This is a genomic window from Psychrobacter sp. JCM 18903 (assembly GCF_000586475.1).
In the GTDB taxonomy this organism is placed as follows: Bacteria; Pseudomonadota; Gammaproteobacteria; order Pseudomonadales; family Moraxellaceae; genus Psychrobacter.
Map to the genome: position 1 here is coordinate 115,344 of NZ_BAWJ01000002.1, position 57,671 is coordinate 173,014.

Consider the following 57,671-nt stretch of genomic DNA (forward strand, 5'->3'; position numbering starts at 1 on the left):
TGGGCATCGTACCTGAGCCTATCGACGAACCAGTCAGTCTGATTCAAGAGTCAAGTAGTGCTGCACAGCCCTTAGTGGAAGAAAATGCTGCTGCCGAGGTTGCGCAATAATTGTACAGTGACAAGCGCTGTTAACCAATAATAGCGTTTGCGTTCTATCTAATGCCTGATAATTGCTAGTCAATAGCGCGTATCTATAACCGTTCTACAAGCTAAGTGGTGCAGTAAAACAATCGCGTCGCATGGACAGCCAGCACTCATTGAATGTGCTTGGTGAATACTAAGCGCCGATCTGATATTTACTGATAACCAATTTACTAATTAATAATAATTTATTTGTAGTGAGAACTCATAATGACTCAATCTATTCGCTCTAGCAAGATATCAAAAGCTAAAACCATCAAATCGACGGTGATGCATGTGGCAGTATTGGCAGTGATGAGCACTGCGGTGATTGGGTGTAATCGCGGTATTAAACCCGTCGTCAATGATCCAGTCAAGCTGGTACAGATTGCTGAGCCTATCAGTGTGTTGCAACCGGTTTTTAGCACAGATATTGGCAATAAAAAAGCCAGTAAGAAAGATCCATTAGACTTGCAAGTAGGTTATGTCAATGGACAAATCGTCACTGCATCGCGCGGTGGGGATTTGACCGGTTTTAACAGTGCAGGCGAACGTTTATGGTCGATCAACGTTGGCGATCAAATCACGGGCGGCGTTGCTTTAGATGCTTTAAGCCAAACAGCGATTATTAGCACACGCGGCGGTCAAGTGATGGCATTTGATAGTGTGACTGGCGCAAAACGCTGGCAGAAGCAGTTATCAGGATCAGTATTGACACCCGCTTTAATTACCAATAACCGTGTCATTCTATCAGCGAACGATGGCTTTTTACATGGCTTGTCACTACAGACAGGTCAGTCTGTCTGGCAGTTTGCGACGCAAGTGCCAGCCATCAGTGTGCGCGGTAGTGCGGCGCCAACATTGTTGGACAGCAAAACGGCATTATTAGCGACTGCTGATGGTCGTTTACATGCGGTGACGACTGATAGTGGTTTACCGCAGTGGTCAAGACGTGTTGGCGTTGGCACTGGTAGTAGTGAAGTTGAGCGCATGAGTGATGTCGATGGTACGCCGATCGTCGATAAAAACCAGCTATTTGCCATCAGTTATAGTGGTCAGTTATTAGGTATTGATTTGGCTTCGCGTCAAGTCATGTTTGTCAACGAGCTTGCCAGCTTAAAGTCACTTGCTGTAAATAACCAGCAAGTGATTGGTACCAGCTTAGAGGGCAAAGTGGTTGCCTATAATCGCAGTAATGGTGAGGTTCTTTGGGAAAGTGAAGAGCTGGCTTATCGTCATTTAACCAATCCTGTAATGATTGGCAATTATATTGCCGTGGGTGATTTTGACGGCATGGTACACTTATTTGATCCAGCTAGCGGCAAAATCGTTAGCCGTGTACAAACCAAGGGCGCTTTGAGTAGCTTGCAAGTACAAGGCAGCCGCTTGATGACACAGAGCACATCAGGACAGGTTGCTATTTGGCAATTAGCCCGCTAAGCTTTTTATCGGTTAATGCTTACTTAGATAGTATGTTTGATATTATCGTTAAGCCAACTGGTTGATTGCAATTTTAGAGAACACAAACGCTGCTTCGTCAGCGTTTAGTGCCTTGTGTAAATTGCTTGTTTAAATACAGGCTTTCGCGTACTCTATGCGACCGATGCGCCGTAGGTGTTATCCATATATATTATTTATTTATCATTTAGTCATCCTATGTACCACTTGCTAATTGTAAAATAGCTGACTATTATTTTTGCTATTGTTTTATCATTCATTTTAATTTGCGGTCAAGAGCAGCTTATTCACGACTACTGTTATATCACTGGTTATAAGAATAACTGTACTGCCCGCCATTGTGCCTTTCACTGAGAGTAACCCATGAGTATCAAGCCTGTGGTCGCCTTAATTGGTCGTCCAAACGTCGGTAAATCTACCTTATTTAATCAGTTCACAAAAAGTCGGCAGGCATTGGTTGCTGATTTGTCAGGACTGACTCGTGACCGTCAGTACGGTGATGCGACCTATGAAGACAAATCTTTTATCGTTGTCGACACTGGTGGTATTGGTGAGGCGGATGACGGTAGCGGCAACATTGATGACTATATGTCTGAGCAATCGCATACAGCGATTCATGAAGCAGACATCATCGTATTTGTGGTGGATGCTCGTGCTGGTATGATCGGCGCAGATGCGGAGATTGGTAAGTTTTTGCACACACTTGGCAAACCAGTCTATGTGGTTGCAATAAAGTCGATGGTGCTCACGACGCTGCTCCTGCCGAGTTTTATGCATTAGGATTGGGTGAGCCATATCCGATGGCAGCAAGTCATGGTCGCGGTGTCGGTAATTTGCTTGAAATATTGACGGCTGATATGCCTGAGCAAGAGAATGTCGTAGAGCCAAAAGGTTTGAAGTTAGCGATCATAGGTCGTCCAAACGTTGGTAAATCGACGCTAGTCAATCGTCTATTGGGTGAAGACCGAGTAGTGGTTTTTGATATGCCCGGTACCACGCGTGACAGTATTTATATTCCTTATACACGTGAGGGTAAGGACTACGTCTTAATCGATACCGCTGGTGTACGCCGCCGCGGCAGAATTGATGAAAAAGTAGAGAAGTTCTCGGTCATTAAAACCCTGCAAGCAATCGAAGATTCTAACGTAACCGTTATTGTTATTGATGCGCATGAAGGTATCGTTGATCAAGACTTGCATATGATTGGCTATGCGCTTGATGCGGGTCGTGCTTTAGTTGTTGCGATTAATAAGTGGGATGGTCTGACAGCTGATCAGAAAAATTATATCAAGATTGAGATGGATCGCCGCTTTAACTTTATCCCTTATGTAAAAGTGCATCTAATCTCAGCACTACATGGTACGGGTGTGGGTAATCTATACCCATCTATCTTGCGTGCTTATAAATCTTCGATGTTTGAAGTGTCAACCAATCGTTTGACTCAGATTCTGCAAGATGCGGTGACAGCCAATCCACCACCAACGGTTGCTGGTCGCCGTATTAAACTGCGCTTCGCTCACATCGGTGGCCACAATCCGCCCGTGATTGTCATTCATGGTAACCAAACCAGCGCGCTACCTAAGAGCTATCAGCGTTATCTTGAAAACCAATTCCGTCAAGTATTTAAGCTCGAAGGCACGCCGCTCAACGTTGTTCTTAAACAAAATGACAACCCATATGCCAACAAGAGCGATACGCCAACCAAAGCGAAGACGCAACAGTTGCGCCAACGCGAGCGTAATCGGGCACAGAAATTTACTACCAAAGATAAGCAGAAATTCACCAATAAAGATAAAAAGCGTTAATTTAGCAAAATGATGATGGTCTTTATATTGTTGTAGTAAATAAAGACTGTTTTATTCTATTGTTCATGCTTCTCTGTAATGCGCTATATCATGATGATTATATCGGTCATCATGATATATTAATACGTTGTTAAGTTTTATTAACATGTGATATTTCCCTCACTACTCCTACAAAATACCTGTACTATAATCAAAAGTTTTCTTAACTCAGTTAAGTAATATGAACAACCGTCCCTCTCAAACCATCTCTACGCTTATTTGGCGTTCTGTCGTACAAGCCATTATTTTGGCTGTGTTGGCAGGCTTCTTGATGTCTATCGTTTATGGTTTTTTATACCACTATAAAGAAAAGCGTCAGCATATCCAGCAATTGGCTACCATGTTGACCACCAGCGCATCGACAGCCGATGGTGCTGATATCGTGGCTGAGCAAGTGAGATTCTTGTTAGAAAGTGAACCCAGCATTAGAAGTATTTTATTTTATTCAACACCCAAACCTATTGATGAAGTTAATCAATCCAGAGATGATTGGAAGAATGCTTTATTTGCAGATACTGTCAGCTTCAATTATCCCGTTACCAGTGACGATATCGGTGATGATAGCGCGCTAGATACGTTAAACAGCAGTCAGCAATCGTCTACGACTTTATCAAATGGTGGGCAAGAATCGTCAGCGTCTAGTGAGGCCAATAAAAATAGCGCGTTAGTTGGATATATTAATCTCACTTTAGATGTGAACACCCTGCGTTCACATTGGTTTCGAAGCAATATATTGCTATGGCTTATTACCACGATATTGACGGTACTTTGGGTATTGTACATTCTGCGCAAACTCAAATGGCCAATCAGAGATATTGAAGCTTTGAAAGAAGTCTGTCACATCGTTGTGAAAAACCCAGAGCTTGAGCAGTTACCAGTGATTCCACAGCTTTTTGAATTTCAGGAACTGGTGCAAATCAAGCAAACTTTGGCTGTATTGTTTGATCGTTTACAGAAAGTCCAACAAGATTATGAGGCGCTTGCGATTTTTGAGCAGCAATTACACAACAAAGACGTAGCCCTCGATGTGCAGCTGCATAACTTTCAAAGCATGATCACCCATGAGCTGAAAACTTCGCTAAACGCTATCGTAGGCGGTTTACAGCTGTTAGATTACGATACCCTCAATAGAGAACAAAAAGATGCGGTTGAAATTATCAGTGACGGTAGTGATAAATTGGTGTCGTCGCTTGATCATATTATCCAGTTGAATCAAATACAAAAAGGTCAGATGAGTATTAATTGTATTGCATTCAATCCACTGCAGTTAATCGCTGATCTGTTGGCAGAATATGAGCCTATTGCTCGGCAAAAAAGGCTAGAGTTGATTAGCCGTATTCATCATATAGACTATGGTCTGGAAGGGGATGCGGAAAAAATAAAAAAATATTATCGATATTACTGAGCAATGCGATTAAGTTTACTCCAGCGGGGCAGGTGACTATTACGTCGCAATTGACCCATTTTGATAAAAGCAATCGTTGGCAAATCAGTGTGAAAGACACAGGTATTGGTATCGATAGTACTCATATCGATGATATTTTTAATCCGTTTTTCCAAGTAGATTCATCACAAACTCGCCAATACGAAGGTTCAGGTGTCGGTTTGCCAGTCGTCAAGCAAATGGCTCAGCTGATGGGCGCTACTATAGAGGTAGATAGCACGTTAGGGTCAGGTACCCAATTCATGCTGACCATATCGATGACCAATAAACAGCAGTCTCGGCAGCAGCATTTATTGGCTGGATTGACTATTATTTACTATTATTATCATGAAGTCGGGTTTTTAGCGAAAGAGCTAGAGCGTTTAGGCGCGACGGTCATTTATCGTCAGCATGAAGCACTGGTTATAGAGGAGATGAGTATAAGACAGGTGAATATGGTGATGTTTGCGGAAGATATTTTTCCAAGTAAAGCTGAGTCGTTAGCCAAGCGTATTCGTCAATTTGAAAGTGAACATCGGGCTTTATTGGTATATTGGTATCCACCACATCGAGCGAAGCAGTTAGATAGCTTTGAGCATGGTTTAAAAGCAGCTGGTGTCGATTACTGTTATAGCGCCACTTATAAAGATAAAGCATTAAGCGACTTGCTTAAGCGCTGGTTGGTATGGACGTAATAGGTCAAAGTATTTGTCACGCTTACCGCCCTAACCTCGTTTAATGTAATCCGTTGCCTCTCATTTACTGTAAATAGTGTCGAACATCGTATTTTCGACAAGGGTGCTTGCTTTTAATCTGAAAAGTATGATGAACGAGAGCAAACCTACTGATTCTAGTAAATCAGTGTTTATCACAGTTTTATGAGAACACTACTTAATAGCAATAATAAAATCTGTGCGGTGAATGAGGACATAAAAAGACGCCCCGTTTTGAGGCGTCTTTTTTGTCAGTAATGTTCTTGAGAAATAGCTTCTACTAATATTCTCTAAAACAGATTTTGTGCCCAACGTACGACACGCTGCCAAGTGCGGCTCATAAAGCCTGATTGCTCGATATCACTGGTCGCTATAATAGGCACTGAAGCCACCGCTTTACCATCAATAACCGCCATCATTTTGCCAATTTCTTGACCTTTTTTGATGGGTGCTTCTAGGCTCTCAGGAATATCTACCACAGTCGTGATTTTATTTTTTTGCGTTTTGCTGGTTAGAATTTGCAAATTATCCGCAGTGACTAGCTCAACTTCATCAGCTTCACCGAACCAGACTGGAACTTTGCTGACGAATTGTCCGGCAGGTGCTTTGGTGACAGTAGTGAAGTGGCCAAAGCCCCAGTTGAGCAGCTCACGTGATTGATCGGCACGTGCTTGCTGGCTCTCTGTTCCCATAATCACAGAAATCAAGCGCATGCCATCACGATTGCTTGAAGCCGCTAAGCAATAGCCTGCGGCATCAGTGTGGCCAGTTTTTAAACCATCGACGGTAGGATCGGTTGCAAGTAGAGCATTACGGTTACCTTGAGTAATGCCGTTATAGGTGAACTCTTTTTCTGCATAAATACCATAATAGTCGCCGCTATTCTTGATAATAGCGCGTGACAATTTGGCCAAATCTAGTGCTGATGCCTCATGCCCTTCGTCAGGCATACCAGTAGAATTGACGAAATGGGTATTTTTCATACCAAGCTTTTCTGCTTGCTCATTCATCAAGATAGCAAATGAGGCTTCGCTACCAGCGATATGCTCTGCCATAGCTTTTGAAGCGTCATTACCTGATTGAATGATAATACCGCGTAGCATGTCGATAACGCTCGCAGATTTATTTACCGGCACATACATGCAAGACTGGCTGCTACTACCACGACACCAAGCATTTGGACTCATTATGACTTGGTCATCTTCTTTGAGGTCGCCTGATGCTAAGCGCTGCTCAATGATGTAACTGGTCATCATTTTTGTCAAAGACGCTGGCGGTAGCGACTCATTGGCGTTCTTTTGTGCCAAAATCTCACCAGTATTATAATCCATCAATACATAGGCGGTATTATCCATCTCAGGCGGCTGGATGGCTGCGTTTGCCATCACTGCACTCATAGAGATACTCACACCGACTACCAGCTGCACCAGCTGATTTTTTACACGCTTTACTGTCATATATCGTTACACCGCATCATGAAACCAAATGTATCTACCGCTTGTACCTTGCACTAAATCTTATGCAACATTTTAAGTAGCCTGTCTTAAACATTCTGTTTAAAAACAATGTATTAATAAGAGTGGTGATGGCTGAGCGACAGACATAAAATTAACGCCTTATCTTAGCAAAATGCCAACCGATGGGGAATCGATAAATGCAAAAAAAGACCCGATTAAAAAGAAAGAGTGGTAAGAAGTAAACGTTTGCTCAGACTAAGACTGCCACAATGTCTCGAATAGAAATAATTCGACTGTCATAAAAAAGCTTACGGTCATCCTGTTGGTATAAACAGAATTATCGTAAGCTTTTTTGTTACTTATAAGCCTGATGAACAAGCTTATAAGTTGTCGCTAAATGGCCCATAATCAGCGTTCCAAGACAGATAATGCCATGATTTATTGTCATTAATTATAGCTGACTTTATCAATTTAGAATCAATGCTGGGGCATAGCTATTGTAGGGGAGACGATAGGATGTATGATAAGTAAGCCAATTATAATGTTGTAATTGTTGAGCTTAATTATGATATTCCACTACTGGTATTCAGCATTTGCCAAATCTTCGCATAGAGCTTTGTTGTCTTGTTTAGAGAAGCCCATTGTCCAGCTACGAATGCCTTGTAATATCTGGCGATAATCTTGCTGAGTGGATAGATATTGAATCGCAGCTTTTGGATCTTCTAAAGACGGCATCAACTCGTGAAGCTGCACGTTATAAGATTTATAAAAGCGCTGTTTTTGTTTGCCATTGAGCATCGGTGGACATATCTCTGATAGCACTTGCATGACCGCAATTTCATGTTTGGTAACATTGATGCCAGACATATCTAGAGGTATGGTTGTAGCAGAATTATTCGCCGCAAAGGATGCTTGAGACAGCATGGCAACAGACGTTACCAGTCCTGCAAGACTAATTTTGGACGCCGTCTTCGCTATCACAGAAGCTATAGATAATATCGATTGATTTTTCATGCAGTATTACACTCGCTTATCTTTATTTAATGGTGATATGTTAATGGGTAAAAAAACAAAAGTCACATAAAATATTGATTTATGTGTAGATATCTTGTGAGCCAAAGCTCTTTTTTAGCAACATATCAGCAGCATAGACTCATAAGTTACGTCAGCATAAAAATATAAGTTTGTATTGTTGTAAGGTGTTGCCTATTGTAACGTCACGCCAAGTTTTTTTGCTGTTATTGATGCAGATATCATAGAGATAAAATTATAAATTGGATAGATTCTGCGCAAAGACTGGGTTCGTGTCAGCGTATTATTAGGGTATAATCGCCCAAAATTATGGTGGCATCCACGTTTTGCTATATCAGTTTTTCCATATCCATGCTGTGATATAACACAGTGTTATTTTATTTGATAGCAGTATGGCTTTTTTAACTTTGATAGTAAATTCAGCTATCATTTGACGCTCGCTAAATGCTTTTTATAAATACTATTTATGCAGAAAAAGCCAATGTGAATGCAAGCATCAAAAGTATCGTTAAAGAATCTAACCTCCATTTTCGGGTCTGATTATAGCAATTTTATGCGGCTAAAGTTCATAAGTGGACAGGCGGTCATTAATGAGTATATTGAGTGAAAATGAAATTTTTAATTAGTAATGATGATGGGGTTTATGCACCAGGGTTATTGGCATTATATCAAGCCCTGTCTGCTATTGCAGAGGTGGTAGTGGTTGCGCCAAATAGTGAGCAAAGTGGCTGCGCGAGTGCTTTGAGCCTATCGATGCCATTATATACTCATCGATTGGATTCTGGTTTTATAGCGGTGAATGGTTCGCCCGCGGACTGTGTACATTTGGCGCTGCATGAGTTGTATCCTGATACGCGTTTTGATTGTGTGATTACTGGTATCAATTCTGGTGCCAATCTTGGTCAAGACGTTTTATTTTCAGGTACCTTTGGTGCTGCATTAACCGCACAGCTCTTTGGAATACCTGCCATTGCGACCTCCCTAGTGGGCGGCGGTGTCAAAGGAGAAGGGCAAGAGCAGACCAGTCATTATCAAATGGCGGCAGCTGAAATAGTTAAATTATTGATAGAAACACCGATATTAGATGCTTGCAAAAATTTGCCCTATCATGTATTAAACGTTAATATTCCTGATATGGATAGTGCTGATGATATCAAAGGTCGGAAAATAACGGCGTTAGGGCACCGTCAGATTGCGCGTCCTGTACATCATGTGGTCGATCCACGTGGGCGTGATGCTTATTGGTTGTCGCTACGTAAACGCCACATGAGTTGCCATTAGAAACTGAAGATTTGCAGTCCTCTGCAACAGATATGACGGATGATCAAGCGGTAGCGGCGGGTTATATCAGTTTATCACCAGTGCGCCTGCATCATACGCCAGCAGACACGCTTAAAACGCTGTCGGCGTTAATGCTATAAATTTACGCTGCCAAAATGCGTCAAACAGCTGGTCAATATCCTGATATTATCTGCACTATTTTTCTTATTTGGCTGCCATTTATCTCATTTTTATCACCATTTTCAAAATGAGGACACGCCTTAGAAAATGGTTTACTATCGAGTGATTGATAATGGTATTTGCCAAATAATAAATACTAAATACTAAACGGTATAAAAGTTAGCAAAATGCTTGTGAGTAACACAAGGAGTTTGTGAGTAACATAAAGAATAGGAAATCTTGTATGAAGAAGCTTATTGCTGGATCGCGCTTTGCAACAGTGGCATTGATAGGTACTTTAACAGCAGCAACGTTAACGATGGTGGGCTGTGCAACCAAGCCTACTTACCAATCAGCCAACCAAGCGGGACCTAAGATTATTACCAATGCACAAGGCGTTCCTAACTACCATCGTGTACAGCGTGGCGATACGGTCAGCCAGATTGCTGAGCGCTATCGTCTCAGTTACCGTCAAATCGGTTCGCTTAATGGTTTGGACAGCAAGTATACGATTTATAGTGGTCAATGGCTCAAGCTGTGGCAAGGTACGCCAGCCGATAACAATCGTTATAACGCGCCTACAACGACACAGCCAACGTACACACCACCTGTAACGAGCGTGCCTAATAATAGCTCACAAAGCCCTGTATACGAAGTGACGGCTAACGCAACGTCAGGTTATGAATATCCGAGTCGCAATCAAGTGACCCGTAACTTTGATGCGGCAGCGGGCACGATGGGTATGTGGTTTGCTGGTAATGTCGGTGATCCCGTACTTGCTAGCCAATCTGGCACGGTACTGTACTCGGGCGATGGTCTGCCAGAGTATGGCAATCTTATTATGATTCGTCATAGTGATAATTACATCACCGCTTATGCGCATAATAGTCAGCTACTGGTCAAAGAAGGCGATGCTGTACAGCGCGGTCAGCGCATTGCAAACATGGGTAACAGTGGCCAGACCAATCAGGTCGGCTTAGAGTTCCAAGTGCGCTTAAATGGCAATCCTATTGACCCACGTGCGGTACTCGGGCGTTAAACGTGATGCCAAGTTGTGACTGATTTGGCAAGTTAGTGGCTTTATTCAGAGCGCTTGAATTTCAGAGTGTTTGAATAAAGCCACCTTAACTAAATCGGTTTATTTGAGTCGCTTTACTTATTCATACTTGAGAATTTTATGATGTTAAAAAAACAATATCTTGCCCTGTTTCCTGCGTTAGTGATGGTTGGGTGTACCAGCCAACAGGCGATGCAAAAACCTAGCAAACCTGTGCGTCAAGGCAACGTTCAGATTACCCAAACTCAAACCATTCAAGTGAAGCCAGCACCGAAGCCTGTCATCAAGCCGCAGCCAGTGGCAAAGCCAAGCTATAACAGCTTCTCTGATTGGAAGTCTGATTTTTCTATGCGGCGATTTCATCAGGCCATGATGCAGCGACGGTGCGTCGTTTACTTGATACCGCTTATTTAAATCAGCAAGTCATCTCACTTGACTCAGGACAGCCAGAGTTTTCTAAGATGCCATGGGAATATGTCGATTCTGCCGTATCTGATGGGCGTGTGAGTACTGGTAAGCGTAAGTTCGCCGAGCAACGGGCATTTTTGTCGCAATTAGAATCGCAGTACGGTGTCAATGCAGAAATAATCGCTGCCATTTGGGGCATGGAGTCGTCATACGGCGTGGTGACGGGTAATAGCAGCATACCAAGCTCGCTTGCGAGTCTGGCTTATGATGGTCGTCGCCAAGAATTTGCCGAAACTCAGTTGTTGTCATTAGCGACGCTATTGCAGCGCGGTGATGTGTCTTGGTCGCAGCTCGATGGTTCTTGGGCAGGCGGCATGGGACAGACGCAGTTTATCCCTGATACTTGGCTGAAGCACGGAGTGGATGGCGATGGTAATGGTCACCGTAACCCGTGGGCAACGGGCGATGCACTGGCGTCCACCGCTAATTATTTGAGCAACTCAGGTTGGGTTCGAGGTCTAGCGCCATTTTACGAAGCGACCATTCCTGCCTCATTCGATTATTCCATGGTTGGTAGTAAGCAGCCTGCCGCGAGATGGGCGGCGATGGGTGTTGATACGATAGCTGATGTTTATTTGGATGCCAATACTGAAATGGAGCTGTGGCTACCAGCTGGCAAGGATGGTCCTGTACTGCTACTCAGTCCAAACTTTGATGTGATCAAGGTTTATAATAACTCATCGAGCTATGCGCTAGGTGTCAGCTTATTGGGTAAAGCGCTGGCTGGACAAGGCGGATTACAGAAATCATGGCCGCGTTATGAGCGTCCATTATCCACAGCTCAAGTACGAAATTTACAGCAGCGTTTGACCAACTCAGGCTATGATACTAAAGGCGCTGACGGTATCGTGGGTACCAATACTCGATTGGCGTTCCAGCGCTGGCAAGCAGACAATGGTCAGACTCCAGACGGCTTTATTACTCAGCGTAGTGCGTCATCGTTAGCTTCGTGGTGAAGCAGGTTGATTGCACTGCTTTTGACTCGTATTGATTCTAATATTAGCGTGTTAAAAGAAATTTTTTAACCATCATTTTTGATGGTAATATCAAATACGATGAGCTTAGTGAATAAAATAAAAAAGTACCCTAATAAGGTGCTTTTTATTTTACGCTATGATTGTTTTTCAACAGACTTTAATCTTGTTAGGTTTTAATAAATAATATGGACACAAGAAGACTGATACTGTGACTGATAAACGCTACACTGTTTGTTTATCAATGCGCTTTGTTTATCAATGCGCTTTGTTTATCAACGCGCTATTTATAAGAGCTGACATTATATTTGTCTGTTCAATCTTTTAATATTAGATACAATAGATCCTTTACCCTCATAACGAATGGCAACGAGCAGTGACATTATGATAGACCAATCTCTTATGTCCGATATGCTTAATCCATTTTGGGTCAGTATTAAGCTTGCTGGTGTCACTACCGTTTGTCTATTACTGTTCGCAACGCCTGTGGCTTATTGGCTCGCTAAGCCCAGTCGTAGGCAAGTTGTGTCACGTCTTAAAGTTTTGCTCATGGGCATCATTGCCATGCCATTGGTTTTGCCGCCTACCGTCATCGGCTTTTACCTTTTATTACTGTTAAGCTAGTGTCGGTATTGGTAAATGGCTTAGCGAACATAATATCAGCCCCTTGATATTTACCTTTGAAGGTCTTGTCATTGGTTCTATTATTTACTCCTTGCCTTTTTATATTCAGCCTGTCTACGCCCAATTTTTACGTATTCCACAAAGCGTGATGGAAGTGGCACATTTATTGGAGCCAAGCCGTTTCAAGCGGTTTCTCAGAGTCGCTCTGCCACAAGCGCGTGTCGGTATTGTGCTTGGTAGCTTAATAAGTTTTGCCCATACTATTGGTGAGTTTGGCGTGGTTTTGATGATAGGGGGTAGTATATCCGATGAGACTAAAGTGGTCTCGATTGCAATATATGAGCAAGTAGAGGCGCTGAATTACGAGGCAGCGCACATGATGTCTGGGATTCTCATCATTATGGGAGTGGTTATGGTGGCGTTGATTGCTAGTGTGAGCCGGCTGAATCAACGCTCATAAGATTGTAGTTAATACCTATAGCTTGAATTAATGCGTTAAAATTTATTTATCCATTTATTTTCATCATATCTAAGTCACTTGAGTAGCAAATAAAGCTGGTGCACCGCCCGTATGCCAAAATAAGACACGATCGGTTTTCTTGATTTTGCCAGACCGAATCATATCTATGAGTCCGCCCATCGCACGACCCGTATAGACAGGATCTAAAAGTATGCCTTCTGTTTGAGCTGTCATTGCAATGGCTTCATTTTCTAATGTACCAACCACGCCATAACCTTCGCCTACATAATCAGAGTTGAGTGTTAAATCGCTTTCTGTAAACTGATGATTGGCACCGATAAGGGAGGCCGTGCTACTGGCAAGCGCGACGGTATACTGATCAAAAGGCACTTTGTCTGTTTTACCTTTATCGATATTGATACCTACGATTTGGGCGGGCGAATTGAGTATTTTTTTGCCAAGCATCAAACCGGCTTGTGTTGCCCCAGAGCTAGAAGCAAAAACGATATGAGTAAATAATACGTCCATGCTTTCACGTTGCGATTCCAACTCTTTAAAAGCTTCTACAAACGCTAAAGCACCCAGCTCATTGGAGCCGCCATAGGGTATGACATATGGTTTTTTGCCTTGTTTTGTTAACTGCTCAACGATTTTAGGAATATCTTCTCCTTTACGATTGGCGCCTGCCCAGTGAATATGTGATCCAAAAATTTTGTCTAATAAAAGATTGCCACTTGTTTGTTCGGGTTCTTCTCCACCCAATACTAAATGGCATTCAAGTCCCAAGCTTGCCGCCGCGGCAGCAGTTTGGCGACAATGGTTTGATTGTGCGGCCCCTGCCGTAATCAGGCAATCAGCACCTTGAGCAAGGGCATCACCCATAATAAATTCAAGCTTACGGGTTTTGTTGCCACCCAATGCCAGTCCCGTGTTGTCATCTCGTTTCATAAAAATAGTAGGGCCATCAAGCGCTTTACTCAATCTGCTAAGCGCTATCAAGGGAGTAGGGAAGAAGCCCAATGATTGTCTGGGTATGTGGTTACATTCCATATTTTGTCCCTTTTATAATAAAAAAATGCTGAATAAGTTTGAAACATAGCCATTGATAAAGTCAATTAAAGATGATTATTTAGCGGGTATAAATAGCCAGTAATTATACGTCGTAACAGCCTTATAAAACGTATGAATGCGTATCCAGCTTGAGAATCAGTGGAATCCTAAGGGTTAATTTATCAAATATAAAATGAAAATCCTCATGCAAAATTGACAGGTTGCATGAGGACTCTTTGTTTTATTAACAAACTGTTTATTTTAGTGAGAAAGAGTTGAGAGCTGTTTTAGAACTATTCGTCAAACCAATTAGACGGTTAAAAATGAAACTTCACTAGAGCACTAGGCACGTTTTGAGTTGTATCACTACCATACTTATTTTTCCAATAGCTATATTCCATACCGACCTCTAAGCGATTATCAATGCCTAATAGTGGTTGTAAGTTATACTTTATTTGCGGATTGATATGTAGTTGGTTTTTTAAGTCATCATTGTTAAAAGAGTAGTCTACATAACCATCGACCACAAAATTGTTTTTCTCCCAACCGTAAGTTAAGGTGATTTGCTGGTCATCATCAGTATTATCATTGAAGACATGATATAGGGAAGCAGAGGCGTACTTCATACCTGAAATAGGCACATTCAAATCTGCCCCTAGTCCTATCATATAGTTGTCTTGGCTAAAGCCTTTGCTGTTCGAGCCAAACTCATATTGCCCCGCTAGATTGAGCTGTTTGATAAAGCTATCATCGAAAGTTGTAAGCTTAAGCTTGGGCGCAAACTCACCATAGGTTTCTTTAAATCTATTGTTTTCAATATCATTTGCGCCTTGATGGCGATCGACGAAGAAAAATACGCCGCCCCAACTGTGTTGATGCGTGCTCCAGAGTGATGGTCGTCAATTCTCCGTCTTTTACCAGCTCATAGTCATTGCCATACAGTACAGAAAGACTGGTATCGGTGAAAAGCACCTTTGCATGGCTGCTGCTCATCGTACCCAAGACAACGATCGCGGCTAAAGCCGTGGTTAATGAGCTACTAAAAAACAGTTTTTTCTTAATATTGGTTTTACATAATTGGCTAGCCAGTGGCAAATTCGTAGATAAGTGATAACGCACAGTAATATTCCTTTATATAGAGTGGATCATCCTAGCAGGCTGGTATATGACAGAAGCGCGTTTTAACTTCCTGTCAAAACGGGTCAATACTGCTAAGGATAAAGCGCGGTCAGGTTTCGGTAGCAATCCAGAATAATGGAGATGAGTGCTACAAATGTAAGTGTTGTTAACAGTACAAAAAATGCTCTGTTGGCTATGTTATCCGCAATAATTCTTAACACTTTGAAACAGTTAAGCATGTTTTATAATGAGTGACAACCATAAGCTGGCTAAGAAAAACGGTCTATCAAGCCTTCTAAGTATTTGATATTACCTAAGTTTATGATTTTATTAAATTAATTGACTAAATGGTCAGCTTTATTGTTTTTGTAAGCAAGGAGATGTGTCGAAGTAGCTGGTAGGTTAAACCACTAGCAATAATTATTACGATTTAGAATAGTAAAAAAAGCTGGTAGGGTGGTTGAGGACAAATAATACGAGAGGCAAGTGAATAGAGGTATGGCAGAATTAATAGACACAAAAAAACCTCAAACAATCTAATTGTTTGAGGCGAAACTTGCTTAAACTCGAGAGTTTAAATTCGTTTTAAATATGGCGCAGCGGACGGGACTCGAACCCGCGACCCCCGGCGTGACAGGCCGGTATTCTAACCAACTGAACTACCGCTGCTTAGGTCGTACTTAGTTTATTTAACCACTTAGCCTACTACTTGAAAGTAACGCTATACTAAATAGTGGTGGGTGATGACGGATTCGAACCGCCGACATTCTGCGTGTAAGGCAGACGCTCTACCAACTGAGCTAATCACCCTTCGAACAATTGCTATGCAATTTATTCAACATCAACTGAGCTCTAAGTTTGTCACTAAGCTCTGCTGCTGTGGGTGTGTATTATATAGATTTACACATGGCTGTCAAACAGTTTTTTAACTATTTTGAAAAATAATTGAAAATACTGTCTGAAAGCTATTATTAATAGTAGTCTGAGGCACGTGTTTCCTAAGGTTGCTGCCTAAAAACTTATTATGGTTAGTCATTGTTTGATGGTCAAAAACTACTATACTATTGAGGGTGTTTTACGACTCATGCTTTATTTTATGTTGATTGTTGGAGGCGGGCATAGAAAATTCCACTATTGAACAAACTTTTACGACCTGGTCTTGGGGAGACTTCGCAGGCTTGGGTCTGGTATTGCATATTGTTCTCATGATAGTAATGACGCTACGTGTTGTATCGGTGCAGCGCAATATCGGTGTATCTATCGCTTGGATTGCTGTGCTCTATACCTTGCCTCTTTTTGGTTTCATCGCTTATATACTATTGGGTGAGCCGATGATAGGGCGGCGCTATCGTCAACGGGTAGACCAAGCAAGCTTATTGATGGATGATATGGCACGGCGTGAGAATTTGGTTTTTGATCAGGGACAAGAGTTGCTGCCAGCCAACTACCGCGGTGTCAGTCAAATAGGCACGCGCTGGACGGGGCTGGGCGTGTTTCCTAATCACAATATGCAGCTATTGACAGATCCTCATACTATCTTTCAGAATTTAATCGAAGATATCAATGCTGCTCAGAGCATTATCCTGATGGAGTTTTACATTGTTTATCCTAAAGGACAAGTACTAGAGGTGATAGAGGCGTTGTCAGCGGCAGCGCAGCGTGGCGTTGAGTGTCATATATTGGCCGATAGCGTGGGTAGCTTTAGCTTTTTTAACAGTAGCGCGCACCGTACATTGGAAAAAGCAGGTGTTTTTGTCCATCAGTCACTACCAGTGGGTCTGTTTAAAACGTTATTTAAGCGCTCTGACTTGCGTAACCATCGTAAGATTGTGGTGATTGATGAGCACATTGGTTATATCGGTAGCTTTAACTTAGTCGATCCGAGGTTTTTTAAACAAAATAAAAACGTTGGACAGTGGATCGATGTGGCCATACGCACGACCAGTCAACACTCTATTAGTATTACGACAGCCATGGCGATCGTGGTGGCCACAGACATTGGTGCGGAAAACAATGACAATCTAGACGCGCTCAATCAGCGAGTAAATGGCTATACTCGTAAACTATATGTGATGAACCCAACCATTAATGATTTAAACAGTCGGGTAAAGGTATTGGCTGGTGAGATCGACTATTATGAGCAGCCAAATATTGGCTCGACATCGATTGTGATACCGAAGATGCCGATGGTAGAAGGGGTGCTGGCGCAGCTAATACCTTCCGCACCACAAGTGACTGCCCATGTGATTTACAATACATTGGTGACCGTTATTCATCGTGCCAATAAACGCATTCGCATTACCACACCGTATTTTGTACCTGACGAGGCGCTCTCGGGAGCATTAACGATCGCTGCCAAACGCGGGGTTGAGGTGACGCTGATTGTCCCTGAAAAGGTGGATTCGTTTCTTGTACAGCATGCGTCACAAGCCTATTATCAAGAGCTGCTCGAGGCAGGCGTGACGATTGCCTTGTTTAAGGGTGGTCTGTTGCATACCAAAACAGTGGTTATCGATGATGATTATTGTTTATTTGGTACTGTAAACATCGATATGCGCAGTTTTATCTAAATATGGAGGTGAGCTTGGCCATTTATACACCAGAGATGGTCGCTCAAGTCGCTGATTGTCAAGAAGTCTACTTACAAAGTTGCCGTTTTCTGAGTTTAGAGCAGTGGCAACAGCGCCATGGTACAGAGCGTTTGTTTGATAATGTGGTACGCTTATTTAGTCCTTTATTGTAGCATTTTCGATTTTAGGGTAAGGTAAACGACTGATATCAGTTTAGTCCCATGATGACCTTATTTTTATTACTATTAATTTATCCCGATAAAGGATGCGCTTGTCTATGTATGCATCGTCTGCATCACCTCTAACGCCCTTTGACTATATTGCAGCAGGCTATTGGCAAGACTTTCTAGCGAATCGTCCTATCGCTGGTGGCATTGCTTACGAAAGCGAGCTTCGTGATTGTATATTAGATGAGTCATTGGCAAGCTTACAGCGAGTCGATACGCTGCTGTCGCACATACGCCGTGAGATGGTTAAAACTGGTCGATGGCATGAAGAGACATTATTGCTCGATGAACGCTATCGTAACTTTATGGTATTTTTGGCATTTTATGCAGGGCGAGTATTGGCACAGCAATGGCAAAATACGCCGCATTGGTATGGACAATTTGAGCTACATAAGCGCTATCCTGAATTGGCTCTCAAAACCGATGATTTTTATCAACATATGGCGGTTATCTATTGTCAGTCGGCTGATGCTAATAGCGTTACGTCATTGTTTTTTGCCCTAGAGCCGATAGGTTTGCGGTTATTTGGTCATATTGATCGGCCGTTTGCAGCCGTACAAGGCGGTCAAGTGGCTAGCGGTTTATATCAAGCGGTTAGTGCAAGGCTGCCAAAGCTGAATGATGACCAAGTGGTTAAGTCAGGCACGCCAGTTTTAGTTACTCAAAGCAGCACACAAAATACAAATACAAGCACTCATGTAGAGCGTATTAAAACGGTTGATAGTCAGAAACCATTGGAAAAAGAAGGGTTGAGTCATACGCCACATGCTGTGCCAGAATCTCAGAACCTGTTTCAGCAAGAGAGCCAAACTAAGCCTGTGCTGTCTAAATCAGAAACAGTACAACCTCATACAACCTCAGAAAATAGGGTATTAGAGCAGCCACTACCATCGTCAGTGCCTTCTCTTCAAGAATTGCCAATGCCCGCGATTTTTACTCAATTGCTCGTAGAGCTGGATAACATAGAAGTCGTTCAAACGGCTGGAAATATTGAGTATCAGCAAGCCCATAAAGTGTTGGAGCAGTTTGAGCAACATATTGCTAAGCAAAGTCAGCCACGCGCGCAAATGCGCTTTTCAGAGAGTCATTTAACGACAAAAAAGCAAGCGCTATTAACACTACAAGAGGCGGCGCATGCGGGTAATAGTGCTGCCATGCTACATTTGGCAATGTATGAGTTACTTGGCGAAGGATTAACGGTTGATAAGGGTGCTGCTACAGCGTCAGGGGTTGAATGGGTTAAGCAGGCAGCCAGCAAAAACGACAGTCGTGCGCAGCGCCTACTAAGCAAGATGTATTACCAAGGGGTTGGCGTAGTGCAAGATATAGACACTGGTAAATATTGGCTAGAGCAAGCAGCGGAGAATGGACACGCGGAAGCGGCGAGCGTAGTAGGGCAATGGCAACAGGCGCAAGCGCTGATAACGACACAAAAACAAGAGCAACATAGCATGAAGCGCTATCAGTTGTTATTCGTCGCCATACTCGTAGTGGCAATATTGATCCTAATTATTGTCTAAAATATTTTATGGCAACACGCTGTAAAGCGTATTGTTAATCGCTAAATTCAGGTAGAATTGGCGCATTTTTTACCGTCACCTTACTATAGTCGATTTAATTTAAAGAGGTGAATGCCGTCACTCTTTTATAGTGAATTGACTATATTATTTAAGCCATTACTAATCTGGCAACTTTATGCCATCTTCTCCTATATCCTCTGATTGTGCTTTGGCAGCGACTGACCCAGTATCGTTGCCCAGCCGCACTGTTTATACTGCGCCTTTGTATTATCAGTGCGCCATTGGCTTACTTAAGCCGCTATATCGACTGCAAGTTTGGCAACGCTCACACAACCGCGACAACTATCAACAAGAAGTGGCGCAGCGTTTTGGCAAACAATATCCACCGCGACCAGTGGCTAAAGTGACTAATGCGCAAACTGATAAAGGCGTTATTTGGTGTCATGCGGTGTCATTGGGCGAGACCAATACCGTCGCGCCATTATTAGATACATTATTGGCTGATGGCTATCAGATATGGCTAACCAATACCACGCAGACAGGTTTTGCTCGCGGTGCCAGCCGTTTCGCCGATGATATTGCTCAAGGTCGGATGAGCCATAGCTACGTACCTGTCGACAGCCCAACTGTGATTGAGGCTTTTTTGGCGCATGTCGAGCCTATCGCTGCTCTGTTTGTCGAAACAGAACTATGGGCAAATATCTTAACCAAATTATCCGAACACCATATTCCCAGTATCTTGGTCAACGGTCGGCTGTCAGCATCTTCTTTTAAAAGTTATCAAAAAATTGCTGCGGTCAGTGCCAGTATGATGAAAAATCTGACTTTGATTATCGCCCAAGACAGCGACTCTGCTAAACGCTTTCGACAATTGGGTGCGAATAGCGCGCAAATTCGTGTCGCAGGTTCACTCAAATGGGTGATCAATACGCCTCAAATTGAAGATAAAGCGGCTGATATAGAAGCTAACTATACAGAAAATCCTAGCGTACCAAACCAATATTCTGAATCGGCCAAAGAGTCCGCATTAGCAAAAGAGATGAATATCGCTGGTCGACCGATTTGGGTTGCCGCAAGTACCCATAGTGGCGAAGAAGAGACGGCATTGTCACTGCATCAACAGCTATTGTCTCATCCCGCGCTCGCTGATGCGCTGCTTATCATTGTACCTAGACATCCTGAACGTTTTGATGAAGTAGCAGCGCTCATTCAAGCGTCCGAATTAACAATGGCACGGCGTAGTGCAGAAGATAGCATTCATGTAGACACACAAGTCTATCTGGCTGATAGCATGGGTGAGCTGATGGCGTGGTATAAGTTGGCAGATGTGGCACTGGTCGGCGGCTCGTTAGTAGATGTCGGTGGGCACAATCCTGTTGAGCCAGCGAGTGTGGCAACGCCTGTACTCATGGGGCGCTATACGCAGTCTTGCCAAAGCGTGGTGGATAAATTGGCGGAGGTCGGCGCGTTATATCAGCCAAACAATGTTTTCTATCGTCCCATTACTGTTAATGCGGCTACTACTAATGATGATATGAATCAACAATCCTCTCGTAAGCAGCCTACCGCTAAAGAGGATGTAGCGCTCATTTATCAGCAGCTAGTGTCTTGGCTCAGTGATCTTGAGGTAGCGCAACAAGCAGGGCAAGCTGGCTCGCGAATGACAAGACAACAGCAAGCCGTACTGACCCGCCAATTTACCATGATTAAAGAGGTTGTCGAGCAGCATGCTATTCAACAACCAAGCCAAGAGCTGCTATGAATTGTCTATTATTACCCATTGAAAACTTCTCTTCGGATGCGGCATATATTGCTGAATTATCACAAATAAATCACGTCAATAAAGTGCTAATAGCAAAAGTTGGTGATACGCTGAAAATCGGTCAAATGGGCGGTCATTTGGGCACTGCTGTGATTGAGAGCATCCGCTCTGATACTATTGAGTTGCGTGATATTCAGCTCACCACTGCGCCGCCACCAAAGCTAGATTTGACCGTTGTGTTGGCACTACCGCGTCCTAAAGTGCTACGCCGCTTAATCATGGATATGACCGCGCTTGGGGTGCGCGATATTATCCTAATCAATAGCTATCGCACGCAAAAAAGCTATTGGCAAAGTCCGATGCTTGAGCGCCTTGATGAGTTTGTATTAGAAGGGCTGCAACAAGGGGTTGACACCATAGCGCCTCGTATCACTTTACAAAAACGCTTCAAGCCATTCGTGGAAGATGAGCTGGCAGGTTTGGTAACCAATCGAGCCATCGTGGCGCACCCGTATAGTGAGCTATCCTTTACACAGTATCTACAACAGCAACCATCGTTAGGATTGCCAAGTCTGGTTTGTATCGGTAGCGAGGGCGGCTGGATTGATTATGAAATAGCGTTGCTTGCCACTCAAGGTTGCACGGCAGTCACTATAGGCTCGCGTATCCTGCGTACAGAAGCCGCCGTCAATGTGATTTTAGGTCAATGGTTGCTGTCGTGAATCAGTAGATAATTGAAAGATAATTGAGATGTGCCATCACTTAGAAAATCTATATACTGCTCCGTGAAGATCTATAAATTTATCCTTAAAAAGAGACAGTTGAGCCAAATTATCCGTGCATTTCTGAGTTAAACAAATGTATTGATAATTAATCTCATTTCTATTAGTATGTTGTTTCAGAGATTATCGCGTGATTGAACCTTATTGTTAGAGGTCTTTAGCGCCGTCTTATCTTATTGTCATCTCGTATATTTATCTCACCTTTTCGTAGCATCATTATGGGGAAAACCATGTCATTGAATGCCATTAGCGCTAACCTAACTTCTACTAAGCTTATCTTGCCTGTTGCCGTATTTGGCATGATGTTGGGACTGGCTGGTTGTAGCAATTCATCTACAACAGAAGAGAGCGTGGAGGCGGAGACATCAGCGGCGGCTACTGAGCAACCAGCTGCTAATGATGGTGCTACGAGTGAAGGTGGTCAAACGATTACTATTTATTCTTCGCGAATGAGCAGCTGATTAAGCCATTGCTAGACCGTTATACAGAACAGACAGGTGTGAAGATTGAGCTGGTCACAGATAGTACAGGTCCGCTCATGGCGCGTTTGCAAGCTGAAGGTCAGAACACGCCAGCCGACATGCTGCTCACGGTTGATGCGGGTAACTTATGGCAAGCGGCTCAACAAGGCTTATTGCAACCAGTATCCTCTACTGTGTTAGAAGAAAATGTCCCTGCCAAATATCGTGATCCAAAAGGTCAGTGGACAGGGCTATCATTGCGTGCTCGTACGATCTTTTATGACCCAAGTAAAGTCAGTGCCGACCAATTATCTACTTATGCAGATTTAGCCGATCCGAAGTGGAAAGGCAAGTTATGCCTACGTACCTCTAAAAAGGTCTATAACCAGTCGCTTGTGGCCAGTATGATGGAGCATTTGGGCGAAGAAAAAACGGAAGAAATCGTCCGTGGTTGGGTCGCTAACTTAGCGACTGACGTGTTCAGCGATGACACCAGTATGCTAGAAGCCATCGCTGCTGGTCAGTGTGAAGTGGGCATTGCCAACAGTTACTACTACGGTCGTCTGCTCGATGAAAAACCTAACTTCCCTGTGAAAATATTTTGGGCAAACCAAGGCACGACTGGTACACACGTAAATATTTCAGGTGCTGGTGTGGTCGCAGGTTCAGACAATCCAGATGGGACGCTTAAACTGATAGAATGGTTGTCTTCTGATGAGGCGCAAGGTCTTTATGCCAGCTCAGACAAAGAATTTCCAGTAAAAGTAGGGGTTGATGAGTCAGAAATGCTCAGATCATGGGGTGAATTCAAAAAAGACGATATCAATGTGCAAAAGTTTGGTGAGCTACAAACCCAAGCCATTCAGTTGATGGACAAAGCAGGCTATAAATAAGGTATTGACAGTCATACCATTCTCAAAAAGGACAATGCCTATCAAGTACGAGTATCAAGCTTGATAGGCTAAATGATAGTATTTATGTTCAAAGCAGACAGTGTTTTTAGCCGTATTTTTGAGTTTGGTATAATGTTATAAGGTCTTTATGCGTATGACACGGTAATAATGATATGATCAAAACGCCAGACGCGTCTGTACGTCAAAACGATACAGTCAATGATAGTGCTAATGCCAACAATATGGATAATCATAATATTGATGGCAAGCAGACCGTCAGCCAAGACCACGCCGTCCGTAAACGTATTATCTCAAAATCAGTCTTAGGACTGATTTCGTCGTTTATGCTTTTGCCAATTTTGATTGTGTTGCTATCTTGGATGCAGCCAATTGCTGATATCTGGACGCACATGGCAGATTATGTGCTGCCACAAGTGCTTAAAAATACCGCGATTTTATTGCTGATGGTAACAGTCGTGTCTGGCACTATTGGCACCGCGCTTGCTTGGGTAACCAGTATGTACCGCTTCCCTGGACAGCGGTTTTTTTCGTGGGCGCTGATGTTGCCACTGGCGATACCTGCCTATGTATTGGCGTTTGTCACCATTGGTATTGTTGATTTTAGTGGACCATTACAGACAGGTTTGCGTGACCTAGGCTTTGATGCAGCGATTCCTTCGATCCGTAATGTCTGGGGAGCAGGTTTGGTATTGTCCCTAGCATTTTATCCCTATGTTTATTTGCTGGCGCGTCAAGCGTTCTTATCGCAAGGCAGGCGCGCGATTGAAGCGGGACAAATGCTGGGCTTAAGCCGTAGCCGCGTGTTTTTTCGGTTGGCATTACCACAAGCCTTGCCATGGATTATTGGCGGACTATTGCTTGCTAGTATGGAAACTTGGCAGACTTTGGGGCCGTGTCAGTCTTTAATGTTGATACCTTTACCACGGCTATTTACAAAGCATGGTTTGGCTTCTTTAGTTTGACCACTGCGGCACAATTGGCAGCTTTGCTCATCGGTGTAATCTTTATTGTGGTATTGTTTGAACAGTATTGGCAAACCAAGCGCGGCAATAATGTGACTCAAGGCAGCAGTCAACGTTTTGATGCCAGCACGCCTGCAAAATTGGGCATGACATTGCTGTGTGCCTTGGTGTTTGCTGGCGCTTTTTTAATCCCATTTTTGCAGCTTATCTACTGGACGGCATTGAATTTTCGCCAAGATTTTGATGCGCGCTATATTGATTTTGTGACCAACAGCCTCATGATTGCTAGCATGACCACGATTTTTATTGCCTTTTTGGCGATTATCATTGCGTGGATTAAGCGGCAGTATCCTGATAAATTGACCAAGCTCATGACTACTTTGGCAAATTTGGGTTATGTGGTGCCGGGTACAGTATTGGCAGTGGGCATATTTATTCCAATTGCTTGGCTAGACAACCAAATGATTGCGTTTGGGATTACCACGCAGCAAGTGCTATCAGGCAGTGTGATAGTGATGCTATTGGCATTATCGACGCGTTTTATGACGGTGAGTTTTCAGCCAGTTGATCGACAGCTACAGCGACTAACGGTCAATCAAGAAGCGGCTGCCAAATTACTGAGTGACAGTTCTTATCAGCGCTGGCGTCAAGTGATGTTGCCTGTTATTAGTCCGGGAATATTTACAGGACTATTGATGGGGTTTGTTGAAGTCATGAAAGAGATGCCGATTACCTTAATGACGCGTCGCCAAGGCTGGGATACGCTGGCGGTGCGGGTGTTTGAGATGACCAGTGAAGGCATGTGGGGACGAGCTGCGTTGCCCAGTTTATTGATTGTGCTGGTTGGGCTGCTGCCTGTTTGGATATTATTGCGTCAAAGCGATAAGCAAGGTTAAGGTGTTTTTAGAGTGAATCTGCATTATCCGATGACGCTCCATTTTATGATTGTTTTCACTGTTTTATCTATGGGTTTTATTTACTAATAGCTAACTGGTACCGTCTATGTACACTGATTCAATGAAAGGCTCAGCAGACTCTAAATCAATCAATGCCAGGTCAATAAAGGCCAAGGCAAGACTAGAGCATATAAAAAAATTACCAGTTGCTCAAGTTAAGACGCCGCCCGCCCAGCCTAGTAAGTCTTTAGAAAAAAGCAGTGCTTTTAGCCAAGATGTTGAGACAGCTACGGCTACTAGTCCTTATTTTAGTGTGCAAGATTTAATCGTCGGTTATGACGATACGATTATCGTCAATGGTTTGTCATTGGAATTGAAGCAAGGCGAGATTGGTTGCTTTTTAGGTTATAGCGGCTGCGGTAAGACCACGGCACTAAGAGCGATTGCAGGGCTGGAACAAAGCCGTGATGGTACGGTTCTCTTAAACAATCAATGTCTTACTGATAAAACTGACCGCAACTCATATGCAGTCGCACCCGCCAAACGCGGTATGGGTATGGTGTTTCAGGACTATGCGTTATTTGGGCATTTGAGCGTGGCAAAAAACATCGCTTTTGGTCTGAATAAATGGTCTGCCGCTGACAAAAAATCCCGTGTCGCTGAGATGCTAGAGCTGGTTGAATTGTCTGAGCATGCTGACAAACGTCCAAATGAGCTGTCAGGTGGTCAGCAGCAGCGGGTGGCATTAGCCCGTGCATTAGCGCCAAAGCCAAAATTATTACTACTCGATGAGCCGTTTTCTAATCTAGATGTGGTACTACGTGAATCATTGGCAATGAATGTCCGTGATATTCTTAAACGCACCAATACCACGGCAATATTGGTCACTCATGATCAAAACGAAGCCTTTGCACTGGCTGATAAAGTGGGGGTGATGCATAAAGGCAAGCTGGTACAGTGGGCAACCCCAAGTGAGCTATATCATGAGCCAATCAGTCCTTTTGTCGCCGAGTTTGTCGGCGAAGGCGCGATGATAGATGGCATCATCAAAGAAGGCCATGTTGAGACGGCATTAGGCGATATCTATCGACGTATGGAAGTGTACGATGAATCAGGGTATCCACAGTATTGCGAGTACGATTATCCTAATGGCACACCGATTAAGGTGCTGGTGCGCCTGATGATATCATTCATGACGATGAGAGCAACCAAACCGCTTTAGTCGTTGGACGCGTATTTCGCGGTGCCAACTATCTATATCGCTTACAGCTCGATGACGGGCAAACGGTACTGTCTTTAGTCGCCAGCCACCATAATCACGAGATTGGGTCACAGATTGGTATTTTACCTATCTTAGAGCACGTCGTGGTATTTGATGAAAAAGACATTAATGCGACGACTTGGTCAGAGTATGATAGGTCAGAAAGAGTTGATGAGACAGAATAGTCGCAGCATTTATAAATGATTAGGGTATTAACCTCGCGACATGCACACGGTATGCTATTGACGCTTGGCTGCCTTGTATCTACTTTAAACTGCGGCGACTATATTAATTCATGTTTACGTCAAACAACTGCGGCTTGCACTTAAGCTTATCGTGTCGCCAATATGTGCAAATAACGTCCCAACCATTTATATGGCTCTAATTGCGAGTAGCGCAGCTCCATGCGTATCACGGCTTCTGGGTCATTGTGACCACCACGCTTAAGCGGGGCATAATCATGAAATACGCGCAGACCACTGGTGCGTATGGTCTGATAATGATGCGCAGCCAACCAAGATTCAACTTCTTCTTTGGCGACAGGATGGTTGGGCGTGAGGCTTTTTTTGTTGTCCGCCTTATATTCTGTATTATCGAGTAAGTTGAAATTCCCCATGATCAGATTACGATAATCAAAGCTTGCTGGGTTATAAAAGCATAAAGATAGCGCACCATTATCCGCTAATTGCTGATCAAAAAAGTCCATCACGGCAGCGGGCTCGGCCAACCATTCAAGCAGCGCATGACACATGATTAAATCAAACTTTTCACTATTTTCTGTACCCAACTTTTCTGGCAGCTCCTGATAGGGGCAAACGTACCATGTGATATTCAGGTCTTCGTCTATCTGCGCGGCACTCGCTTTCGCTTTTTCTAGCATATTGGCTGAGATGTCATTGATGACCAATGTATGACCTTGAGCTGCCAGCTCTATTGCAATCTGTGCCAACCCTGCACCCACATCCAAAATACGTAAAGCTCGCCCAAGCTTTTACTCATTTGCGCGCTATATTCAAAGATATCACGGCGTAGCACCGCCAATCGAATATCGCCTTTTAAGCCACCGTAGACCTTTTTTTTCAAAATGATCCGCAATCGCATCGAAGCTACGATCGGCACGTATATCACCTGATGTGTCGATTTGTTGTGTCAGATTAAGCGATTGGTTGTCATGTTCTTTGGTACTTTCACTATTGGTTTGCATAAAGCGCTATCTGTATTAGGGTGGTATTTTGGAACATCGTACAACAAAGACAAAATCTAAGCTAGGCTTGACACCAATACTAGCTTTACCAGAGCGTTAAATATGCTATTAAATACCAGTTTCCCAGTAGCTTTTCATAATATTTTACGGTATAAGTAGTAAGGTTTAAGAAACAATTATTGAGTAAGTTTTATTGAAAATATCTGATACTTCACTGTATTCAATAAAAACCAATCGATAAAAAGAGTCTGCCATACTGAAGTTTTTTATTGTCAAGGACTCTCAGCAAACGTCTGATCTACCACCGCTAAGGACAGCAACCATGATCGTATCTAAATCTACTACCGCTATAAATGACAAATCACCTAGCAGTACCCATCAATCAGTATCCATTACGACGGGCAAGCCTGTGATGCTACGCTGCCTATTATCCGTCGCTATTGCCAGTAGCTTGCTGCTCGTCGGTTGTGGCGATGACAATGACTTTGATGCTGTCATAGGCTCTGACTCTGCGACGTCAGTTAAATCAATCAGCTCATTTAACACCGCGCAAATAAATACCCAGTTTGGTCTTGATGGTACGGCAACCCTGATGCCAAATGCGGTATCAAAATCGAAAAAGTCAGCTATCCGACAGTAGGGGCAGCGGGTGAGCGTACCAACGCGACAGCAGCTTTGATGCTACCAAGTGGCGACAGTGCTGACTGTCAAGGCGATCGACCTATCTTGCTGTATGCTCACGGCACAACTACGGACAAAGGCTACGATTTTAGTCAAGTCGCTAATCCTCAAAATCCAGCAGCTGGTGAGGCGGCATTAATCGCTGCCAACTTTGCCGCTCAAGGCTACATCGTCGTTGCACCAAACTATGCTGGTTATGATGAGTCTGATCTTGATTACCATCCTTATTTGGTGGCACAGCAGCAGTCGACCGACATGGTAGATGCTTTAGATAGTGCCCGTACAATCATCGAGCGACAGAAGCGTGCCAATAATACCAATTACGACAACATTGATGATTCAGGCAAGCTATTCATCGCAGGTTACTCGCAAGGCGGCTACGTCACTATGGCAACCGCTAGATTGCTAGAGTCACAAAACAAGTCAATCACTGCCATTGCGCCTTCATCAGGACCTTATGCTTTAGCAGCATTTGGCGATGAAATATTTAGAGGAAACGTCAATATTGGAGCGTCTAGATTTGCGCCATTACTTGGCATTGGTTTACAAGAAAAGTATGGCAATATTTATGGTAAAAAATCAGACATATTCTTGGATAAGTATGCTGATGCCCAGTTACCAAGTGAGACAGCATTTGGCGACTTAGTCACGGCGGGCAAACTGCCCAATAATGCTCTATTTCAAAAGGACCCTACCGACGCAATATTTGCTGGTTTATCACAAGGGAAGTTGTTTTCTGTGCTGGGCGGTTATGATGAAAATGACTATTTGATTAAGACGGATTTTCGCGCAGCTTATGTAGCGGATACCATTAAGCATCCCGATGGGTTAATGACAGAAAACGGCAACAAAATGCCAGCTGTAGCTCCTGAGAATAACTTACGTAAAGCACTAAAGGATAATGACTTACGTGGCTATGTGCCGACAATGCCGACACTTATTTGTGGCGGTAACCAAGACCCGACGGTTTATTTTGATACTAATACAGGCTCTATGGTAGAAATATTACAAGCAGCCTCTGACAAAAACTCCGCCAAAAAGCTCAATATTACGGTATTGGATGTCGATAAAGACAATGCTGCTGAGCGTCCAGATAAATCGACCTTTATGATGATTGGACAGGCATCAATGAACAAATGGAATGCCACTGATATCGTAACCAATGTACAAACAAACTTCAGCAATAGCGTTGAAAAGGTGAAAGCGGATGCGACTGCACAAGGTGGCGTGCCGTTATTGGCTTTTTATACCAACTATCATGGCGGCTTAGTTAGCCCAGCGTGTACGCAAGCCACACGTGAGTTCTTTAATCAGGAATTTAAACCTGCTTAATAGAAGGTCTTTTAACTATAAAAAATAGCCTGACTATCGAAAAACTGTATCCACTGGATGCAGTTTTTTCATGAATATCATTTAATCATCAATAAGAGAAAAATATGAAATCGATAATATTATCACTAATAGCCTGTGTCTTTATCACAGCTCCGATCAGTCAAGCACAGGCTAAGAATACACCTTGTTCGGGCAAAATGGGCGGCGTATCTCACTGCTCAAAAGATGGTAAATTTGTTTGTAAAAACGGCAAAATCAGTCAATCAAAACAAGTATGTCGTTAAAGTTGTTTTTACCCTTGTCATTAGAGTAAAAAAAACCGCTAATCAGCTGTTTTGCTTAATTTTAATAACAGCCAGACGCCCCTAAATCAGCAAATTTGTGCTAAAATAGCTTCTTTAATTGAACATTATTTTTAACAAAAACCGTATCACTATTTTCCTATTGTTTTGCACCTTTGACAGTGCTTTTTTAGGGTCACTATTCTGATAGTAGCTGCGCATTGATGCAGCTATATTTTTGTATAACCCATGAGTATCTTGAACAAACGTGTCAACATTAGAAAAACAATGTGAGTGAAGGAGTGTATATGAGCGAATCGGTCAGTCCTATTGGCATCGTAGAGGAACTAAAGCAATCCTATCTGGATTATGCGATGAGCGTGATTGTCTCGCGTGCGCTGCCTGATGTGCGTGATGGGTTCAAACCTGTACACCGCCGTGTGATGTACGCCATGCACGTGCTATCTAACGACTATAATAAGCCATATAAGAAGTCTGCACGTGTCGTCGGCGATGTCATTGGTAAATATCACCCACATGGCGATAGTGCGGTCTATGATGCCATTGTGCGGATGGCGCAGGATTTTAGTTTGCGTTATCCGATGGTTGACGGTCAAGGTAACTTTGGTTCGATCGATGATGATCCTCCGGCAGCGATGCGTTATACCGAAGTACGTATGACCAAGCTGACGCATCAGATGCTTGCTGATTTAGACAAAGACACGGTTGATTGGGAAGACAACTACGATGGTTCTGAGCGTATGCCTAGCGTCATGCCAGCGCGTGTTCCAAACTTACTAATCAATGGTGCGACTGGTATTGCTGTTGGTATGGCGACTAATATGGCGCCGCACAACCTGACAGAAGTGATTAATGCTTGTTTGGCTTATGCCGAAAACCCACAAATATCAGCTGAAGAGTTGATGTCACACATCTCAGGTCCTGACTTTCCTACAGGTGGTATCATTTATGGTCGCGCTGGTATTTTAGATGCTTATCGCACGGGTAAAGGTCGTTTGCACATCCGTGGTCGCTATCATATTGAAGCCATGAGTGATACGGGTGTCAACCGCGATCGTGAGCGTATTGTCTTTACCGAAGTACCTTATCAATCTAATAAAGCCAAAATGATTGAGCGTATCGCAGAACTCGTACGTGATAAAAAGATTGAAGGTATTAGCGAGATTCGTGACGAGTCTGACAAAGATGGTATGCGTATCGCCATTGATTTGCGTCGTGGTGAGACAGCTGAAGTTATCGTTAATAACTTGTTCTTGCAAACGCCGCTCGAATCAAGTTTTAGTATCAATATGGTTGCGCTCGATAATGGTCAGCCGAAATTACTGACTTTGCGTCAGCTGATTGCCGCTTTTGTACGTCATCGTCAAGAAGTGGTGACACGTCGTACGATTTATGAATTAAACAAAGCCCGCGTCCGTGGTCATTTGCTCGAAGGTTTGACTGTTGCATTAGCCAATATCGACGAGATTATTGCAACAATTAAAGCCTCTGCAAACCGCGGTTTGGCACGTGAAAGCTTATTAAATAATACGTGGGGTTCAGGTAGCGTGGTGGCGATGCTGACCGCTGCTGGTAGCCAATCTGTGCGTCCTGACTATATCGAAGGCGAAGATCCTAAAGCACCATTTGGCTTGATTGAGGGCGAAGAACGTTATCGCTTATCACTTGAGCAGGTCAACGCGATTTTAGATATGCAGTTGCATCGTCTAACGGGTCTTGAGCAAGACAAATTGACCGAAGAATATCAGGATTTGCTACGTGATTGCTCATTTAGAGTCTATTCTTGGTGATTTTGATAAGCTAATGACTATTATCTCCAATGAGATGATTGAGATTCGTGATAACTTTGGTGATGAGCGCCGTACTGATATCATTGACTCACGTACTGACTTTAACCGTGAAGATTTGATTCCTGAACAAACGGTTGTCATGACGGTCTCACGTACTGGTTATGCAAAAACTCAGCCGATTGACGATTATGTCGCACAAAAACGTGGTGGTAAAGGTAAGTCTGCAACCGCAATGAAAGAAGATGATGTGATTGATCATTTGGTGGTGACCTCAACGCATGCTACCGTATTGTGCTTCACGGATAGCGGTCGTGTCTTTAGCTTACGTGGTTTTGAAGTACCGATTGCCAGTCGCGGTGCTCGCGGTCGTCCATTGGTGAATTTAATTGGCTTGAATCCTGATGAAACTGTTACTACTATACTACCGATTCCAAAAATAGTGGAAGAGCTATCGGTAAAAGGTGACGCGTTAACAGATGCTCTAGTAGATGGGGATGATGATTCATTAGACGCTAGCACGCAAGCAGAGCCACCTTTTGTATTCTTTGCAACTGCCAATGGTACGGTGAAGCGGGTAGAGCTTAAGCAGTTTGCTAATATTCGCTCGAACGGCTTGATTGCGGTTGGACTAGAAGAGGGCGATAAGCTGGTCAGTGCTCGTATCACTAATGGTAGCCAAGAAGTGATGTTGTTTGCATCCAGTGGTAAAGCCATTCGTTTTGATGAAAATGATGCTCGCGTGATGGGTCGTACGGCTAAAGGTGTCCGTGGTATGCGTTTGGCGGCTAATGAGTCTATAAAATCATTGGTGGTGATCGAAGATGATGTCCGCGAAATCCTTATTGCTTGTGAAAACGGCTTTGGTAAACGTACCTTTATCGATGAGTTCAATACCCAAAATCGTGGCGGCGGCGGTGTGATTGCTATCAAAACCAGTGAGCGTAATGGTGCGCTAGTAAGAGCCACTAAGGTTGACTCTACAGACGATATTATTTTAATCTCTGACAAAGGTACGTTGGTTCGTACGCCCGTTGAGCATGTCGCTAGCTCTGGTCGTAATACGCAAGGTGTGACGCTGATTCGTCTATCAAAAGACGAGAAGCTGGTCGCTATGGCGCGTGTTGAGCATGAAGAAGGTGACGATGAGCTGGTTGATGCCATGAGAGAAGACGGTACATTTGATGTGGCAGGTCAAGAGCAGATAGATATCGATGCAGCTACTGGCAACACAGCAACGAATGACGTTATGGATATTGCTACTGACAATGAAATAGATGTTGACAGTACAGACGGTGAAAACGCAAACGACGAATAAATGTCTCAGTAGTTAGCTTTTTGATCTAGTCTTATATGATTGTTCTATAAAAAGCCTCTGACGTTATCGTCGGAGGCTTTTATTTTTTCCTGTACGTCATCTATTGTTAGAGTCTGCCTTTAGGGCGTGTCATCAATTAGCACATTAGTACGTTTAGTGGTCTTAAAATGGCTATATTTTGCTAAACATCGTCAGCAATTTTGTCAATATGTTCATATTAACGGCAATTGCTTCCTTGTTTATCTACAGTTTTTCTCATTTTAAGCCTCACAATCTAATTGATGACACGCCCTAAGTTTCTGCTGCTCTAATTTTTTATCAATAATGCCCATAAAGTTCTATTTTTTAAGGCTGTTGTTATGCTCTCGACCAATCAAACTTTCCAAGGAACCCTTGCTTCGATATCATCGAGCTTTTTATTTTCGATGATGTTTGTGTTTGGGCTATTTATGCTGCCTTTGACAGGTACGCAGGTAGCCTCATGGCGCGTGCTCATGATGCTGCTAAGTTTGCTATTGTTGGTCAGTTTTACCAAGCAATGGCAACACGTTTTTGATTATTTGAAAACCTTAAAAACTCCGAAAGAGTGGCTGATATTTATTTTGCCCACACCGATTTTGGGTGGTCAAATTTGGCTATTTATGTGGGCACCAGTCAATGGCTTTGGTCTGGATGTCACCTTGGGCTATTTTTTATTACCGCTGGTGATGATTGTACTTGGTCGATTTTTTTATCACGAGCATATGAGTGCGTTGCAGTGGGTGGCCGCGCTATGTGCAGCCTTAGGTATTGGCTATGATATCTTTCAATATGGCTCAGTATCTTGGGTAACGTTGTTTGTGTGCTTGGGCTATCCACCCTATTATCTATTGCGGCGTAAACTGGCTGTGCCGCCTATCACAGGGCTGTTGTCTGATTTGGCTTTGTTAACGCCAGTGGTGCTCATTATGTTGTATTTTAGCGGCGGCTTTAGTACGGCAGCACAGGACATCAAGTTCTGGTATTTATTACCACTGCTAGGAGCCTTTAGTGCACTGGCGATGTCCTTAACCATGATTGCCAGTAGCAAATTACCCGTGTCATTATTTGGGGCGCTAAGCTATGTCGAACCTATGCTGCTGTTTGTTTTATCCATCACTGTTCTAAGTCAAAGCCTCGATGAAGGCGGCTCTTTATTCATGTATGGTATGGTAAGTTTGGCGTTACTGGTGATGGTTACTGATAGTATAAAAGGTTATCTTAAGCGCCGCCGTGACAATCATTTGCATGGCTATCGAGAGCCACAAGTGGGCGGGTTTCCGCCGCGTCGTCGTTTCATAGATCAGCGTATTGATGGGGTTTTAACCGCGCATCGTTTTCGCAAGATTCGGCGCTATCAAAAAAAGATGGATAGAATACAGCAAAAAATCGAGCAGCTGATTGCAAAATAAGCCGCTGAATGGGTAGGTGAACGCTTTAGTGAAGCAGGTGTATTGCTTATCTATTCTGACTTTGACATAATACTGACCATAAGATAAACACGATATATTCCAAGTATTTATCTCAATCTTATATGATTATGTTGTAGATAACAGAGTTTATAGATCAAAAAGCCTTCGACGTCCGCGTCGGAGGCTTTTGTTTTTTTCTAAAATTGCCAAGGACGTGCGCTCATTTTTCAAGGTTGTCGTTATGCTTACCAAGAATCAAACGTCGCAAGGTACCATCGCCGCAGTGGCAGCAAATTTTTTATATTCATTGCTATTCTTATTTGGTCTATTGATGCAGCCGTTGTCAGGGACGCAAGTCGCTTCTTGGCGCGTACTGATGATGCTATTGAGTCTGGTGCTGCTGATTAGTGTGCTTAAGCAGTGGCAGCATATTTTTGATTATCTAAAAACCCTAAAGACACCCAAAGAATGGTTTTTATTTATCATACCCACACCAATATTGGGCGCGCAAATCTGGATATTTATGTGGGCACCTGTCAATGATTTGGGGCTTGAGGTGACACTGGGTTACTTTTTATATCCAATGATTATGATTATGGTTGGTCGGTTTTTTTATAACGAAGACATGAGCTTGTTACAATGGATTGCCACCATTTGCGCAGGCGCAGGTATTGCTTATGATGTCTTTCAGTACGGCAGTATTTCTTGGGCGACTTTATTTGTTTGCTTGGGTTATCCGCCTTATTATCTACTGCGTCGTAAATTGGCAGTGCCGCCGATTACAGGCTTATCTCTGACCTTGTTTTATTGACGCCGGTGGTGTTGATTGCTTTATATCTCAATGGCGGGTTTACGCTGGCGATATCTACCGATAAGTTTTGGTATCTGTTGCCACTATTAGGCATTATCAGTACGGCTGCGATGTCATTGACTATGGTTGCCAGTCAAAAGCTGCCCGTCTCATTATTTGGCACTTTATGCTACCTTGAGCCGATATTTTTATTTATATTTTCCATCACGATTTTGCATCAAAGTATCGATGAGGGCGGCTCTTTATTTATGTACGGCATGATTTTTGTCGCGTTGTTGATGATGATTGTGGATAGTGCGCTTGGTTACTTAGCACGTAAGCGTGATGACCGTTTGCATGGTTATAATGAGCCACAAGTGGGTAGCTTCCCGCCACGTCGCCGTCTGAAAAACCGCCGTATTAAAGGTGTGTTAACCGCGCATCGTTTCCGTAAAATTAGAAAGTATCAGCAAAAAATACATAAGATGACACGCAAAATTGAAGAGCTGCATTCAAAGTAGCACCTGCCAGCAAGTCGATATAGACTGGACTTAGCGGGCAGTATTTTTCGTCATTACTCTACACAGTTTCTGTGTTAAAGAGGCATTAATTACGCTATTATCGATAGCATTGCTGCCACGCTTAACAACGTTTGCTAATGGAATGCGTGGCACCAACTATACATATTATGACTTATTCACACGATAACTTATTCACATTATAACTAGGATGGTTTATGTTACACCTTCATCATTTAGCAAATTCGCGCTCATTTCGTATTATTTGGCTGTTAGAAGAGCTTGGCGTCGATTATCAATTGACTTGCTATGAGCGCAATAAAGCATACCGCGCGCCTGACAGTTTAAAAAAAGTACATCCACTCGGTCATGCACCCATGTTAGAAGTAAATGACCGTGTACTCATCGAATCAGGTTTTATTATTGAATACTTGTTGAAGCATTATGATAGCGAGAAACAGTTCAAGCCTGCGGATGATAATGAAGCGGCGTGGGAGGCTTACACGTTTTGGTTACATTTCGCTGAAGCATCCGTGATGCCGCCATTGGTCATGCGTTTGGTATTTACCAAAGTGGTCGAGCAGTCGCCCATGCTCATCAAGCCTGTGAGCAAAAGCATCCGCAACCAAGTCGAAAAAAATATGATAAGCAAAAGTCTAGATGCTATATTGGCCATGATGGAGCAGCATTTGCAAGACAATCATTGGTTTGCAGGGGCTGAATTTAGTGCCGCTGATATCCAAATGCATCTTGCGGTTGTGGGTGCTAATGCTGGTACAGGATTAGATAGCAGTAAATATGCCAATATCTTAATCTGGCTAAAACGTTGTGAAGAGCGCGATGCCTTTAAGCGTGCAGAAGAAAAGGGTGGTCGTTTGCAGTTCTAAACGCGGCGGATTTAATCGTTCATAAATGACTGGTTTAATATTAAAATAAAAGGTTTTGTTTATTCATAGACAAAACCTTTTTTAGGATAAGAAATGACAGACTTAAATAAATCGCATAACAAGCATACTGATGTCGATACTGGCATTGCTGCTAAGCCCGCGCTTGATACTACTGCTGACAATGTGAACCATCAGCAGGTATCTATTAAAGCATGGTCACAAAAATTGCTCGTGGTTATACTATGTATTGCCAGCTTTTATGGCGGCTGGAAATCTTATGAGTCCAATATGGTCAGTGAATGTACGGCCAATGGTGGGCAGATGGTTGCAGCGCAAAAAACCATGATGTGCCAATTGTCATAGCAGATAAGTATCATGTGTAAGAGAGGTAATCTATGTTGAAGCTGACTTTTTTGGGTACCTCTGCTGGTGTGCCAACCAAGCAGCGTAATGTGACTGCACTGGCGATTGAATGTCTGAATCCTTATTTATCTGGCGCCCAGCAAGTCAATCAACCACAGAATGTCAATCAAAATAAAAAATCGCGTCCATGGCTACTGATTGATTGCGGTGAAGGCACGCAGCAGCAGCTATTGCATACCAAACTGTCTTTGCATCAACTAGCCGCTATCTGTATCACCCATGTGCATGGCGATCATTGCTATGGTCTGCCAGGACTATTGGCGAGTGCCGCGATGTCAGGACGCCGTGAGCCGCTGACGCTTATTGCTCCAAAAGCCATCGCGACATTGCTCGAAGCCATTACCTTAACCACGGAATTGTATTTACCCTTTGCTCTCAATTTTGTAGCCATTGAAGAGGTACTGTCTGAGCAAAGTGATACAAACAAGGTAAATATTCGCTTAAGCGACCAACATCAGCTTGATATCGATATCACGCCGCTAGCACATCGGGTTGCTTCTCATGCATTTGGTATCACGCAGACTATCCATCATCGCACGCTTGATACGGATAAACTGCTAGCGCAAGGTATTCCTGCAAGCGTGCTATGGGGTAAATTGCAACAAGGTCACGATGTCATCACTGGAGATGGTCAGCAGTTATGTGCAGGTGATTATGTCAATGATGAACTATCACGAACGCGAGTAGTGGTGGCTGGTGATAACGATACGCCAGCGTGTCTCACTGCGGCGTTGGTTGATACGGATTTATTGGTGCATGAAGCGACGTATACGCATGAGGTGTTGACTAAGATTCAAGGCAAAAATCCAGAGTTTGATCCAATGCATAGTAGTGCGCAATCGGTGGCGGGTTTTGTAGAAAATAGTGGCGTAAATAATCTAATTTTGACTCACTTCAGCGCTCGTTATCAAAGCTTTGATAATCCTAATAGCAGCACGCCCAACATGGCGCATATTCGCTTGGATGCCGAAAGTGTTTATCAAGGTAATTTATGGTTGGCAGCCGATTTTGACCAATATATGGTCGATGGTGCCGTTGACTTGGCAGATATTAACGAAAATAATCGCGTACAATATTTGGGTTCTGCACGCGGTCGTTAAGCACTGAGCGTCATCATAAACATAACTTTTAATGAAGCTTTACAATGGATTGTCTTCAGCTGCTAATCGTGTCTGTCCTATCCAGTAGCGGCTAAACTGATATGCCACACGTCCTGAACGTCCACCGCGCTCTGATGCCCAGCGCAACGCTGCTGCTCTGATGTTATCAGGTAGCGTCTTATTTTTTTCTTCATTATTACTTTCTTTAACGTCATTCGCATTATCTAGATGGCGGTTTGGCGAAAGTGATAAATAATGGCGCACGATGTGTAAATAGGTATTTTGATCCATTGGATGAAAGGACAACCAAAGCCCAAAGCGATCAGACAGCGATACCGTCTCATCGATGGTTTCATAAGGATTGACCTCATCGGTTTGACCGTTATAAATATTGACATTGTCTTTCATTAGCTGAGGCAATAGGTGACGGCGATTACTGGTCGCATAAACCAACAACTTATCTTGCTCTGAGTCTAGCGAGCCGTCCAATACGCTTTTTAATGTCCGATAACTTTCATCTTGACCGTTAAACGCCAAGTCATCACAGTACACCACATAGTGACAACCACACTTGGTCGGCAGTGCATTAATGGCGGCGCGTATCTTATCAAGCACTCGCAGGTCATCACGGGCAATTTCAATAATGCGTAATCCTTCACTATGATAGGCTTGTAGCAATGCCCGAATCAGCGATGATTTGCCAGCACCACGTGTCCCTGTCATCAAGACATGATTGGCAGGATAGCCCTTTAGAAATTGTCGTGTGTTTTGTACCAGTTTTGCCTTTTGCGTATCGATACCATGCAAATCATCTAAACTTAAAAATAAGTTCACTGCCAATGGCTCCAAATGTCCATTATGACCACCGACCCAGCGATAGGCCAGTTGTGCAGGATCAATCTCGATAGTGGGCGTGACTTGCCCTTGTAGATACTGTCCGAGTAAATCCAATAAATGGTCGGGCAGGGCGTAATTCGTAACAGGCTTAGTGGATTGGGACATAATACTCAGTCGCTCATAAAAATTAAAATGACATTTGGCATACTAGCTATATAGAGGTATCACTTTACCATGAAAAATAGTGCCAGTAATTCCTCTAATGCAAAAGCGTGTGCAAAACAAGCATTACAAATGCAAGCGCAGCAAATGTTGCCAACATTGACTACGTTATTTTCAAGCTTGAATTATAGCGAGGTATCACATCAGCGCATCAGCCAGCAAAGTAACAATAATAATAACGAGAATGACTACCAAGGCTTGACGCGTGCCCAGCATCCACAATTTGGTCGAGTGATGATTAAATGGCAGTTAACGGCTGCTAGCAATCAAAATTTGGCTGGCTTAACCCATGAAATCGGTGTTCTAAAATCTATCAATAATTTATCAGCCAACCAAAAGAGATTTCGAGACAGTCTTTTTGCTATTGCTCCGCCAATGCTCGCTTATGAAACGCTAAGGGTACAGGTACTAGATCAGTTTTCGCAGCTGACGATACTTACCATGCCATATTATCTCAGTGGTAGCTTAGCAACTCAGCTTAATGTTCGAAATCATTCGTCATTAAATCTCAACGAAAGCATCATTTTATTGTGCAATCTGCGCACCTTATCGCCACTCTACATAGTGCTGGCTGGTTACATAATGATATTAAGCCCAGCAATATTTTGCTAGATGATTTTTTGCCAAATCATGCGGATGATAGCTGTATCAAGGCTGATTTATTGTTAACCGATTTTGCTTTAGCAGAATGTCTTAACGCCCCAATTTTGGCAAGTCCTGCTGGTACACCTGCGTATCTTGCCCCTGAACGCTGGCAAAGTCAGAGTCAGAGTGCAACAGTGCAAAGTGATATCTATGCGTTTGGCATCATGATGGTTGAAATACTAACAGGCAAGCGACCGTTTCAGATAAGTGCTAACAGCGATGATAAATTACAAGCGTGGGCTATTGAGCATTGCCAACAACCTATTCCAAAGTTGCCATTTGAATATAGTCACTATCAAGGTATCATTAATAAAGCATTGGCAAAGCGGGTGGAGAAAAGGTATCAGAATATGAAGCAGATACTTTTAGACTTAGAAAGTATTGACAGCTAATGGCTCTAAACAAATAAATCGGAAAATATAAATCCACCAAACTCTACATACAAAAAGAACAGACACAAAAAAACTGCTAGAAAGCAGGCTTTGATATTTGGTCTAAGATGTACTATCCGAAAATGGTGGGGCTGGAGAGACTCGAACTCTCACACCTTGCGGCGCCAGAACCTAAATCTGGTGCGTCTACCAATTCCGCCACAGCCCCATTTTCCGTTACTCTATCATTATTAGCGTTTAAACTCAAACACAATATAGACAGTTAACTGATTCGGTAGTGCGTCTCAGTGGTTGGCTATTATATAGAGTTTGAAACGTTTGGCAACCCCTATTTGCATTTATTTTTAAATATTTATCATTTATTTTCACTTGTTTTTATAAGCTATTGATATTAATGGTATTCATGTTTATGAGTTTGCGCCTTTAATAACGATTATTTTGTCCTTCTTCTGAAGAAATATCTAATTGCTGTAATTTGCGTGTCAGGGTATTGCGCCCCCAACCGAGTAAATTAGCAGCAGCGATCTTTTTGCCACCACTATGGTTGAGCGCTGCCGTCAATAAAACACGTTCAAACTCAGGGGTTGCCGTCTGCAAGATATCGGTTTCTCCTGTTTGTAGCGATTGCTCAGCCCAAGCAGCCAACGCTTGTTGCCAACTTGAACTGTGGGAATGAGGGCGTATTTGGTCATTGTGAGTCATAGCTTGTGAAGGCTGACTTTGCTCTTGATATTCTTCTAAATTAGACGAGATATTTTCAAGTAGCTCTGGTGGTAAATCATCCACCATCACGGTGTCGCCTGTGGCCATCACTGTCAACCAAAGGCAGACATTCTCAAGTTGGCGGACATTGCCACGCCACTCAAAAGCCTGCATGATGTGTAGCGCTGTCGGATGTAACTGTTTCTCTGCACTATTCATCTGTTCAGCAGCGCGCTGCATAAAGTAATGGGCTAATGCTGGAATGTCTTCAGGTCGTGTCCGTAATGGCGGCAACGGCAAGCGAATTACATTGAGGCGATAAAAAAGATCTTCACGGAATTTGCCTTGTTTGACCAGTTCTTCTAAGTTTTGATGAGTAGCGGCAATGATGCGTACATTCACTTTGACCGGCTGCTGTCCACCGACGCGAAAAAACTCACCATTGGCCAGTACTCGTAGCAGCCGAGTTTGGGTGCTATAAGGCATATCACCAATTTCATCTAGAAATAATGTCCCACCATCCGCTTGCTCAAAACGCCCTTGTCGCGTCGTCGTCGCACCAGTAAACGCCCCTTTTTCGTGACCGAATAATTCAGATTCAATTAAATCATGTGGAATGGCGGCCATATTGAGGGCAATAAAAGGTTGCTGGTGACGCGGTGAATGCTGGTGCAACGCACTGGCGACCAACTCTTTACCCGTACCTGATTCACCAGTAATCAAGACGGTAATGGGTGAGTGCGCTAAGCGCCCAATGGCACGAAACACCGTCTGCATCGCTTGTGATTGCCCAATGATGCCACTTGGATTGTCATTAGCGCTGATGGCAGGTTTAACTTTGATTTTAGGGCTGGATGTTTTATTGGTTTTGCTGACCAGAGTAGCCTTGCTAGCAAGCTTGGGTCTGGTATTGGGTTTTACCTGCATATTGGGTAAAGTATCTGATGAATTTTTGGTAATTGTCTTCGGAGTAAGTTCAGCTGTAGAGTTTGCTGCCGCCGCTGCCAGCATATTGGGCTGATAATTAATGGCTTTATAAATCGTGACGACTGCATCATCTAAGTCAAAAGGTTTTGGCAGATATTCAAAAGCACCTGTTTGATAGCTATTAATAGCAGAGGTGAGGTCGGAATGCGCCGTCATAATGACAATGGGCAGCTTAGGGAAATGCTCATGTACCCAATCACTAAAAGACAAACCATCCATCATGGGCATACGAATATCGGTCAATATCACGTCAGGCAACTGAGCGGCTGATTCCTGCTGTTGCAAAATATCGTTGAGGCGTGTCCACGCCGCTTGCGCTTGGGTAAAGCTAATAACCGTCAATCCTGCGTCTTCAAAAGTATCTGCCAACACCAAACGCAATGCTGCATCGTCATCGATAAGCCATAACGTTGCAGGGTTAGCATCAGGTGCATTATTGACCGTTACTTTTGTAGCTTGATTATCAGGTTCTCGGTTATCAGACTCTCGGTTACTAGATTCTTGACGGTCTGATGTTTGGGCAGAGCCTTGATTGTCGCTGTTAGATGTGGCGTTGTCATTATATGCAGTCATTTATCAGGCCTAATAAGCAAGTGATTCAGGGTGATTGTTTCATAGGTTAGGTCATGGTTTCTAAGCCTTGGGTGCTGGCTGTTTTAAGCATGGTGCGTTGGCTGATTGAAAGGCAAGTACAGCGTAAAACTGGTGTGTTGATGGTTATGATTGTTTTTGACACTGTCGTTAAGGTTTTTTGATAGCTGGGAGCTCACGTCAATCATACCATGGTGATGACTGATGATATCTTGCACGATAGACAATCCTAGCCCCGTCCCTGCGGCACGGCTGGTCACCATTGGGAAAAATATCTGTCCGATCAATGCCGGATCAATGCCTGAACCGTTATCGGCAATATTGATTTGTAGCACTTGCTTGTGCTGTTGCCCAGCAATGGTATGTTGAAAGGCAATGCGAGTTTGAATGTGTAGCGTTGGCTTATAACTGGTGCTGTCGTGATTGCTCATTTGTGAAGTGACAGGTTGTCGCAGCTTAGGCTCGGACAACTCTCTTTGCTGCAGCGTTTGCTCAAACTCAGTCATCGATTCACAGGCATTATTAATCAAATTTAAAAACACCTGTATTAGCTGATCTTTATCAGCGCATAACTCAGGCAATGACAAATCATAATCGCGCTGTAGCGTCACTTGCGGATATTGATTGACGACCAAAGATAAAACATGCTCCAGTGGCTCATGGATATTTAGCGTTTGCCAATTTGGTAATTGATTGGAGCCAAGGAATTTCCCAATAAGATGGGTTAGACGGTCCGTTTCTGAGATGATGATATCAGTATAATTTCGCAGTTTTTCAGCCGTTTTTTGCAGATGGCTATTCGGGTTTATCATAGGATTTGTGCCAAGAATAGCAGGAGGAGCACTATTAAGAGGCGAGGCGTCACTGAATTTGATGAATTGCCGCTGTAATAATTGCGCCGCCCCGCGAATACCGGCAAGCGGATTTTTGATTTCATGAGCGACCGAGCGCAGCATATGACGGGCAACATTATATTGTTGCTGTTGGCGTTGCTCCTCTGATATGCGACTTTGGCGATCCTTGCCCCACATCTCAATAATAAAATAAGGTTGCTGCTCATAAATGACAGGGGTCACGCTATAATCAACTGAGAATGATAAATTACCATTTAGCGGTGTGCTGATAAGGTGATCATGATCGATAAAGGGTTGTTGATACTGCTTTGCTTGCTGAAATCGTTCTTTCAAAGAACAAGTTTGTTCATGAGTATCTTCACCACTACTTTTATCGACAGTTACATGGTTGTCATAGTTGTCATGGTTATCACTGTCATAATTGCTGTCGGCTGATTTCAATGCTTCTGATGCAAGCAGGGTCAATATAGACTGACCCAGTAAGCGTCCACTACTAATAGCGAGTAGTTGTTCGGCTTGGGCATTTAGCCAAGTGATCGATAAATCATCATTGATCCATAAAATAGCGGTGAACAAATGCTGTGACATGAATGCTAAGTCAGGTGTCGGTTTTACGGTTGTTAAATGGGTTGTCATGCTATTGCCTAGAATAAAAGAAGACGCGATATAATATTTAACCATAAATCAACACTATAGAGCGGCAAAACTGGCGATTTTTGCAAAAAAACGTACAATGCGCACAGCCAATTTATCTCTAGCAAGGTCAGCCATGCCCAACACTTCTACCGAGTCGGTTAATACGACTGTTACTACCTCACCGTCAACTTCTACGCCAACAGATTCTATGTTAAAAGACACTGCCACCGTTTTTAATCCTGCCAAACCAAATATAGCACAAGACAATCAGGCAGATGTTAGTCAAGCAAACACTAACCAACCTTACCATCATAAAGCCAATCACAATCAAAACCGTAGCATTGAGCAAAGCAGCGATGTGGTTTCAGCAGCGTCAGCTAAAGCAACAGCGACAGCAGCGACTATTAATGTGCCAGTGAATGCAGCGCCAAAGATTGGGTTTGTGTCACTAGGTTGCCCAAAAGCACTGGTAGATAGTGAGCGCATTATCACTGAGCTTAGCGTGATGGTTATCAAGTGGCGAGTGATTACGAAGGTGCAGATCTAGTTGTCGTGAATACTTGCGGTTTTATTGAGTCAGCAGTACAAGAGTCGCTTGATGCCATCGGCGAAGCGATTAGCAAAAACGGTAAAGTCATCGTCACAGGTTGCTTGGGTAAAGAAGCAGATAAAATCCGTGAAATGCATCCCGCTGTATTGGCAGTAACTGGCGCTCATGCTTATGATGAGGTCATTAGAGCCGTTTCGCTGCATGTGCCCAAGCCTGACCGCAGTCAGGACGCTGGTTATGATCCAAAGATAGATTTGATTAATGAGGCGGGTATCAAATTGACGCCAAGCCATTATGCTTATCTAAAAATCTCAGAGGGCTGTAACCATCGTTGCACTTTCTGCATCATTCCAAGCTTACGTGGAGACTTGGTTTCACGTCCAATTGATAGCGTGATGAATGAAGCACTGGCGCTGAAAAATGCTGGCGTGAAAGAATTGTTAATTATTTCGCAAGATACCTCTGCTTATGGACTGGATTTAAAGTATAAGACCAGTTTTTGGAATGGCATGCCGCTGAAGTCGAAGTTTTATGACTTGTGCCAAGCCTTAAATGACTTAGGCATTTGGGTGCGCTTGCATTATGTCTATCCATATCCGCATGTCGATAAAGTGGTTGAGCTAATGGGCGAGAAAAAGCTACTGCCTTATCTCGATATTCCGTTTCAACATGCCAGCCATCGCATCCTAAAAGCGATGAAACGCCCAGCGCATAGCGAAAACACCTTGGCGCGTATCCATGCATGGCGTGAGATTTGCCCTGATATCGTCATTCGCTCAACCTTCGTTGTGGGCTTCCCTGGCGAGACAGAAGAAGATTTCCAATGCTTGCTTGATTGGTTAGTAGAAGCTCGCCTTGATCGTGTTGGCGCGTTTACTTACTCAGAAGTCGAGGGCGCAGTGGCTAATGACCTGCCAAATCATGTGCCAGAAGAGATTAAGCAAGAGCGCTATGAGCGTTTGATGACGCTGCAACAAGACATCTCAGCGCAAAAGCTACAAGAGAAAGTCGGTAAAACCTTGATGGTATTGGTCGACGAAATTGATAGTGAAGAGGGCATTGCTATTTGTCGTAGCTATGCTGACGCACCAGAGATTGACGGTCACGTCTACGTTGATGAGATTACCGCTCAAGTTAAAGTCGGACAATTCCTAACGGTTACGATTGACGACGCTAGCGAGTATGATTTGTTTGCCAGTTACAAAGGCTAAGCAGTCACTGTAGCTGATTAGTCACTACAATATACGAGTGAAAATTGCCCAATCGCGGGCAGTTTTTGCTACAATTAGCGCAATTTAGCCTTTTTACACGTTTGTCATCAGTTGCGGTGCTTCCTATATAGTACCTCGGTGATGACACTTCGAGTAAATTAGAAGGCAAACTCTATTTGTGTTTTACCGCTCATTTTAATTATAATTTAATGCTAACAAGGTGACCTCATGTCTGACAAAAACCCGCGTTACTCTCGTATCTTGCTGAAACTCTCTGGTGAAGCCTTAGCTGGTGGCAAAGAGATGGGGATTGATAGCGAAGTGCTCGATAAGATGAGCTTGTCTATCGCCCATTTGCGTGGTCTCGGTGTTCAAGTCGGTATCGTGGTCGGCGGCGGTAACTTATATCGCGGCGCGCAGTTGCAACAAGAAGCTTAGTCGGCCGTGTGACTGGTGATCAAATGGGTATGTTAGCAACCGTTATGAATGGTCTGGCGATGCGTGATGCGCTTGAGCGCCGCAATATTAAAACCCGCCTGATGTCAGCCTTGCCAATTGGTGAAGTGACCGAAAGCTATAGCAGTCGCAATGCCATTCGCTATCTCAAAAATGGCGAAGTATGTATCTTTGTTGCTGGTACGGGCAATCCTTTCTTTACCACTGATACGGCTGCTTGCTTACGTGGTATTGAAATTGAAGCTGGCTTGATTTTAAAAGCCACCAAAGTAGATGGCGTTTATGACAAAGACCCAAGCTTACATGATGATGCAGTTAAATATGATGGTTTAACGTTTGATGAAGTATTAGAGCAAAAACTTGGCGTGATGGATTTAACTGCCATCGCCTTATGCCGTGAGCACAACGTGCCGCTACAAGTGTTTGATATGACCAAGCCTAATGCGTTATTAAACGTCATTATGGGCGAAAATGAAGGCACACGCGTTTATCACTGATTTGCCTGAATACTCTAAACGCTCTGAACGCTCTAAATATTAATACGAGAATACCAGTCATTAAAATTAGATTGGTCACTAATAACTACCAGTCGCTAATAATTAGTAGTGGACAACCGTATATTTACTAACAAATGAATGATTTATCGATAGCGATAAATAAGGATATCTAATGATCAAAGAGATTAAGCAAGACGGCGAAGCGCGTATGCAGAAAACACTGGAAGCGCTTGAGAGCACTTTTAGCAAAGTCCGTACAGGGCGCGCACATCCAGGTATGTTGTCAGGCGTGATGGTTAGCTACTACGGGTCGCCTACACCTTTGAATCAAGTAGCGAGTGTCAACGTTGAAGACTCACGTACGCTCATGGTTCAGCCGTTTGACCGTACCATGGTACAAGCAATTGACAAGGCCATTCGCGAAGCAGATTTGGGTCTCAACCCAGTGACCGCCGATGTGATTCGTGTGCCAATGCCTGCATTGACAGAAGAGACACGCCGCGACATGCAAAAGCTTGCGCGTGGAGAAGCAGAAAGTAGCCGTGTTTCTATTCGTAATATTCGCCGTGACATGATGAATGACATCAAAGAATTGGCCAAAGAAAAAGAGATCTCAGAAGACGACGAGCGCCGTGCCAGTGATGACATTCAAAAAATCACTGACAAGTATATCGAAACCATCGATAAACGTTTGAGCAAAAAAGAAACTGACTTGATGGACGTGTAAAGCACTGGTTTTTCGATCATTTTAGAAAAAATCCGTTATGTCATATCCTTATAATAAGCAGCCAATCTGTCAGTACTATTGGCTGCTTATTATTGTGTAGATGGTACCGATAATAGCGTCAATGTTATATCAATCGGATACGGCAATAGGCTTGCTCAGATTTGTACACTGTATTTTATAAGCGTTATCTTGCAAACTAAATCACGCCCATAGATAGGTTTATGATAAGTTTGTGAATTATGGTTATGACGCTTTCTAATCGTTATCGCAGCCGTTATTATTATTTTACCTTAACAATAAGCACTTTCGCCTATGTCCACTTCAGCCGTTTTGGCTCCTGATCTTCTTCCACGCCATATCGCTATCATCATGGATGGCAATAATCGTTATGGTAAAGCCAATGATTTGGCAAAGGCCAAGGGCATGTGGCTGGCAAAGATGCACTCGATCCTATCGTCGAGTATTGCGTCAATACGGGTATCGAGGTATTAACGGTATTTGCATTTTCTAGTGAGAATTGGCAACGCCGCCCAGTGAGGTGGCACTACTTATGCAACTGTTAGCTTCGACTATTCACGAGCAAATACCACGCATGAATGAGTATCGTATTCGTCTGCGTTTTATTGGTGACCGCAGTCAGCTGAGTGATGATTTGCAAGCATTAATGGCGGACGCTGAAGCGAAAACAGCAGACTTTGAAGCCATGACTCTAGTTATCGCTATCAGTTATGGTGGGCAATGGGATATTGCCCATGCGGCAAAACAGCTGGCGCAGCAAGTAGAGGCTGGTCAGTTACGTGCTGATGATATTAATAAAGAATTGCTCGGTAACTATGTGCAATTAGCAGATGCACCAGCAGTAGATATGCTGATACGCACGGGCGGTGAATACCGAATTTCTAACTTTTTATTGTGGCAGTCAGCCTATGCTGAACTATTCTTTACCCAGACATTATGGCCGAATTTTGCAGCTGATGAGCTGGCAGCAATGGTAAAAGAGTTCGCTCAGCGGCAGCGCCGTTTTGGCAAAACCAGTGAGCAGATAGTGATAGAGCAAGCAAGTCGTTAATGGTGTTAAGCATTTGGCTGTTATTTTGTAAAGGAAAAAGCTCTTACAAAGCCGCTATCGTATAAGTAGTTAATATTGCTTGTTTGTGAAATAATAAACCGCGTCAATAAGCGTCAACTGCTATTAGTGGGCTATTGTAGATTAGCTGCTATAATGCACGTTTTGACCATGCGTTTTTCATTATTATAAGGCTCAATAAGTATGTGGCAACGAATTAAGACGGCAGTTGTTCTCGTTATTATCGTTGGTATTGCAATGTTTGCGAGCCAAACTCCTATTTTATTTGCACCGCTGTTAGCGATTGGCGTCATTATCGCTGCTCACGAATGGACTAAGCTGATGCCCAAGTGGCGTCATCCTGCGCTGTTTGTGCTATTGGTTTTGGTGTTGACCCTAGTATCACTCATGTTTAAAGTGACATGGCTGTTTTGGTGGGTGGCTTCATTGGCTATATGGCTAATGGCGCTGTCTTGGGTGCGAGTGTTCCCGACTCATACCAATTGGTATGGCAAAAAACTGGCATTGATGGGTGCGGTGATATTGACCGCATCGATTACGGCGATGTTTTATTTGTGGCAATTGTCAGCATGGTGGTTGCTCTATGTGTTTCTCTTGGTCTGGTGTGCAGATAGTGGCGCTTATTTTGTGGGGCGTAAGCTCGGTCGTCGAAAGATGGCACCGAACGTCTCACCCAATAAAAGTATGGAAGGGCTGGCTGGTGGCTTGGTCACTGGTCTGCTCGTGGTCATTGCCATCAGTGTATTTAAGTTACAATTGACGGGTGTGCCGTTAGTCGCATTTGTAGCATTATCAGCCTTGACCATTTTAGCCTCGGTACTTGGCGATTTATTTGAGTCAATGCTTAAGCGCCGCGCTGATGTCAAAGATTCAGGAACGATTTTACCGGGGCATGGCGGCGTGCTTGACCGTATCGACTCACTGCTCTCTGCCACACCGATATTTGCGCTTGGTTTTTGGGCGATACAGCAGTTAGGTTTGATAGTGGTTTAGGACTGAAAAAATAATTCATAGACGATGATACGCCTAATCATAGTAGTTGAGATGAGTGACTAGTCAATACACTGGATATCGTCCATCTCTTATTTATCAGGCGTTTTATCGATTTCTTATTTAATTTTTTAGAGTATCATTTACAGGCAACGATGGTTATGACGCAACGCATCGCCGTACTAGGCGCGACAGGTTCAATTGGCGATAGCACGTTAGCAATATTAGCGGCGCAACCACAGCTTTACACGGTCTACGCTCTGTCAGGCTATCACCGTTTAGACAAGCTGTTCGCACTTTGCCAGCAGTTTTTGCCAAAGCGCGTGAGCGTACCGACCGCCGTAGTCGATGATTTTGCCCAGCGACTCCGTGCGGCAGGTCTTGACATCGATGTGGTAGGCGGCGAAGCAGGGTTGGTTGATATTGCCACTGATTCGCAGACGGATACCGTTGTCGCTGCGATCGTAGGCGCAGCTGGTCTGCCTTCTACTTTAGCCGCTGCTCGTGCAGGTAAGCGTATTTTACTAGCCAATAAAGAAGCGCTGGTGATGGCAGGGCAAGTGATGATTACTGCCGTCAAAACGCATAACGCTACTTTGCTGCCGCTTGACTCTGAGCACAATGCTATTTTTCAGTGTTTACCACTGGCTATTCAGCAGGACAATACCCAAATTCATCAGCCAAACCACGGCGTGCGTAAGCTATGGTTAACGGCCTCTGGTGGGCCGTTTTTGCAAAAATCGTTTGCGCAGATGCAGCACGCGAACGTCGCTGAAGCGGTCAAACATCCAAATTGGTCAATGGGTCAAAAGATATCCGTCGATTCAGCAACGATGATGAATAAAGGGCTTGAGCTGATTGAAGCTTGTCATTTGTTTGATTTGCCTGAAAATAAGATAAATGTGGTGATTCATCCACAAAGTATCATTCACTCAATGGTAGAATATAGCGATGGTAGCTTTTTGGCGCAGCTCGGCAGTCCCGATATGAAAACGCCCATTGCCCATGCGCTCAGTTACCCTGATCGTATCGATAGTGGCTCGCAGCCGTTAGACTTATTTGCGCTCAGCGGCTTAGAGTTTATTGAGCCTGACTTGCAAAAATTCGCCTGTTTGCGTTTGGCAAGACAGGCGATGCAAGCAGGAACACAAGCGACGATTGTCTTAAATGCAGCGAATGAAATTGCCGTGGCGGCGTTTTTGGCTGGAAAAATTCGCCTGACCGACATTGCTGATATCAACGAGCAGGCTTTGAATGACATACAGCTGCCACCGTTAAATGAAACGGCTGACATAGAAGATATACTAGCAATTGATAAAATAGCACGTCACCTGACGGACAAACTTGTGGCAAAGTTGGTGTAAGTGTATCAACAACTGCGTCGTTAAAAAATGATGTTAATAAAAGATGCTAAGAAAGAATGCTGAGAAACCATACTGAGAAAAGATCATGACGTTTTTATTAACGCTCCTTGCGGCAATATTTGTCTTAGGTCCGCTTATTGCCTTACATGAGTGGGGACACTATATCGTTGCTCGTCTTTGCGGCGTTAAAGTCTTGACCTATTCTATCGGGTTTGGTCCCAAACTCTTTGGTTGGACGAGTAAAAAAAGTGGTATTGATTATCGCATTTCTGCTTTGCCACTTGGTGGTTATGTCAAAATGCTCGATGAGCGCGAAGGCGAGGTAGCAAAAGCTGAGCAACATTTGGCGTTTAATCGTCAGCATCCACTAAAAAAGATTGCGATTGTCGCCGCTGGTCCTATCATGAACTTATCATTGCTATTGCACTGTTTTGGGTGTTGTTTATGACGCCTTCTGAGCAGTTGGCGACCAAGATTGGTGAAGTATTACCCGATACACCAGCGGCTATGGCGCAGTTACCCGTTGGTGATAAAATCGTCGCGATTGACGGCCATGAGGTACAAACGTGGGAAGGTATCAATTATCGCCTTGCTGGACGAATGGGCGAGACTGATAATGTCAGCATTACCTTGCAATCAGAGTCACAGGCTCCCAACGCAACGAAGACTTATCAAGCACCTGTTAAAGCATTTATGCAAGGCGACGCGCAAGGTAAGGACGCGCTAACGAGCTTTGGTATGCTACCATGGCAACCACAGATTGAGCCCATCGTTGGTGATCTTAGCGCTGATGGCGCTGCCAGTCGTCAAGGTCTGCAAGTCGGGGATCGCATCACAGCTATTAATGATACAGAAATCAAAGATTGGATTAGTGCCACGCGTATTATCCGTGACAATCCTGAGAACTTGCTTAATTTCACCGTCTTGCGTGAGGGTAAACCCGTACAGCTTCAGATTATGCCGCAAGGTAAAAAAGATAATTTGGGTAATGACTTTGGGCAAATTGGTGCTATGGTGGCGCAGTCTGAGATTGTCATTCCCGATGCCTATAAAACCACCGTTGTTTATGGCGCTGGTGAATCATTGGTTAAATCGTTTGAAAAGACGGAACAGTTGGCAGTGATGACGGTCAGCTCAATGGGCAAGATGCTCTCAGATGATTGGTCTGGACAATTTATCAGGGCCAATTACGATTGCTAAAGTCGCCAAACAAAGCTTTGATATCAGTTGGCAGATGGTGCTGTCCACGGCTGCTTTGATTAGTTTGAGCCTCGCTGTACTCAATCTTTTACCGATTCCAGTGTTAGATGGCGGTCATATTGTGTATTATCTCATAGAGCTGATACGCGGTAAGCCTCTGTCGGAAGGGGTACAAATGGTAGGGCTAAATATCGGCTTACTCTTGCTAGCAGGTTTCATGGTGTTAGCAATTGGTAATGATATCAGTCGGCTGTTTTGATGAATCGCAGGACAACCTAAAGGGTAAGCCGCGATACACTAATGGTTTTGCGCGTATCGTGCGCTGATTCTTGGTAGGCGTGCTGCGCTCTTTTGTATCGCTGTCTCTGTACTAATCGTAATTTTTAGTTTATTTTATGATGCGTTTTATATAAAGTGTCCTGAGTCTCCCACGAGTTAGTGAATCACTTTACTCGAATTGGCTAGACAACATGCGCTTTTTAACTTAACTTAAGCAAGTTTTTTATTGACGGATAGTGTTTATGCGTACGCCTTTATTTATGAGCGCGGCTGGGTTGCCGTTAGTTGTAGCGATGATGAGTATGCCAGTACAGGCTGCAGAATTTGTGGTCACTGACATCGGTTTCAATGGTCTACAACGACTAACTCCTGATAGTCTCTATCCGGTTCTACCTATTTCGGTAGGTGATACGGTAAATGACAGTAATCTGGCAGCCAGTATTAAGGCGCTATATGCGACTGATAACTTTGCCGATATTCAAAGCCGTGTCGAAGGCGGTCAGCTACGATTTGACGTCGTCGAGCGTCCAATTATTGCTGAGGTCAATTTTGAAGGCAATAAGCTCATTCCAAAAGAAGGTCTAGAGCAAGGACTTGGCAACGCTGGTCTGTCAGTCGGTGATGTGCTTAAGCAAGCAACATTGCAAGGCGTCGCCAACGAGCTGCAGCAGCAGTATATTAGCCAAGGATATTACAACAGTAATATCGAAGTTGATCAGACGCTGCTAGATGGCAACCGCGTCAAGCTTGACGTGCGCTTTATCGAAGGTAAGCCGGCCAAAGTCGTCGATATCAATGTCATTGGTAACACGCACTTTAGTGATGAAGAGATTAAAGACGTTTTTGCTGTCAAAGAATCGTCATGGACACGTTTGCTGTCAAAGTCTGATCGTTATGCCAAAGAAAAACTGGCTGCCAGTTTAGAGAATCTAAAAGCGCTTTACCAAAACGATGGTTATGTGCGTTTTGCAGTAGATAATGCGGTGCTCAACATCAGTGAAGATAAGAGCAGTGTGTTTATCGAAGTGAGTCTAAGCGAAGGCGAACAATATCAGTTTGGTGAAGTGAATTTCTTAGGTAAGCCGACTTTTGAGAACAATGAACTAACAGAGTTGGTGACTTTTGCACCCAATGAAAAGTACTCGCAAGCCAAGCTCGATGAAACCACCGCAGCACTTAAGAGTCGTTACGGTAATGAAGGCTATTATTTGGCGCAGGTGAGACCAGTACCACGTATCAATGACGAAACCAAAGTAGTGGATATTGATTATTTCATCGATCCTGCACGTCCCATTTACGTTCGTCGTATTAACTTTACGGGTAACATCAAAACTCAAGACGAAGTACTGCGCCGAGAAATGCGTCAATTAGAAGGCGCGTTGGCAACTAGTGACAAAATCCAGTTGTCACGGACACGTCTGATGCGTACAGGCTTCTTTAAAGCTGTCAACGTTGATGTGAAACCAGTACCGAACCAACCAGACCAAGTAGATATTAATTATACGGTTGAAGAGCAGCCTTCTGGTAGCTCAACGATTGCCGCGGGTTACTCGCAAAGCGGCGGTGTGACCTTCCAGTTAGATCTAACACAAAACAACTTTATGGGTACAGGTAACCGTGTGAAAGCGGCACTATCACGCTCAGAAACCCGTGATTCTTATAGCTTGGGTTATACCGATCCGTACTTTACCGAAAACGGCGTCTCACAAGGTCTTAGTGCCTATTATCGTGAAACGAAATACGATGATAGAAACGTCAGTAACTATGTCACCGATTCTTATGGTGCGACGCTGAACTACAGTTATCCTGTTGATGAAACCAAACGCGTTAGTGCGGGCTTGAACGTTGATAATACGTCAGTACGTGGTGGTCGCTTCTTGGGTGTATCAAACGTTCAGCAAATTATTGATGATGGCGGTACGTTTGAGAACTTTGTCAATGATGAAAATGTGGCTTCTGGACGCACAGGCTTCAAAAATGATTACAATACTTATAACCTACTATTTGGCTGGGACTATAGCACCTTAGATCGTCCAGTGTTCCCGACCCAAGGTATGAGCCATACGGTCGATGCCACCATTGGCTTGGGTGATACCAACTATCAAAAACTTGTTTATAGCGGCAACATCTATTATCCCTTCTACAAAGACTGGGTAGCACGCGGTTATACTAAGCTTGGCTATGGTAATGATTTGCCGTTTTATGAAAACTTTTATGCTGGGGGCTATGGCTCTGTACGTGGTTATGAGGCCTCAACCCTTGGGCCAAAATCACAAACGTATTATGATGCCATAAATGATGATGTGCGTTACAAAGATGAAGATATCGGTGGTAATGCGCTAGTCAGCTTCGGTAGTGAGCTAATTTTGCCAATGCCGTTTAAGGGCGATTGGGCAGATCAAGTGCGTCCGGTATTGTTTGCTGAAGGTGGTCAGGTATTTGATACGACTGATAAGGAAGATCGTACTTTTATCAATCCTAATGACGGTACTGATACGGGCGTACCACTGTTGACGCAAGACAATAGTATGCGCTTTAGTGCGGGTGCAGGTATAACCTGGTATACGCCAATTGGTCCAATTTCATTAAGTTATGCTATACCTATTGGTGATAAAGAAGGCGATGAAACTGAAAAAGTTCAGTTCCAGATTGGTAATACGTTTTAACGTAGCATGATTGTTTGCGTTCATGTCGTTAACCATAGCAGTTACTTACATGAACGCAGCATCTGTTAGATATTAGTAGATCGCCAAGGTGATTGTTCAGCTTGGCGATTGTCTTATTCATAACAATATTTATATTAATAGTCACTATGATAACGATTGAGCAACTTATCACTCGGATTGAGCAGCGTCAGCCCATCACCAATAAGGCTGAAATCAGCGCTGAACAGTTACGTCAAAAATTCAGTAGTATTGGTAGTTTGACTACGGCTGGTCATAATCAGTTAAGCTTTTTGGCCGATCCTCATTATATTTCTAGTCTGGCTATCAGCGAGGCAGGGGCTGTATTGGTTACTGCAGAATATCGCGACCAAGTGCCCGCCACAGCGATAACGTTAGTCGTTGCAAGCCCATACTTAGCTTATGCTGGTGCTAGTCAGTTGTTTGCTCGTGAGTCACTGTCTGGTGGTATTCATCCTAGCGCTGTGATTGCTGATAGTGCTGTCATTGGTGAGCAGGTGAATATCGGACCTTTTTGTGTGATTGCCGATTATGTGCAAATTGGTGCGCGTAGCTCACTTGCGGCGCATGTGGTGATCGAAGAAAATACGACTATTGGTACTGATGGTGTTATCAAATCACAAGTGGTGATTGGGCATGATTGTGTCATTGGTGATCATGTGAGGTTACACGCGGGTGTCAGTGTGGGTGCAGAAGGTTTTGGTTTTGCACCAACAAAAGATCCTAGTACCACTGGCTGGGAGCGTATCGCTCAGTTAGGACGGGTCGTAATTGGCAATCATGTGCGAATTGGTAGTCAAACTTGCATTGACCGAGGTGCCATTGACGATACGGTCATTGGCAATCACGTTATTATTGATAATTTGGTACAAGTTGCTCATAACGTGCGTATCGGTGATGGCACAGCCATCGCGGCTCAAACGGGTATCGCAGGCAGCACTAGTATCGGCAAGCGTTGTATTATTGGCGGTGCGGTCGGTATCACAGGTCATATCGAGATTACAGATGATGTCACTTTATCTGGATGACCATGGTAACCAAATCTATCAAAACCGCTGGTTCATACTCCTCTGGAACGGCTGCTATGCCGACAGCTAACTGGCGACGGGCAGCTGTACGCTTCCGTCAGCTTGGGCGTGATTAGCGCAAATATCAATGCATATATAAAAACACAGTAAAATCATAGCGATTTGAAACATAGCAAGGAAGCACCATTATGAGCAGCACCGATATCGATATTTTGAATGATAAAGAAATGAAAAGCTTAGCTGAGCAAGGTCTTACGCTGCCATTAACTTATCATACGTTAAAGCATTATTTGCCACACCGTTATCCTTTTCTTTTAGTAGATAAGATTATTGATTGTACGCCTGGTGAGTGCATTACGGGTATTAAGAATGTGACTATCAATGAAGAGTTTTTCAATGGTCATTTTCCTGATGAGCCGATTATGCCAGGCGTACTCATGGTTGAGTGCATGGCTCAGGTCTCAGGTGTGCTCGGATTTATCAGTGCTGGTCTAACCGCAGAAGATGGTTATTTATATCTATTTGCAGGTGTTGATAAGGTCCGTTTTAAGCGTCGAGTGATTCCTGGTGATCAGCTGACTATTCGTGCTAAAACAGTGATGCAGAAGCGCGGTATTTATAAATTTGACTGTACTGTACATGTTGACGATGAGTTAGCTGCCAGTGCGCAAATAATGATTGCTCGCCAAGAACAATAACGTTTACTAATAGCCATTGTGCCTCGTAGCCGACCTAATTCTTTAAACAAAGCGTCTAAAGAATTAGGTCAAAGCGGGTCATAAGCATTATAATTGACACTCGCATTTAACAGCAGAGCCATGCTTAGGTTTTTTCATAAAACTAAATTGGCTGTATTTGTTTTACCATTTACTCGCATCAGATCATACAAAGGCCCACATTATGAGTCAGATCCATCCAACAGCACTCATCTCACCGTCCGCCCAAATTGATGAGACTGCTATCATTGGTCCGTATTGTATCGTCGGTGATGAGGTCACTATTGGCGCTCACACGGTTCTGCATCGCCATGTAGTTGTTACCAAATTGACTCGTATTGGTCAACACAATGAGTTTTATCAATTTGCGAGCATTGGCGAAGATCCTCAGGATTTGAAGTATGCTGGTGAGCGTACTTGGCTTGAGATTGGCGATCATAATACCATTCGAGAAGCCTGTAGTTTACACCGCGGTACCGCACAAGATAGTGAGCTCACTAAAATAGGCAGCCATAATCTACTGATGGTGAACACTCACGTGGCTCATGATTGTGTGATTGGCGATCATAATGTATTGGCCAACAATGTTGGCGTTGCAGGGCATGTGACTGTTGGTAATCACACGATTATTGGCGGTAATTCAGGTAT

General features: G+C 43.6%; 44 protein-coding genes, 3 tRNA genes and 10 pseudogenes (2 of these 57 cut by a window edge). 45 read left to right on the top strand and 12 right to left on the bottom strand.

What is annotated here, in order from left to right:
* The 5 genes and pseudogenes from TT12_RS02035 to TT12_RS16125 all read left to right on the top strand — a co-directional run.
* Positions 1-110: the 3' portion of a YfgM family protein gene (locus tag TT12_RS02035; RefSeq protein ID WP_045451753.1), read on the top strand. The gene continues 676 nt to the left of window position 1, outside the view; only the last 110 of its 786 coding nucleotides appear in the window; its start codon lies off the left edge, out of view; its stop codon occupies positions 108-110.
* Between the two features lie 243 nt (positions 111-353).
* The gene (gene bamB / locus TT12_RS02040; protein WP_045451756.1) at positions 354-1,562 is read left to right on the top strand and encodes an outer membrane protein assembly factor BamB; all 1,209 of its coding nucleotides are present in this window, start codon (positions 354-356) and stop codon (positions 1,560-1,562) included.
* A gap of 381 nt (positions 1,563-1,943) precedes the next feature.
* Positions 1,944-3,385 (top strand): annotated as a pseudogene (der, locus tag TT12_RS02045) (ribosome biogenesis GTPase Der).
* 220 nt (positions 3,386-3,605) lie between these two features.
* Positions 3,606-4,829 carry a sensor histidine kinase gene (locus tag TT12_RS16120; RefSeq protein WP_243443243.1) on the top strand — a complete coding sequence of 408 codons (1,224 nt, stop codon included), beginning with the start codon at positions 3,606-3,608 and terminating at the stop codon, positions 4,827-4,829.
* Positions 4,830-4,861: 32 nt separating this feature from the next.
* The gene (locus TT12_RS16125) at positions 4,862-5,542 is read left to right on the top strand and encodes an ATP-binding protein (RefSeq protein ID WP_243443244.1); all 681 of its coding nucleotides are present in this window, start codon (positions 4,862-4,864) and stop codon (positions 5,540-5,542) included.
* A gap of 308 nt (positions 5,543-5,850) precedes the next feature.
* On the opposite strand, the gene TT12_RS02055 is transcribed toward TT12_RS16125, so the two are convergent.
* Positions 5,851-7,017, bottom strand: a complete 1,167-nt coding sequence (locus tag TT12_RS02055; protein ID WP_045444873.1) for a D-alanyl-D-alanine carboxypeptidase family protein — start codon at positions 7,015-7,017, stop codon at positions 5,851-5,853.
* Positions 7,018-7,593: 576 nt separating this feature from the next.
* Positions 7,594-8,031, bottom strand: coding sequence for an MCR_0457 family protein (locus tag TT12_RS02060; protein WP_045444876.1), 438 nt, complete (start codon positions 8,029-8,031; stop codon positions 7,594-7,596).
* A gap of 627 nt (positions 8,032-8,658) precedes the next feature.
* On the opposite strand from TT12_RS02060, the gene surE reads away from it, so the two are divergent.
* From surE to TT12_RS16145, 6 genes and pseudogenes are all read left to right on the top strand, one after another.
* Positions 8,659-9,330 (top strand): 5'/3'-nucleotidase SurE, encoded by a 672-nt coding sequence (gene surE, locus TT12_RS02065; RefSeq protein WP_243443245.1) that lies wholly within the window; start codon positions 8,659-8,661, stop codon positions 9,328-9,330.
* Entirely contained in the window at positions 9,321-9,470 is a 150-nt protein-coding gene (locus tag TT12_RS16130; RefSeq protein WP_243443246.1) for a hypothetical protein, read from the top strand. The genes surE and TT12_RS16130 overlap by 10 nt, the downstream gene beginning before the upstream one ends.
* A gap of 263 nt (positions 9,471-9,733) precedes the next feature.
* Positions 9,734-10,528, top strand: a complete 795-nt coding sequence (locus tag TT12_RS02070; RefSeq protein WP_201605332.1) for a M23 family metallopeptidase — start codon at positions 9,734-9,736, stop codon at positions 10,526-10,528.
* Positions 10,529-10,666: 138 nt separating this feature from the next.
* Positions 10,667-11,970 (top strand): annotated as a pseudogene (locus tag TT12_RS02075) (lytic murein transglycosylase).
* A gap of 402 nt (positions 11,971-12,372) precedes the next feature.
* A complete protein-coding gene (locus TT12_RS16140; RefSeq protein WP_243443249.1) occupies positions 12,373-12,612 on the top strand; it encodes a hypothetical protein in 240 nt (79 codons plus the stop codon).
* A gap of 43 nt (positions 12,613-12,655) precedes the next feature.
* Positions 12,656-13,072 (top strand): molybdate ABC transporter permease subunit, encoded by a 417-nt coding sequence (locus TT12_RS16145; RefSeq protein WP_243443250.1) that lies wholly within the window; start codon positions 12,656-12,658, stop codon positions 13,070-13,072.
* Positions 13,073-13,141: 69 nt separating this feature from the next.
* On the opposite strand, the gene TT12_RS02085 is transcribed toward TT12_RS16145, so the two are convergent.
* The 5 genes from TT12_RS02085 to TT12_RS02100 form a co-directional block, all read right to left on the bottom strand.
* Positions 13,142-14,122, bottom strand: coding sequence for a D-cysteine desulfhydrase family protein (locus tag TT12_RS02085; protein WP_045451759.1), 981 nt, complete (start codon positions 14,120-14,122; stop codon positions 13,142-13,144).
* 317 nt (positions 14,123-14,439) lie between these two features.
* Entirely contained in the window at positions 14,440-14,790 is a 351-nt protein-coding gene (locus tag TT12_RS16150) for a hypothetical protein (RefSeq protein ID WP_243443251.1), read from the bottom strand.
* 151 nt (positions 14,791-14,941) lie between these two features.
* Complete coding sequence (locus TT12_RS16155) at positions 14,942-15,241, bottom strand: hypothetical protein (protein WP_243443252.1); 300 nt, start codon at positions 15,239-15,241, stop codon at positions 14,942-14,944.
* Between the two features lie 592 nt (positions 15,242-15,833).
* Positions 15,834-15,910: transfer RNA gene (locus TT12_RS02095), tRNA-Asp, on the bottom strand.
* 65 nt (positions 15,911-15,975) lie between these two features.
* Positions 15,976-16,051 (bottom strand) — tRNA-Val (locus TT12_RS02100).
* Between the two features lie 404 nt (positions 16,052-16,455).
* Between TT12_RS02100 and TT12_RS02105 the strand changes: the two genes are divergently transcribed.
* From TT12_RS02105 to TT12_RS16170, 9 genes and pseudogenes are all read left to right on the top strand, one after another.
* Complete coding sequence (locus TT12_RS02105; protein ID WP_243443253.1) at positions 16,456-17,811, top strand: phospholipase D-like domain-containing protein; 1,356 nt, start codon at positions 16,456-16,458, stop codon at positions 17,809-17,811.
* A 14-nt stretch (positions 17,812-17,825) separates the two neighbouring features.
* Entirely contained in the window at positions 17,826-17,984 is a 159-nt protein-coding gene (locus tag TT12_RS16160; protein WP_243443254.1) for a hypothetical protein, read from the top strand.
* Between the two features lie 104 nt (positions 17,985-18,088).
* Positions 18,089-19,558 carry a tetratricopeptide repeat protein gene (locus TT12_RS02110; protein ID WP_045451761.1) on the top strand — a complete coding sequence of 490 codons (1,470 nt, stop codon included), beginning with the start codon at positions 18,089-18,091 and terminating at the stop codon, positions 19,556-19,558.
* 175 nt (positions 19,559-19,733) lie between these two features.
* Positions 19,734-21,320: a 3-deoxy-D-manno-octulosonic acid transferase gene (locus TT12_RS02115; protein WP_201605327.1), complete on the top strand. Its 1,587-nt coding sequence runs from the start codon at positions 19,734-19,736 to the stop codon at positions 21,318-21,320.
* Entirely contained in the window at positions 21,317-22,042 is a 726-nt protein-coding gene (locus TT12_RS02120; protein ID WP_045451765.1) for a 16S rRNA (uracil(1498)-N(3))-methyltransferase, read from the top strand. Before TT12_RS02115 ends, TT12_RS02120 begins: the two co-directional genes overlap by 4 nt.
* A 290-nt stretch (positions 22,043-22,332) precedes the next feature.
* Positions 22,333-23,456 (top strand): annotated as a pseudogene (locus tag TT12_RS02125) (extracellular solute-binding protein).
* A gap of 173 nt (positions 23,457-23,629) precedes the next feature.
* Positions 23,630-25,335: pseudogene (locus tag TT12_RS19235) on the top strand (ABC transporter permease).
* A 106-nt stretch (positions 25,336-25,441) separates the two neighbouring features.
* The gene (locus TT12_RS02135; RefSeq protein WP_243443257.1) at positions 25,442-26,557 is read left to right on the top strand and encodes an ABC transporter ATP-binding protein; all 1,116 of its coding nucleotides are present in this window, start codon (positions 25,442-25,444) and stop codon (positions 26,555-26,557) included.
* On the top strand, positions 26,524-26,781 hold the full coding sequence (locus TT12_RS16170; RefSeq protein WP_243443290.1) for a TOBE domain-containing protein: 258 nt from the start codon (positions 26,524-26,526) through the stop codon (positions 26,779-26,781). Before TT12_RS02135 ends, TT12_RS16170 begins: the two co-directional genes overlap by 34 nt.
* 146 nt (positions 26,782-26,927) lie before the next feature.
* On the opposite strand, the pseudogene TT12_RS02140 reads toward TT12_RS16170, so the two are convergent.
* Positions 26,928-27,800, bottom strand: a pseudogene (locus TT12_RS02140) (methyltransferase domain-containing protein).
* Positions 27,801-28,122: 322 nt separating this feature from the next.
* Between TT12_RS02140 and TT12_RS02145 the strand changes: the two are divergent.
* The 10 genes and pseudogenes from TT12_RS02145 (at position 28,123) to TT12_RS02180 (ending at position 38,368) form a co-directional block, all read left to right on the top strand.
* Positions 28,123-28,440, top strand: coding sequence for a hypothetical protein (locus TT12_RS02145; protein WP_045451769.1), 318 nt, complete (start codon positions 28,123-28,125; stop codon positions 28,438-28,440).
* A 38-nt stretch (positions 28,441-28,478) separates the two neighbouring features.
* Positions 28,479-29,813, top strand: a complete 1,335-nt coding sequence (locus TT12_RS02150) for an alpha/beta hydrolase family protein (protein ID WP_207803963.1) — start codon at positions 28,479-28,481, stop codon at positions 29,811-29,813.
* 104 nt (positions 29,814-29,917) lie between these two features.
* On the top strand, positions 29,918-30,097 hold the full coding sequence (locus TT12_RS15150) for a YdcA family protein (RefSeq protein WP_193009516.1): 180 nt from the start codon (positions 29,918-29,920) through the stop codon (positions 30,095-30,097).
* Positions 30,098-30,402: 305 nt separating this feature from the next.
* Positions 30,403-33,220, top strand: a pseudogene (gyrA, locus tag TT12_RS18125) (DNA gyrase subunit A).
* A 359-nt stretch (positions 33,221-33,579) separates the two neighbouring features.
* The gene (gene rarD / locus TT12_RS02160) at positions 33,580-34,650 is read left to right on the top strand and encodes an EamA family transporter RarD (RefSeq protein ID WP_045451773.1); all 1,071 of its coding nucleotides are present in this window, start codon (positions 33,580-33,582) and stop codon (positions 34,648-34,650) included.
* 241 nt (positions 34,651-34,891) lie between these two features.
* Positions 34,892-35,461: an EamA family transporter RarD gene (rarD, locus tag TT12_RS16185; protein WP_243443260.1), complete on the top strand. Its 570-nt coding sequence runs from the start codon at positions 34,892-34,894 to the stop codon at positions 35,459-35,461.
* Between the two features lie 8 nt (positions 35,462-35,469).
* On the top strand, positions 35,470-35,961 hold the full coding sequence (locus tag TT12_RS16190) for an EamA family transporter (RefSeq protein ID WP_243443261.1): 492 nt from the start codon (positions 35,470-35,472) through the stop codon (positions 35,959-35,961).
* A 215-nt stretch (positions 35,962-36,176) separates the two neighbouring features.
* Positions 36,177-36,845: a glutathione S-transferase gene (locus TT12_RS02170; RefSeq protein WP_045451776.1), complete on the top strand. Its 669-nt coding sequence runs from the start codon at positions 36,177-36,179 to the stop codon at positions 36,843-36,845.
* A gap of 93 nt (positions 36,846-36,938) precedes the next feature.
* Positions 36,939-37,208, top strand: coding sequence for a hypothetical protein (locus tag TT12_RS02175; protein ID WP_045451779.1), 270 nt, complete (start codon positions 36,939-36,941; stop codon positions 37,206-37,208).
* A 32-nt stretch (positions 37,209-37,240) separates the two neighbouring features.
* The gene (locus TT12_RS02180; RefSeq protein ID WP_045451782.1) at positions 37,241-38,368 is read left to right on the top strand and encodes a ribonuclease Z; all 1,128 of its coding nucleotides are present in this window, start codon (positions 37,241-37,243) and stop codon (positions 38,366-38,368) included.
* Between the two features lie 39 nt (positions 38,369-38,407).
* Here the strand turns inward: TT12_RS02180 and TT12_RS02185 are convergent, their stop codons facing one another.
* Entirely contained in the window at positions 38,408-39,370 is a 963-nt protein-coding gene (locus tag TT12_RS02185; RefSeq protein ID WP_045451785.1) for an ATP-binding protein, read from the bottom strand.
* Positions 39,371-39,439: 69 nt separating this feature from the next.
* Here TT12_RS02185 and TT12_RS16195 point away from each other — a divergent pair, with 69 nt between their 5' ends.
* Both TT12_RS16195 and TT12_RS16200 read left to right on the top strand, forming a co-directional pair.
* Positions 39,440-40,039 (top strand): hypothetical protein, encoded by a 600-nt coding sequence (locus TT12_RS16195; protein WP_243443262.1) that lies wholly within the window; start codon positions 39,440-39,442, stop codon positions 40,037-40,039.
* Positions 39,958-40,464 carry a serine/threonine protein kinase gene (locus TT12_RS16200; protein ID WP_243443263.1) on the top strand — a complete coding sequence of 169 codons (507 nt, stop codon included), beginning with the start codon at positions 39,958-39,960 and terminating at the stop codon, positions 40,462-40,464. The genes TT12_RS16195 and TT12_RS16200 overlap by 82 nt, the downstream gene beginning before the upstream one ends.
* 123 nt (positions 40,465-40,587) lie before the next feature.
* On the opposite strand, the gene TT12_RS02195 is transcribed toward TT12_RS16200, so the two are convergent.
* The 3 genes from TT12_RS02195 to TT12_RS02205 form a co-directional block, all read right to left on the bottom strand.
* Positions 40,588-40,672: transfer RNA gene (locus TT12_RS02195), tRNA-Leu, on the bottom strand.
* 215 nt (positions 40,673-40,887) lie between these two features.
* Complete coding sequence (locus TT12_RS02200; protein ID WP_201605317.1) at positions 40,888-42,726, bottom strand: sigma 54-interacting transcriptional regulator; 1,839 nt, start codon at positions 42,724-42,726, stop codon at positions 40,888-40,890.
* An 83-nt stretch (positions 42,727-42,809) separates the two neighbouring features.
* The gene (locus TT12_RS02205; RefSeq protein WP_045451788.1) at positions 42,810-44,234 is read right to left on the bottom strand and encodes a two-component system sensor histidine kinase NtrB; all 1,425 of its coding nucleotides are present in this window, start codon (positions 44,232-44,234) and stop codon (positions 42,810-42,812) included.
* 133 nt (positions 44,235-44,367) lie between these two features.
* Between TT12_RS02205 and rimO the strand changes: the two are divergent.
* The 13 genes and pseudogenes from rimO to lpxA all read left to right on the top strand — a co-directional run.
* Positions 44,368-45,995, top strand: a pseudogene (gene rimO / locus TT12_RS02210) (30S ribosomal protein S12 methylthiotransferase RimO).
* A 228-nt stretch (positions 45,996-46,223) separates the two neighbouring features.
* Positions 46,224-46,948: pseudogene (gene pyrH, locus TT12_RS02215) on the top strand (UMP kinase).
* 172 nt (positions 46,949-47,120) lie between these two features.
* Positions 47,121-47,675, top strand: coding sequence for a ribosome recycling factor (frr, locus tag TT12_RS02220; RefSeq protein ID WP_045451790.1), 555 nt, complete (start codon positions 47,121-47,123; stop codon positions 47,673-47,675).
* Between the two features lie 312 nt (positions 47,676-47,987).
* Positions 47,988-48,744, top strand: a pseudogene (gene uppS, locus TT12_RS02225) (polyprenyl diphosphate synthase).
* Between the two features lie 201 nt (positions 48,745-48,945).
* On the top strand, positions 48,946-49,755 hold the full coding sequence (locus TT12_RS02230; RefSeq protein ID WP_045451791.1) for a phosphatidate cytidylyltransferase: 810 nt from the start codon (positions 48,946-48,948) through the stop codon (positions 49,753-49,755).
* A 152-nt stretch (positions 49,756-49,907) separates the two neighbouring features.
* Positions 49,908-51,116, top strand: a complete 1,209-nt coding sequence (gene ispC / locus TT12_RS02235) for a 1-deoxy-D-xylulose-5-phosphate reductoisomerase (protein ID WP_045451793.1) — start codon at positions 49,908-49,910, stop codon at positions 51,114-51,116.
* Between the two features lie 85 nt (positions 51,117-51,201).
* Complete coding sequence (locus TT12_RS19000; RefSeq protein ID WP_279378775.1) at positions 51,202-51,564, top strand: site-2 protease family protein; 363 nt, start codon at positions 51,202-51,204, stop codon at positions 51,562-51,564.
* Positions 51,561-52,316 (top strand): PDZ domain-containing protein, encoded by a 756-nt coding sequence (locus tag TT12_RS19005; RefSeq protein WP_279378776.1) that lies wholly within the window; start codon positions 51,561-51,563, stop codon positions 52,314-52,316. Before TT12_RS19000 ends, TT12_RS19005 begins: the two co-directional genes overlap by 4 nt.
* Positions 52,273-52,575: a site-2 protease family protein gene (locus TT12_RS19010; protein WP_279378777.1), complete on the top strand. Its 303-nt coding sequence runs from the start codon at positions 52,273-52,275 to the stop codon at positions 52,573-52,575. Before TT12_RS19005 ends, TT12_RS19010 begins: the two co-directional genes overlap by 44 nt.
* Positions 52,576-52,837: 262 nt before the next feature.
* A complete protein-coding gene (bamA, locus tag TT12_RS02245; RefSeq protein WP_045451797.1) occupies positions 52,838-55,261 on the top strand; it encodes an outer membrane protein assembly factor BamA in 2,424 nt (807 codons plus the stop codon).
* 146 nt (positions 55,262-55,407) lie between these two features.
* Positions 55,408-56,423: pseudogene (gene lpxD / locus TT12_RS02250) on the top strand (UDP-3-O-(3-hydroxymyristoyl)glucosamine N-acyltransferase).
* Positions 56,424-56,495: 72 nt separating this feature from the next.
* Positions 56,496-57,005, top strand: a complete 510-nt coding sequence (gene fabZ, locus TT12_RS02255) for a 3-hydroxyacyl-ACP dehydratase FabZ (protein WP_045444990.1) — start codon at positions 56,496-56,498, stop codon at positions 57,003-57,005.
* A gap of 202 nt (positions 57,006-57,207) precedes the next feature.
* Positions 57,208-57,671, top strand: the 5' portion of a protein-coding gene (lpxA, locus tag TT12_RS02260) for an acyl-ACP--UDP-N-acetylglucosamine O-acyltransferase (protein ID WP_045444992.1). The gene runs 316 nt beyond the window's last position; the window shows 464 of its 780 coding nt (coding positions 1-464); the start codon lies at positions 57,208-57,210; its stop codon lies off the right edge, out of view.

What these genes read in the sequence shown, in the direction of transcription:
- bamB (WP_045451756.1), top strand. Translation starts at nt 354, where the DNA reads ATGACTCAATCTATTCGCTCTAGCAAGATATCAAAAGCTAAAACCATC.
- TT12_RS16120 (WP_243443243.1), top strand. Translation starts at nt 3,606, where the DNA reads ATGAACAACCGTCCCTCTCAAACCATCTCTACGCTTATTTGGCGTTCT.
- TT12_RS02055 (WP_045444873.1), bottom strand. Translation starts at nt 7,017, where the DNA reads ATGACAGTAAAGCGTGTAAAAAATCAGCTGGTGCAGCTGGTAGTCGGT.
- TT12_RS02060 (WP_045444876.1), bottom strand. Translation starts at nt 8,031, where the DNA reads ATGAAAAATCAATCGATATTATCTATAGCTTCTGTGATAGCGAAGACG.
- surE (WP_243443245.1), top strand. Translation starts at nt 8,659, where the DNA reads ATGAAATTTTTAATTAGTAATGATGATGGGGTTTATGCACCAGGGTTA.
- TT12_RS02070 (WP_201605332.1), top strand. Translation starts at nt 9,734, where the DNA reads ATGAAGAAGCTTATTGCTGGATCGCGCTTTGCAACAGTGGCATTGATA.
- TT12_RS16140 (WP_243443249.1), top strand. Translation starts at nt 12,373, where the DNA reads ATGATAGACCAATCTCTTATGTCCGATATGCTTAATCCATTTTGGGTC.
- TT12_RS02085 (WP_045451759.1), bottom strand. Translation starts at nt 14,122, where the DNA reads ATGGAATGTAACCACATACCCAGACAATCATTGGGCTTCTTCCCTACT.
- TT12_RS16150 (WP_243443251.1), bottom strand. Translation starts at nt 14,790, where the DNA reads ATGATAGGACTAGGGGCAGATTTGAATGTGCCTATTTCAGGTATGAAG.
- TT12_RS02105 (WP_243443253.1), top strand. Translation starts at nt 16,456, where the DNA reads ATGACGCTACGTGTTGTATCGGTGCAGCGCAATATCGGTGTATCTATC.
- TT12_RS02110 (WP_045451761.1), top strand. Translation starts at nt 18,089, where the DNA reads ATGTATGCATCGTCTGCATCACCTCTAACGCCCTTTGACTATATTGCA.
- TT12_RS02115 (WP_201605327.1), top strand. Translation starts at nt 19,734, where the DNA reads ATGCCATCTTCTCCTATATCCTCTGATTGTGCTTTGGCAGCGACTGAC.
- TT12_RS02120 (WP_045451765.1), top strand. Translation starts at nt 21,317, where the DNA reads ATGAATTGTCTATTATTACCCATTGAAAACTTCTCTTCGGATGCGGCA.
- TT12_RS02135 (WP_243443257.1), top strand. Translation starts at nt 25,442, where the DNA reads ATGTACACTGATTCAATGAAAGGCTCAGCAGACTCTAAATCAATCAAT.
- TT12_RS02145 (WP_045451769.1), top strand. Translation starts at nt 28,123, where the DNA reads ATGATCGTATCTAAATCTACTACCGCTATAAATGACAAATCACCTAGC.
- TT12_RS02150 (WP_207803963.1), top strand. Translation starts at nt 28,479, where the DNA reads ATGCTACCAAGTGGCGACAGTGCTGACTGTCAAGGCGATCGACCTATC.
- TT12_RS15150 (WP_193009516.1), top strand. Translation starts at nt 29,918, where the DNA reads ATGAAATCGATAATATTATCACTAATAGCCTGTGTCTTTATCACAGCT.
- rarD (WP_045451773.1), top strand. Translation starts at nt 33,580, where the DNA reads ATGCTCTCGACCAATCAAACTTTCCAAGGAACCCTTGCTTCGATATCA.
- rarD (WP_243443260.1), top strand. Translation starts at nt 34,892, where the DNA reads ATGCTTACCAAGAATCAAACGTCGCAAGGTACCATCGCCGCAGTGGCA.
- TT12_RS02170 (WP_045451776.1), top strand. Translation starts at nt 36,177, where the DNA reads ATGTTACACCTTCATCATTTAGCAAATTCGCGCTCATTTCGTATTATT.
- TT12_RS02175 (WP_045451779.1), top strand. Translation starts at nt 36,939, where the DNA reads ATGACAGACTTAAATAAATCGCATAACAAGCATACTGATGTCGATACT.
- TT12_RS02180 (WP_045451782.1), top strand. Translation starts at nt 37,241, where the DNA reads ATGTTGAAGCTGACTTTTTTGGGTACCTCTGCTGGTGTGCCAACCAAG.
- TT12_RS02185 (WP_045451785.1), bottom strand. Translation starts at nt 39,370, where the DNA reads ATGTCCCAATCCACTAAGCCTGTTACGAATTACGCCCTGCCCGACCAT.
- TT12_RS16195 (WP_243443262.1), top strand. Translation starts at nt 39,440, where the DNA reads ATGAAAAATAGTGCCAGTAATTCCTCTAATGCAAAAGCGTGTGCAAAA.
- TT12_RS02200 (WP_201605317.1), bottom strand. Translation starts at nt 42,726, where the DNA reads ATGACTGCATATAATGACAACGCCACATCTAACAGCGACAATCAAGGC.
- TT12_RS02205 (WP_045451788.1), bottom strand. Translation starts at nt 44,234, where the DNA reads ATGACAACCCATTTAACAACCGTAAAACCGACACCTGACTTAGCATTC.
- frr (WP_045451790.1), top strand. Translation starts at nt 47,121, where the DNA reads ATGATCAAAGAGATTAAGCAAGACGGCGAAGCGCGTATGCAGAAAACA.
- TT12_RS02230 (WP_045451791.1), top strand. Translation starts at nt 48,946, where the DNA reads ATGTGGCAACGAATTAAGACGGCAGTTGTTCTCGTTATTATCGTTGGT.
- ispC (WP_045451793.1), top strand. Translation starts at nt 49,908, where the DNA reads ATGGTTATGACGCAACGCATCGCCGTACTAGGCGCGACAGGTTCAATT.
- TT12_RS19000 (WP_279378775.1), top strand. Translation starts at nt 51,202, where the DNA reads ATGACGTTTTTATTAACGCTCCTTGCGGCAATATTTGTCTTAGGTCCG.
- TT12_RS19005 (WP_279378776.1), top strand. Translation starts at nt 51,561, where the DNA reads ATGACGCCTTCTGAGCAGTTGGCGACCAAGATTGGTGAAGTATTACCC.
- TT12_RS19010 (WP_279378777.1), top strand. Translation starts at nt 52,273, where the DNA reads ATGATTGGTCTGGACAATTTATCAGGGCCAATTACGATTGCTAAAGTC.
- bamA (WP_045451797.1), top strand. Translation starts at nt 52,838, where the DNA reads ATGCGTACGCCTTTATTTATGAGCGCGGCTGGGTTGCCGTTAGTTGTA.
- fabZ (WP_045444990.1), top strand. Translation starts at nt 56,496, where the DNA reads ATGAGCAGCACCGATATCGATATTTTGAATGATAAAGAAATGAAAAGC.